Genomic DNA, 56,119 nt, shown 5'->3' with positions numbered 1-56,119 from the left:
CTGCCTGGGGCTGCTGCTCGACCACGCGGCCACCTTCCCGGACGCTGATCCGCTGCGCTGGAGCCCCACCGTCGCCGGGCTCTTCCTGCTCGACTGGGTGCACCGCCGGGCCGTGTTGGACATGGACGACGCGGCGATGTTGCCCCGCGTGCTGCGCGCCTTCGCCGGGTACGCGGCCCGCCGGCGCGGGCTGCCCGATCCGGCGGTGGCCGCGACGGACAGCGCGATCGAGGAGATGGTGCCGGAGTTCGTCCGGCTCTACGCGACCGGTGAGCGCCGCAGCCCGGCCACCGCCGCGGTCGCCCAGTTGATGGCCGACGGCGTCGACCCGGACGACCCGGCCGCTCTCGACGCCTGGATCGAGGCCAACCGGCACCGCCTCGCCGACGACGGCTGACCGACGGGCGGACGCCGTCCTCCCCGTCCGCCCGGGTACGAACGGCCGGGCCTCAGCGGGCTGCCGGCGGTTCAGCACTTCCCGTCGTACCCCGCGCCGGAGCGTCGGCGCTCCCGCAGCCGGATTCGCGCCCGGGAACGGGCGCTGCCGTTACGCTCGGGCGTGCTGGGGAGCACCGGTTCGGTGGTGACGCCGGTAGGCGAAGGTTCCGGTGCAGGAGCGCTGCCGGTCGGACCGGCGGATGCGGAGGGACCGGTCGACGCGGACGGCTCCGCCGACGCGGACGGGTCGCTCGACGCGGTCGGGCCGGCGGACGCGGTCGGGCCCGTTGATGCGGACGGCTCCGTCGACGGATCGTTCGACGCGGTCGGTTCGACCGGGTCGCTCGGGTCTGCCGAGGCCGTGGGCGGGACGGGCTCGCCGGTCGGCGACGGAGAACCGGTCGGTGGCATCGGGGCCGGCGAGGGCGTGGGGGTACGCGTCGGGGTGGGTGCCGGCAGCGGAGCGGGCGTGGTGGTGGGCGGTCGGGGCGCGGGGACGGTCGCCGGCGGCACCGGGTGACGTTCCGGGACCCGCCCCATGGGCGGGGCCGCGGGCACCGGGTGCGGCGTACGTGTCACCGGGTCGACCGGCGGAACCACCGGCCCGACCGACGGCACGGCCGTCACGGTGACCGTCGGGGCACCGGTGGGTGGCAGGGGGATCACCACCGGGCCGACCGAGGGCGTCGGGATGAACGGCGTGCTGCTGTCCGGCAGTGCGGTGCTGCCGACCGTCGCCGAGCCGGTACTGATCGCCGCGAGGACCGGCATCGAGGCGGTGCCGGCCAGCAGCGCAACGGTCAGCAGGTAACCCCGGCTCGGCCCGGTGGTACGTGCCGCCCGGTGTGCACCGACCACCCGGCGGTAACCGCCGGCTGCTCGGTGCCGGCCGAGGATCGGCGGCCCGGGACCTTCACCTGGTTCGGACACCACGTACTCCTCGTCGTCGCCCCTGGACTCCGACCGCCCGGTGCGGCCCGGCGGACCTCGTCCAGCTGCATCGGGGTCCGGGGAACAGCCTGTGCCAGTGACTCTGCGTCGGCCAACCCCGCACCGCGTGTCGACACGCGTATCTGGCTGAATGGTGACGAAACCGACCGGATCGGTCGCGCGTCGCTCGCGCGGAAACTCCGGCGATTCAGGTAACGAAGCGGACCGGCCCCGGGATGCGGGGCAGGTGGAGTGTGGGAGGACTCACCTCTGATGCGAGTATGGAGCCACGGCGGCAGCGCAGCCGCGACCTCCGCGCACCCACGCGGTAGGCGCGACTGGGCACCGGCGCTCCCGAACCGGGTTCGGCCATGAATCCGGCTCACGCCGCGCGGCAACCCCCACCGGGGCTAGGCGCGGTCGCCAGGAACCGGTCCCGGCACCAGCCGGGGTCGGGCGCACGAGTCGCGCGGCCGGGTGACCCCCCGGTGCCGACGCAGACACGACAGGGAGAGACGGATGGCAAAGGGCGACCCCGGGGGCCCCACGCGGGGCCGGCGCGCCGCACCCCGATCCAGGAAGGCCACGACCGGCGATCCGGAGCTGGTGCAGCTACTCACCCCCGAAGGTGAGCGGATCGAGAGCGTGACCGGCCCGGACGGCACCGAGTACCGCGTCGACTTCACCGACGAGGAGTACCGCGGCCTCTATCGCGATCTGGTGCTGGTCCGGAAGCTGGACGCCGAGGCGACGGCCCTGCAACGCCAGGGTGAGCTGGGCATCTGGGCGAGCCTGCTCGGCCAGGAGGCGGCCCAGGTCGGCTCGGGCCGGGCGCTGCGTACGCAGGACATGGCCTTCCCCACCTACCGCGAGCACGGCGTGCTCTACTGCCGCGGCATCGACCCGATCATGCCGCTGGGCCTGTTCCGCGGGGTCGACCAGGGCGGCTGGGACCCGAACGAGTTCAAGTTCAACATGTACACGATCGTGATCGGGGCACAGACCCTGCACGCGACCGGGTACGCCATGGGCGTCGCGATGGACGGCAAGACCGGTACCGACGACGGCGAGGCGGTGATCGCCTACTTCGGCGACGGCGCCACCAGCCAGGGCGACGTCAACGAGGCGTTCGTCTGGGCCGGCGTGTTCAACTCCCCGCTGGTGTTCTTCTGCCAGAACAACCAGTACGCCATCTCCGAGCCGCTGGAGCGGCAGACCCGCATCCCCCTCTACCGGCGCGCGGCCGGCTTCGGCTTCCCCGGTATCCGGGTCGACGGCAACGACGTGCTGGCCACGTACGCGGTGACCCGGCACGCGCTGGACAACGCCCGACACGGGCAGGGCCCGAGCCTCATCGAGGCGTACACCTATCGGATGGGTGCGCACACCACCTCCGACGACCCGACCCGCTACCGCATCGCCAGCGAGGTCGAGGCCTGGCAGGCCAAGGACCCGATCGCCCGGATGAAGGCGTTCCTGGACCGGGAGAAGATCGCCGACGCCGACTTCTTCACCGAGGTCGACGAGCAGGCCCGTCGGGAGGCGGTGGACCTGCGCGAGCGGGTGTTGGCCATGCCGAACCCGGAGCCGGTCACGATGTTCGACCACGTCTACCCCAACGGGTCGCCGCTGCTGGACGAGCAGCGCGCGCAGTTCAGCCGGTACTTTGAGTCGTTCGAGGGGAGCGCCCACTGATGGCCACGGAGACGCTCACCCTCGGCAAGGCCCTCAACGTCGGCCTGCGCAGGGCCCTGGAGAACGACCCGAAGGTCGTCATCATGGGCGAGGACGTCGGCAAGCTCGGCGGCGTCTTCCGGATCACCGACGGCCTCCAGAAGGACTTCGGCGACCAGCGGGTGATCGACACGCCGCTCGCCGAGTCCGGCATCATCGGCACCGCGGTCGGCCTGGCCATCCGCGGCTACCGTCCGGTCTGCGAGATCCAGTTCGACGGCTTCGTCTACCCGGCGTACGACCAGATCGTTTCGCAGGTGGCGAAGATGCACTACCGCTCGCGGGGCAAGCTGAACATCCCGATGGTCATCCGGATCCCGTTCGGCGGCGGGATCGGCGCGGTGGAGCACCACTCGGAGTCGCCCGAGGCGTACTTCGCGCACACCGCCGGCCTGAAGGTCGTCTCCTGCGCCAGCCCGCAGGACGCGTACGTGATGATCCAGCAGGCGATCGCGTCGGACGACCCGATCGTGTTCCTGGAGCCGAAGCGGCGCTACTGGGAGAAGGGGCAGGTCGACCTGGACGCCCCGCTGTCGCAGGCGTACCCGCTGCACGCCGCCCGGGTGGCTCGGGCCGGCAGCGACGTCACCCTGCTGGCGTACGGCCCGATGGTCCGCACCTGCCTCGACGCGGCCACCGCCGCCGCCGAGGACGGCCGGAACCTGGAGGTCATCGACCTGCGTACGCTCTCCCCGCTGGACCTCGGTGTGGTCTACGAGTCGGTGCGGCGCACCGGCCGCGCGGTGGTGGTGCACGAGGCCCCGGGCAACCTGGGCATGGGCGCGGAGATCGCGGCACGGATCACCGAGGAGTGCTTCTACTCCCTGGAGTCCCCGGTGCTGCGGGTGACCGGCTTCGACACGCCCTACCCGGCCGCCCGGGTGGAGGAGGAGTACCTGCCCGACCTCGACCGGGTGCTCGACGCCGTCGACCGCTCCTTCGGCTGGTGAGCGGCATGTCCCGGATCAAGGAGTTCAACCTGCCCGACCTGGGTGAAGGGCTGACCGAGGGCGAGATCCTCAGCTGGCTCGTCAAGGTGGGCGACACCATCGAGCTGAACCAGCCGATCGTCGAGGTGGAGACGGCCAAGGCGGCTGTGGAGATCCCGGCGAAGTGGGCCGGCCAGGTCCAGGCGATCTTCCACCCGGAGGGCACCACCGTCGAGGTCGGCACGCCGATCATCGCGATCGACACCGACCCCGGTGCCGGGCCGGTCGAGTCCTCGACCACCGGTACGCCCTCCGCCCACCTGCCAACTCCGTCGGCTGCATCGCTGGCCGCGGTCGAGGTCGCACCGGCCGAGGGCGCGGTGGAGCCGGGCCTGATCGGCGGTCCCGCCCCGGGTGGCCGCACGGCGGTCCTGGTCGGCTACGGCCCGCGTACCACCGCGGCCAAGCGCCGGCCCCGCAAGGGCTCCGCCCCGGCATCGGCCACCGCCGCGCCGCCGGCAGCGCCGGCTCCGGTGCCGGTGCCGGTGCAGGCCGCTCCGGCGTCGCCTGCGGTCAACGGCAACGGCCGGGTCGGCGGGCCGATCCTGGCCAAGCCACCGGTACGCAAGCTCGCCAAGGACCTCGGCGTCGACCTGGTTACGTTGACCGGGTCGGGGCCACTGGGCTCGATCACCCGCGAGGACGTGCAGCGGGCGGCGGCCCCGGGAGCGGCCGAACCGCTGACGGTGGCCGCGTCGGCCACCTCGGCCGCGAGCTTCGGCACGGACCGTGAGCAGCGGATTCCGGTCAAGGGGGTACGCAAGCTCACCGCCGAGAACATGTCCCGCTCGGCCTTCACCGCGCCGCACGTGACGGAGTTCCTGACCGTCGACGTGACCCGGGCGATGAAGGCCCTGGATCGACTGCGCGAGCGGCGCGAGTGGCGGGACGTCCGCGTGTCGCCGCTGCTGCTGGTCGCCAAGGCGGTGCTGCTGGCGGTGCGGCGGCACCCGATGGTCAACTCGACCTGGGCCGGCGACGAGATCGTCGTCAAGGAGTACGTCAACCTGGGTATCGCGGCGGCCACCGAGCGCGGCCTGATCGTGCCGAACGTCAAGGACGCCGGCCGGTTGACCCTGCGCGAGTTGGCGGAGGCGTTGACGGGCCTGGTGCAGACGGCCAAGACCGGGAAGACCTCGCCGGCCGACATGGCGGGCGGCACCCTGACCATCACCAACGTGGGGGTGTTCGGGGTGGACACCGGTACGCCGATCCTGCCACCGGGCGAGTCGGCGATCCTGGCCTTCGGTGCGGTCCGCGAGATGCCCTGGGTACACAAGGGCAAGGTCAAACCGCGCCTGGTCACCACGCTCGGGCTCTCCTTCGACCACCGGATAATCGACGGCGAGCTGGGCTCGAAGTTCCTGCGCGACGTGGGTGACTTCCTCACCGATCCGGAGGCGGCGCTGCTCGGCTGGACCTGACGCGCCACACGACGGCAACGGCCGGTGTGCAACGGGTTAACGCCCGACACACCGGCCGTTGCCGTTCGGCGAAGAAAACCCTGTCTGCCGCCACGTTGGACCTAAGATTCTTAGGCTTATGGCCCAGCTCACCTAACAATCGCTGGCATTCCACTCGTCGCTGCGCTTCAATAGAGACAAGACGGGACGACAACCGAATAGCCCAGGAGGAGAGAGACCATGAGCATGATCGAGCGAATCCGCAACCGCCGCGACGCCAACCGCCGCGCCCGCGCCATCGAGCGGGCCCTGCGCTCCGCCAGTTCGCCTGCGGTCCGCGACGAGATCCTCGCCATCGCCCAGCGTCACATGTACTGACGCCACAAGACGTTATTCGCCTCCTCCAGATCGACGACCCGCCCGGGCAACCCGGGCGGGTCGTCGGCGTTACGACCGGGCGCTGACACCGGGATACCGCCCCGACGCAGCGCCCGGTACGGTGGGGTTCGGTCGTCGTCCATGCTCGGGACAGGTCGAGGCGATAGAAGCACCTCGACACCGCCCTGCGACGGACAGTGACGATCGAAGCTCCCCGGAAGCCCCCCAACGGCCACCGGGATACGGTGCGGGGAGCCGGCACGGCCGGTCTGCCGGCAACGCCGGCTGCCCTGCCGAGACCATCGGCGACGGCGGCCGACATGTGATGGAGGAGGCGCACGCATGACGTCCGAGGGCCCGCACCGCCCCGGCCAGGAGCCGGACGAGGTGCCGCCGGGCGGCGGCGGACCGGCGCCGTACGGCGACCGACCGGCTCAGCAGGACAACGGGTACGGCGCAACCGCCCCCGATCTGGGTTGGGCTCCACCTCCGCCCGCCCGCCCGGAGGCCTCCACACCTGGCTGGGCCAACCAGCAAGGGGGCCCGTGGGGCAACGCCCAGGCGACCAGGCAGGCGGAACCGCCGACCCCCGGTGCCTGGGACCAGCCCGCTGGAAGCCAGCCGTCCTGGCTGGCACAGGGAGACCAGCCGCAGCAGCCCGCCCCCGGCTGGGCTCCGGCTGCCCCGTCCACATCAGAGCAGCCCGCCTGGGCCAACGGCGCCCAGACCAGCCCGGCCCAGACCAGCCCCGCCTGGGCCACCGAGTCCGCACCAGCGGACGCCGGGCAGCCTGGAGAGTGGACGCCCAGTCAGCCTGCCTCCGGGCAACCCGACTGGGCCACCAACAAGCCCGACTGGGCCACCAACCAGCCGGCCGCCTCCGGCCAGCCAGACTGGGCCACCAACAAGCCCGCCTCTGGGCAGCCCGGCGGATGGGGCGGCGGCCAGCAGTCAGAGTGGACTCCCGCGCCGCGCACCGGCGACCAGACTCCCGGTTGGGCCACGCCCGCTAGCCAGCCCGAGCCGGCGCAGCCGGACTGGGCCCAGGTCGAGCCGCCGATGCCGGCCCGCGCCGAGCCGGTGGCACGGGCCACCGCCCAGGTGCCGCAGGCCGACCCCGCATTGCCGCACCGGCCCGCCACCGACGGCGCGGCCCGTGCCGAGGGCTGGCCGGCCGAGCAGCAGGAACAGCCGGGCTGGGCGACCGGCCAGCGGCGGGAGCCCGCCGCCAACGGCTGGGCCCCCGAGCAGCCGGCCGAGGGCTGGCAGACCAGCGGCGACCGGCCGGCACAGCCCGACTGGGCGGCCACGCCCGCACCGGGCGAGCCGACCGGCTGGGCCGGCGGCAACCCCGCCGCCGGGCCACCGCCGACCTGGAGCCCGACTGCGGAGCCGCTGCCGTCCCGTAGCACCGCCGATCGCTCGCTGCCCGACATCGAGCCGTGGTCAGCCGGTGAGGCGTGGGGCCGTGCCGGGGCCGCGGAGACGACCCCACCCAAGGCCGACGCCGAGCCCGAGGCAGCTCGGGCGGAGGAGGTCCCGGTCTACCAGCCCGCCCCCGCTCCGGGCATCTCACCGGCCAACATGGTGCCGCTGCCGCCACAGGAGCAGCGGGTACCGGGCGCCAGTCTGGGCGCCGCGTCACCCACCGACTACGGTCAGCCGCCACCGTTCACCGATGACCAGGCCGGGCAGGGTGCCCGTCCGGGTGTCGACCAGGCGGCCGCAGCGATGGGCTGGGGTCAGCCCGAGTCGCGGCACGACGAACCGCAGTCACCGGCCGGACCGGTCATCCCCGCTCCCCGCACCTCCCCGGAGGCCGAGGGCCGGCCCACCCCACCCGCCGCTGGCGGCGTCGCCGCGAGCGCCTCGGTGCCGCTGGCCAGCCGGGTGATGCCCCCGGCCGACCATTCGCTGCGACCGACCGGGTCGTCGACACCACAACCACGGGTGTACGGCCGGCCGGCCCGCGCGGAGCAGGCCGAGGAGCCGGCTCAGGAGCAGGACGAGCAACCTCTGGTGCCCCGGTTCGACCAGGGTCCGGAGCGGTTTGACCAGGGGCCAGAACGGTTCGACCAGGGCCCGGAGTCACGCTTCACCGATCCCCAGCCGCCGGCTGGCGGGCGGGATGCGTTCGCGGGCCCGGCCGCCCCCGCCTCACCGGCGGCGCCCCCGGCCTTCCCGCCCGGGATACCGTCCTTCGTCGACGCCCCGCCGAGCAACCGCCCGCTCAACGGGGTACGGCCGCATGCCGAGCCCGAACGCCCGGCCGACCCGTTCGGCGGTCCGCCCGGCGACCGGTTCGGCGGCTCGGGCAACGACCCGTTCGGCGGCCCCCCGGGGCGCCCGGGCGGCACCTACGGTGCTCCCGTCCGGCCGGAAACCGGCTCCGAGCACAACTCGGCGTTCCCGCCGCCCCCGCAGTCGGCTCCGCCGTGGAGCCCGGGACCGTCCACGACGGAGTCGGAGCAGGGACGCTTCGACGCGTTCAAGCCGGTCGCCGAGCCGGCGCCAGAGGCCCCGGCGCCGAAGGTACGCAACGGCCGGGTGCTCGCCGCCGTGCTGGTTGCCGCCGTACTCATCCTGGCGATCCCGCTCGGTCTGCTCCTGCTCCTCGGCATGATCGGCGGATCGGAGGAGACGGGCGCGTTCGACCCGCCGGTCGGCTCCTGCGTCAAGCGCTCCGGGGAGAGCGCGGTCGCCGCCGAATGCACCGAGGCGGAGGCCTTCACCGTGGTGTCGAAGGTCGAGTCGAAGGACAAGTGCCCCGACCCGGTCATGCCGCACGTGGACCTTCGTGGCTCCACCGCCAACCCGGTGCTCTGCCTCAAGCAGGCAACCGGCGGCTGATCCACCCACTTACCGCCACGGCGGGGTCACGGTCGCCCGTGACCCCGCCGTTCGCGTCGTCGGCGGCCCGTCGGCACCCGGTGTCGCCCGGCGCTCAGACTCGTGAGCCCTCCGCTAGTGCCGTGACCAAGAATGTTTGCGGTGTTGGATGACACGGCGCCCGGGCTGACGGCCGAACGGCCGCCGCAAGTCGGTTCGGCGAGCCGGCGAACCTGCACAAGCGCTTCACGGACTGGGTCCCGGCACACCCCTCGAAGTAAGACGCCCGCCCGGCGTTCGGCTATCCCCCTGCCGAGCCCGGGGCGGGTCCGCGCCTCGGGGTGTCGCGTACACCTCTCCGGCCTCCTGTCCGGCCGGCTGGCGGCCGGTCGTAAGGCACGATGGGGGCATGAGTGCACGCGTGCGGGCGCCCGAGCTTCGCGGCCGGGCCTGGTTGAACACGGGCGGCAAGGCCATCCGGCTGGCTGATCTCCGGGGAAAGATCGTAATAGCGGATTTCTGGACTTTCTGCTGCATCAACTGCCTGCATGTGCTGGACGAGCTGCGGCCGCTGGAGGAGAAGTACGCCGACGTCCTCGTGGTGATCGGCGTGCACTCACCGAAGTTCGAGCACGAGAAGGACCCGGCGGCGCTGGCCGCCGCCGTCGAGCGGTACGGCGTGCACCACCCCGTACTCGACGACCCCGAGCTGGACATGTGGCAGCAGTACGCGGCCCGCGCCTGGCCGACCCTCGCGGTGATCGACCCGGAGGGCTACGTGGTCGCCACGATGGCCGGTGAGGGTCATGCCGAGGGGCTGGCCCGGCTCGTCGACGACCTGATCGCCACCGGGGAGGCCAAGGGCACCCTGCACCGGGGCGACGGCCCCTACGTGCCGCCGGCCGAGCCGCAGACCACCCTGCGTTTTCCGGGCAAGGCCGTGGCCCTGCCCGACGGCGGCCTGCTGGTGTCCGACTCGGCCCGGCACCGGGTGGTCGAGTTGGCCGCCGACGGTGAGACCGTCGTCCGGGCGATCGGCAACGGCAGCCGGGGCCGGGCCGACGGGCCGGGCGGTGCCGCGACCTTCTCCGAGCCGCAGGGGTTGAGCCTGCTCCCGCCGCACGTCGCCGAGGTCGCCGGTTACGACCTGGTGGTCGCCGACACCGTCAACCATCTGCTGCGCGGGGTGCGGCTCGCCACGGGCGAGGTGGTCACCGTGGCCGGCACCGGGCGGCAGTGGCGGTCCACGGTGGACGACCACGCGCACGACGCGCTCTCGGTCGACCTCTCCTCGCCCTGGGACCTCGCCTGGTACGACGGGAAGATCGTCATCGCCATGGCCGGCATCCACCAGTTGTGGTGGTTCGACCCGATCAAGCGCACCGCGGGCATGTACGCCGGTACGACCGTGGAGGCGCTGCGCGACGGCCCGCTGGCGCAAGCGTGGCTGGCCCAGCCGTCCGGCCTGGCCGTCTCCACCGACGGGACCCGGCTCTGGGTCGCCGACAGCGAGACCAGCGCCATCCGGTACGTCGAGAACGGCGTCCTGGGTACCGCCGTCGGCCAAGGCCTGTTCGACTTCGGCCACGTGGACGGGCCGGCGGCGCAGGCGCTGCTACAGCACCCGCTCGGCGTCTGTGCCCTGCCCGACGGCTCGGTGCTGATCGCCGACACGTACAACGGTGCCGTGCGTCGTTACGACCCGACGACCGATTCGGTCGCCACCGTGGCCACGGGCCTGGCCGAGCCGAGCGACCTGGTGCTCACCCCGGACGGCACGGTGCTGGTGGTGGAGTCCGCGGCGCACCGGATCACCCGGCTGGCCCCGGGTAGCCTCTCGGCGGCCGGCGCGAGCACCGTGGACGGCCCGCGGCACCGCACCGAACGCACCCCGACCGAGCTGGCCGCCGGCGAGGTCGTCCTGGACGTCGTCTTCACTCCGGCGCCCGGCCAGAAGCTGGACGAGACGTACGGACCGTCCACCCGGCTGGTGGTCTCCGCGTCCCCACCCGAACTGCTGGTCGAGGGGGCGGGCACCAGCACCGAGCTGTCCCGCCGCCTGGTGATCGACGGCTCGGTGACCGACGGGGTGCTCCAGGTTACCGCCCAGGCGGCGACCTGCGATGCCGACGTGGAGCACGCTGCCTGCCACCTGACCCGGCAGGACTGGGGCGTACCGGTACGCGTCGTCGACGGCGGCCTGGCCCGGCTCCCGTTGATCCTGCGCGGCATGGACGCCGGCTGACCGGCGCTGCTGTTGTTAGGAAGGGGCCCTTTACCTACACCAGGCGTTAATAAGGGCCCCCTCCTTGCATCTCAGCTGAACGGGGTGGGGGTGATGCCGGCCTCGATGAGGGCGGCGCGGACCAGTTCTGCGGCGGCCACCGCGCCGGGGCTGTCGCCGTGCAGGCAGATGGACTCCACCGGGCACGGGATGGCGCTGCCGTCGACGGTGACCGCCACCCGCTCGGTGGCCATCCGCACCGCTCGCCTGGCCACCTCCGGTGGGTCGGTGACCAGCGCGTCGGGCGAACTACGCGGCACCAGTCGGCCGTTGGGCAGGTAGTTGCGGTCGGCGAAGCCCTCGGCCACCACCCGTATTCCGGCCCCCTGGGCGAGCTGGGCCAGCACCGAGCCGGGCGGGCAGAGCACCGGCAGGTCCCGGTCGTAGTCGTTGAGCGCGGCCACCAGGGCCGCCGCTTGCGTCTCGTCGCACGCGGCGGCGTGGTAGAGCGCGCCGTGCGGCTTGAGGTAGCGGATCCGGGTGCGGTAGGCCCGGCAGAACGCGTCGAGCGCGCCGAGCTGGTACAGGACGTCGTCGCGCAGCTCCGCGAAGTCGTACGCGATGTGCCGTCGGCCGAAGCCGGCGAGGTCCCGGTAGCCGACCTGGGCCCCCACGGCGACTCCTCGCTCGGCGGCGGCTGCGCAGACCCGGCGCATCGTGGCGGGGTCGCCGGCGTGGAAGCCGCATGCGACGTTGGCGGAGGTGACCAGGTCCAGCAACGCCTCGTCGTCGCCGAGACGCCAGATGCCGAATCCCTCGCCGAGGTCAGCGTTGAGGTCCATGAAACCTCACCGTAGTGCCTGGGCGGGCCTGCGCGAGCGGGGTCACGTCGTCCAGCACCGCGATGACCGGGTAACCACCGGTGGTGGGATGGTCGGCCAGGAAGATCAACGGCTGGCCGTCGGCCGGCACCTGCACCGCGCCGAGGACGAGCCCTTCGCTGGGCAGTTCCCCGGCGACCGCGCGGGGCAGCGGTGCGCCGGTCAGTCGCGCGCCGACCCGGTTGCTCAGCGGGCTCACCTGGTACGCCGTGCCGAGCAACCGGTCCAGTGCGGCCGGAGTGAACCAGTCGTGTCGTGGGCCGAGCCGCACGGCGAGACGGAGTTCCGCCGGGGGTGCGACCGGCACGGTGAGGTCGATCGGGGCGGGTGGGCCGACCGGCGTGCCCAGCGGAAGCAGGTCGCCGTCGCGCAGCGGTGCCGGCCCGATCCCGGCGAGGGTGTCGGTGGCCCGGCTGCCCAGTACCGGGGCGACGGCGATTCCGCCGGCCACCGCGAGCCAGCAGCGCACACCCCGTCGGGCGGGGCCGATCCGGAGCACCGCCCCCGCCGGTACGGCCAGCGGGCGGCCGACGTCGCCGGGCCGTTGACCGACTCGCACGTCGGCCTCGGCCCCCACCACGGCGACCGTGGTGGCCCGGGTCGGCCGCAGGTCGCAGCCGGTCAACGTGATCTCCAGTCCGGCGGCGGACTCCGGGTTGCCGACCAGCCGATTGGCCAGCCGGAGCGCCGCCGGGTCGAGCGCACCGGATCGGGGTACCCCCAGGTGCGCCCAGCCCGGCCGCCCCAGATCCTGCACGGTGGTGAGCACCCCGGCACGAAGCACCTCGACGGCGGCGTCAGCAAGGTTGACGGGCTCGGGGGCGGCGGGCTCGGTCATGCGGGCGCCAGCCGGACCCGGATGCCGGGGCTGAGCCGGGCCGGCGGATCGGCGTGTATGTCGAACAGCGTCAGCGTGGTACGCCCGACCAGGAGCCAGCCGCCGGGCGACGCGGTCGGGTAGATCCCCGCGTACGGGCCGGCCAGGCCGACCGAGCCGACCGGCACCCGGGGACGTGGGGTGGCCAACCGGGGTACGGCCAGTTCGGCAGGCAGGCCGGTCAGGTAGCCGAAGCCGGGGGCGAAGCCGCAGAACGCCACCCGGAACTCGGTCTGCCGCAGGCGGCGCACGACGGCCGGCACGTCCACCTGCCAGTGTTCGGCGACTCGGGGCAGGTCTTCACCGTCGAAGACCACGGGTACCTCGACGAGGTCGGTGCCGGAGTTGCCGGGGGCACTGGTGGTGGCTGGCCGCCAGGCTTCGATCCGGGTGGCCGTGGTGACCGGATCCGGTAGGCCGTCCAGCAGCACGGTGGTGGCCGCCGGCACGATCTCGGTGGCGATCAGTTCGCCCTGGTCCCGGCGGCGCCAGAGCTCCGCCCGCCACGCCTCCACCACCACGGCGACGTCCGCCCCGGATGCCCTCGCCGGTTCGGTGTGGCCGGCCCCCACCGGCTCGGCGAGATCAGCCCCCGCCGGCCCGGTGCGGCTACCCGGGGCCGCCGGCCGGAGAGCCGCCGGCTCGGGCGGGGCCACGGCGAAGTCGAGCAGGAGGGCGTGTGCGCCGACCGGTCTGATCCGCATCCCGCCATCCTCCTCCGACCGGGGACACGTGCGCGTCGTCCGCTGGTCGGACAGGGTGACCTGTTGCACTACCCGAAAGTAACCTACGGTGTCGTAACCTAAGGACGTGACCACCTCAGCACGCCCCCGGCTCAAGCCGGTCGACATCGGGAAACCCCGGATGCGCGGCTGGCTGCACACGTACGCGTTCTTCGTCGCCCTGGTCTGCGGCATCGTGCTCTGCTCGATCGCCGCCACCCGCCCCGGCTGGACACCCCTGGTCAGCTCAGCCGTCTACAGCCTCACCGTCTGCGGTCTCTTCGGCACCAGCGCGCTCTACCACCGTCGGGTGTGGTCGACGCGCGGCTACGCGGTCATGCGCCGGATGGACCACTCGATGATCTTCCTGTTCATCGCCGGCACCTACACACCGTTCTGCCTGCTGCTGCTGGAGACCCGTGCCGCCGTGATCATGCTCTCGGTGGTCTGGGGCGGCGCCCTGGCCGGGGTGGCGCTCAAGCTGGTCTGGCCGCACGCCTCCCGCTGGATCTCCGCGCCGCTGTACGTCGCCCTCGGTTGGGTGTCGGTGGCGATGCTGCCCGACATCCTCCACCAGGGCGGGGTGACCGCGCTGGTGCTGCTCAGCGTGGGCGGTGCGATCTACACAGTCGGAGCGGTCTTCTACGCTCTCCGCCGTCCCAACCCGTGGCCCACCGTCTTCGGGCACCACGAGTTCTTCCACGCCTGCACCCTGGTCGCCGCGGTCTGCCACCACATCGCGATCTACTTCGCGCTGTTCGCCTGAGCCGAGCGCACAACGCAAGCGGGGTGACGGGCACGCCCGTCACCCCGCTTGGTCCGTTCGTCGAAGGTCAGACCGTCGGGCCGGGCCGACGCACCTCGCGGTACTCCTGCACCACCCGGTCTTCCTGGACCGGCACGGCACGGTCGGCGACCACCCGCTCCTCACGCACCGGAGCGACAGCCGGACGCCGGCGCGAATTCCAGAAGTACAGGGTCGTGATCAGCCCGGCGACTCCGGCGAGCATCAGCACCCAGCCGACGACGCTCAGGTCGAGCCAGCCGACCTCCGCCTCCACCGCGAACGCGAAGATCGCGCCCAGCGCGATCAGGAAAATGCTGCCACCGATACCCATCTCGTCGTCTCCTTGGCTGTCGAAGCTGGCATTTCACTCCGCCGCGGCCACGGATGAGGTTGCGGCACCGATGGACTTACCCCGGCACGGAGATCGCCAATCGGGCAAGCTTGGGACATGACAGACAGCCCGGTGGATGGACGGACCCTCGTGCTGCTGCGGCACGCCAAGGCCGAACAGCCCACAGCGGACGCTCCCGACATGGAGCGTCCACTGGCCGTCCGAGGGCGCGCCGACGCTGCGGCAGCCGGCGCCTGGCTGGCCCGGCACAGTCTGCTGCCGGACGTGGTGCTCTGCTCCACGGCCCTGCGCACCCGGCAGACCTGGCACCAGGTGGAGATGGGGATGACCGGCTCACCGCCGGAGGGCGGCCCCGCCGGACCGGCACCGGTGGTCCGCTACGAACCGGACGCGTACGAGGCACACCCGGAGGACCTGCTCACCCTGGTCCGACGGGTGACACCGACCGCGACGACGGTGCTGCTGATCGCCCACAACCCGGGCATCTCGCTGCTGTCCGAGCTGCTCGATCCGCTCCACTCCGCCCCGGACGGGCTGCGTACCAGCGACCTGGTGGTGCACCGGACAGCGACGCCGTGGGCGGAGCTGGGCCGTGGGGCGGCCGGGATCGACGCACGGCACACCGCACGCGGCTAGCGTGCGGTGTGCGGTGGTGCGCTCGGCTGACGCGCCGGCTCAGCTCGGTGGTGCGGTCGGTGGTGGCGGGTCGGGAGGCGGCGGCATCATCGCGGTCGGATGCGAGAGCCGGTTCTCCTCCACGATCAGTGTCCGGGCCCGCTTGCGACGGTCCTGCCAGAACCAGAGCGTGGTGAGCAGGAAGGCCAGTCCGGCCAGGATGAAGACCCAGCCGACCGCCCGCAGGTCGATCCACCAGACGTTGGCCCGGATGGCGAAGGTCAGGATCGCGCCGATCGCGATCAGGAAGATCCCACTACCAATGCCCATGTGCGCGGCACTCCCCCGTGCGGTTGCTCTGGGCGTACTCGGACTGGTCCGCTTCGGTTACCCGTCAGCCGCTCCGTTACCCCCACCAGCTGCCAGCGGAACACCCTGGACCGGGCCCGGGCAGTGGCGGACGGACGTCAGCTGTTCGACCCGAACCACCCGGGCCTCTCGCCACGGCTGGCCGCCCGATCCTCCGACTCTGTCGGCCGGATCGCCGCCAGTTCGATGGTCGCCGACGCCGGGTCCTCGGTCGTCGGCCCGGGTGCGGACTCCGCTGCGCCGGCTCCACCGGGCCTCTGGTCGGGCGCTGCGCCCTGCCCGGACCGGCCGTCGACCCTCGGCGTCGTGCCGGTGGATGCCCGGAATCGTACGGTCGCATCCATGTCGTGCCGCTGGATCCGTTCCGTGCCGGGTGGGTCGGCCTGCCGGGGAATTCGGGTCGGCCGGGGGCCACCGGCCGCGGCAGGGCCGTCGTCCTTGCGTGGCGCGCCGGTCGACCGGCTGGCCAGATGCGCGTCGCGCAGCACCCTCGGGATCTCCATGGTGATGTCGCCGACCCGGTCCGGGCTGCGTACCTCCTGGACGGGATCGGGCCGGTCCGGGGCACCGGCCGGCGCGGAGGCGATCACGCGGAGGTCCCGCCGCCACAGGGCGATCGGCGCCAGGCAGATCAGCAGCGCGACGACCGGCCAGAGCAGCGCTGCGGGGCTGGCGTAGTCGCGGACGAACGCGACGACGATCGCCGCCACCAGCACCGCCAGCCATCCCAGGTGGGCCCGGAACGTGTACAACCCGTCGCTGCTGCTGTGCGTGCCCTTCGGGGTGACCACGAACCGGGCTGGCCGACGCAGCCACGTGCTGACCAGCTGCCCGGCGTAGATCGGTGCCGAAATGATCGACATCAACATGCCCTTGAGGCCGCGCGAGCCGGGCGGTTCGTACGGACTGACGTTGTACTGCCGGTTGTACAGGTAGAGCCAGAGGGAGAAGGCCGTGGCGTCGGTGTACAGGGCGAACCACAGCTGCGGGGAGATGGTCATGCCGGTGACCCCGAGTGCCAGGAACAGCAACGCGTTGACGATGCCGAGCAGCCAGCCGATCGCCATCGACGGGTAGAACGTCGTGATCAGCGTGTAGTGCAGCATGCCGCCGACGGAGAGTCGGGGGAAGCGCAGCCAGTAGCGGCCGAAAAGCAGCTCGAAGGTGCCGCGCGACCAGCGGCGCTGCTGGGAGAAGTAGTCGCTCCAACTGGACGGACCGTCGCCGGCGGAGAGTACGTCGGGAGTGTAGACCGACTTCCACCGCCGGCCGGTGACCCGGTTGCGGGTGGTGTGCACGGCCAGGCCGGTGGCCATGTCCTCGGTGATGGAGTCGCTGAGCCCGCCGACGTCCCGCAACGCCCGGATCCGGATCGCGTTGTTGGTGCCGACCAGCATCGACGTGCCGTACGTGTTGGCCGCCCGTTGGATCACACTGTGGAACGGGAACTGCTGCGACTCGGCGGCGCGGGTCACGAACGCCTCGCCGTTCTTGTAGCACTGCGGACCGACGACGTAGGCGACGTCCGGGTCACGGAAGTAACCGAGAATTCGTTCGGCGAAGTTGGCCAGTGGGACGTGGTCGGGGTCGACCGAGAGGAACACGTCGTACCCGCCGCCGTGCGCGTCGACCCAGGCGTTGTAGTTGCCGTGCTTGGTCCTGGCCCGAAATGGACCGCGCGCCTGGTTGTAGCCGTCCACGCCCTTACGGGTGAAATGCCGGACACCCAACTCCGCGCACATCGCCTTGACGTCCGGGTCGTCGCCCTCGTCGAGCAGCCAGACGTCGAACACGCCCCGATGACGGATGCGTTTGGCGGCGCGCAGCGTGTCTCGCACCACCGCAATCGGCTCCTTGCTCGGCACGATCGTGGTGAGGAAAGCGACCTTCAGCCCGGCGGGTGGCGTCACCGGGATCGGGTCCCGGGCGATGACCGAGGCGAGCGAGAGTGACAGGACGTTGATCAGTCGTAACGACTCGACGAGAATGATCGAGCAGATGACGAAGATGTTCGCCACCCGGGCCACCTCCGCGACCGGCCCCGGATTCGTGTCGGCGAGATGGCCGGGCTGAAACAGCCAGATGAGAAAGAACACCTCGAAGCAGATGTTCGCCAACGCGATGCCGACCGCGGTCACGATCCGCCGGTTCCCGGTCACCCGGTGCATGCTGCGGTAACGCACCCGATATGGCTGGCCGGCCGGCGGCTCGGTCAACGGGCCGGCGATTCTGCTGAACGCCTCGAGCCGGGCCCAGGATCGCCCGTATACCGGAATCTCGAAGGGATCGGTCACCGGTACAAGCCCTGCCATCCTGCTCACATTGCCGCCGGCCCCATGCCCTGGCCGACGGTTCAGCGCGATGGTACGGCAACCTGGTTTCAGTTTCAGATCGGCTGGTTGAGCTAGTCTCGGCGGTGCGTTACGCCCGCAACGGAGGACAAACGGTGCTGTTTTCGCTGCCCCGCTGGTCGGTGCTCGCCCTACCCGCGGTAGCGGCTCTGCTGGTGTCGGCTGGGTGTGGGCGTCCGGAGGCTGCGCCGGAGCCGGAGCCGACCACCGGAGCCAGCGCCGAGCAAGCCCGACCGAGCGCGCCGGTACCCCTGGCCGGTGCGACGCTCTTCGTCGACCCGAACGGTGCCGCAGCCGAACAGGTCGCCACGTGGCAGAGCGCCGGACGGACCGACGACGCCGACCGGATTCGGCGGATCAGCGAGCAACCCGCGGCAGTCTGGATCACCAGCGACACGTCGCAGGTGACGGCGGCGGTCGACGCGGTGCTGAGCCGGGCCACCGATGCCGGCCAGATGCCGGTGCTGGTGGCCTATCACATCCCGGGCCGCGACTGCGGCAGCTTCAGCGGTGGCGGCGCCCTTGACGGCGACGACTACCGGGCATGGATCCGCGGCTTCGCGGCGGGGGTCGACGGCCGGCCGGTGACGGTGATCGTCGAACCGGATGCGGTGGCGCACAGCCTGGACAAGTGTGACGGCAGCAGTGACCGGCTCGCGCTGCTCGCCGAGGCGGTCACCGTGCTCAAGCAGACCGGCACCGCACAGGTCTACCTCGACGCCGGCCACCCCCGGTGGGTTCGCGACGTGTCCCGGCTGTCGACGGCGCTACGCGGGGCCGGGATCGAGCAGGCCGACGGCTTCGCGCTCAACGTATCGAACTTCATCCGTACGTCGGAGAACGTCGACTATGGCCGGCAGTTGTCCGACGCGCTCGGTGGGCGTACCCGATTCGTCGTCGACACCAGCCGCAACGGCGCCGGGCCGGCCGGCGGCGCGACGGTCGACGGCGGTCCGGCCTGGTGCAATCCGCCAGGACGCCGACTCGGTGCGGCACCGACCACCTCGACCGGCCTGGATCGCGTCGACGCGCTGCTGTGGATCAAGCGACCGGGCGAGTCCGACGGCGCGTGCCGACCCGGCGAGCCGGCAGCCGGCCAGTGGTGGTCCGAGTACGCCCTCCAACTGGCCGGCGACTGACGACGGTCAGGACACCATCACCGGTACGCCGACCGACGGCACCCCGTCCGAATCGACGGCGAACAGCAGGTACGGCCCGGACAGCAGGACCCCCGCCTTACGCGGCATCTTCAGCTCCAGCCCTTGCGGCCCTGCGGTGAACTCGACCGCCACCGAGCGCTGCTCGTTGTTGAGCATGTGGGTGGCGGCACCCGGCCGGATCAGCCGGATCTTGTCGATCCGGTCCGCGTCGGGGCTGGTGACGGTGATCTGCTGCCCCCGCTTCACCTCCGATGGCACGGCACCGATCTCCGGACGGTCGCCACGGAAGAGGTACGGCGGCGAGTACAACTCCAGCCGCTGCTCGAATTCACCGCTGATGCTGTTCTTGGCATCACGGAACAGGGGATCCGAGCCGACGGTCAGCACCCGCCCGTCGGGCAGCAGCAGCGCCGCCGCGTGGTAGTTGCGGCCGACGCGCGGGTCGGCGGCGACGGCAAGGGTGTTGGACTCCGGGTGGTAGATCCGTGCGGTGTGGTTGTCGCTGTCGCTGCGGCCCCGGTAGTCGCTGGATCCGTTGGTGATCAGGGTGGTGTCGTCCGGCAACTGCACCAGGTTCGGGTAGCGGGTGTTCTCCGGCAGGTCAGGGCCGGGGGTGAACCTCGGGTCGGGGCTGTCCAGGTCGATGATGTCGATCCGGTCGGTGGACAGTTCGGACTCTCCGACGCCACCCCCGCCGACGACCATGATCCGCTGCTGCTGGACCGGACCGACCCAGGCGCTCATGCTGGTTTCCAGTTGGTCGGTGTCGCGCAGCCCTTCGACCTCGGTGAACGAGTTGTCACTCAGATCCCAGAAACCCGGATCACGGCCCTGCTCCTCCGGACCGTATCCGGCATTCGAGCCGCTGTAGAACAGCACATCCGACGCCGCGGTCTGGAAGAGGCTGGGGTAGGTCGGGAAGTAGCGCTTCAGGTCGGGCCGCAACGTCCAGCTCTTGGTGCCCGGGTCATAGATCTCGTTCTGCGTACCGTCGAGGATCCGGCCGCTGCCGTCGAGACCAGAGACGGTCAGCACCCGACCGTCGGGCAGTCCGGTCAGCGTCGGGTACCAACGCTTCTCGAACATGTCGTCGACCCGTTCGTAGCGCTCGGTCCACGGGTTGAACTCGTACGCGTCGGCCAGGCCCTGATAGTCCTGCTTCTCCATGGTGATGGCGTCGGCGAGGCCATAGATGTTCTCCGCGTCGGCGCCGACCAGGGCGTTCAACCGGTACTGGGTCTGCCGGTCGACGATGTACTCGTCACCGAAGCCGGCCGCGTCGACCCAGATCGCGGTCTCGCTGGCGGTGACGGTCACCCGCTCGGCGGGGTGGTCAGGGTCGGCGTGGTCCGGATCGTGGTCGGTGTCCCCGGGCTCGATCTCCTCGACCGTCTTGGTGGCCGGCGGGACCACGAAGTCGTGGCCGGCGGTGTAGCGCCGGCCGTCGGGGGCGACGAATTCGGTGCCCTTGACGAAGTTGCGCGGGCTGCCGTTCGGGGACTCGTTCTTGACCACCATGGTCCCGCCGGCGCGTTCGACGTCCTCTTCGAGGACCTCGTAGCGCTGGGTGCCGCCGGCGACGAGCAGGTTTCCGTCGGGCAGGAATGCGTGTCCGGCGCAGAACACGTCCACCGGGGTGGGCACCTGTTCGGTGGCGTTGGTCGCCGGATCGAACAGCAGCGTACGGAAGGTGCCGGCGTCGAACTGGTCGCGGACGTTGCCTGACCCGGCCACCAACAGCACCTTGCCGGTGGGCAGCAGCGCCGCATGGATGGCGTTGACCCGCCGGTCTTCCGGCAGCTCGAGAACCTGCCAGAAGCCGTGCTCGCGCTGGTACTCGGCACTATTGATCTTGCGCTCGTGCAGCCAGTTGCTGGAGAAGTTGTACAGCGGTGGGACGTTGGCGGTGAGCAGGATCGACACGCCGACGACGGGGAGCACCACCCGCTGCCGCAGGCTCTGACCGGTTGGCCACTTCACGCGCTGCAGACTAACGCTCCGGCCACCTTGACGGACATCGGCCCGGTCACCGTCGACCGACGGCCAGGGCGGCCGACGGGCCTCAGCCCGTCGGCCGCCCGGCGTTGCGGCCGGGTCAGAACGCCTCCTCCGGGAGGTCCATGACGTCCAGGTCGGTGCCCTCGATGATCCGGCGGTCGGCGCCGATGCGGGGCAGCACCTCGCGAGCGAAGAACCGGGCAGCGGCCACCTTTCCGGTGTAGAACGCCTTGTCGGCGGCCGAGACCTCGCCGGCCAGCGCCTTGAGCGCCACGTCGGCCTGCTTCTGCAGCAGCCAGCCGACCACCAGGTCACCGATGGCCAGCAGGAACCGTCGGCTGCCCAGCCCGACCTTGTAGATGGCGCGGGTGTCGCCGCCCTGCGCCTCGCCCAGCCAACCGGTCATCACCCCGAGGATGGTCTGGATCTCGGCGAGCGCCCTGCCGAGCGCCTGACGCTCCTCCTTGAGCTGGCCGTTGCCGGCCTCGGTGGCGATGAACTCCTGGATCTCGCCGGAGACCGCCATCAGGGCCTTGCCGTTGTCCCGGACGATCTTCCGGAAGATCAGGTCGAGGCTCTGGATTGCCGTGGTGCCCTCGTACAGCGTGTCGATCTTCGCGTCTCGGACGTACTGCTCCAGCGGGTAGTCCTGCAGGAAGCCGGAGCCACCGAAGGTCTGCAGCGACTCGTGCCCGAGCAACTCGTACGCCCGCTCCGAGCCGACCCCCTTGACCAGCGGGAGCAACAGGTCGTTGACCCGCTTGGCCAGCTTGGTGGCCTTCTCGTCGCCGGCCGCCTCGGCGATGGCGACCTTGTCCTGCCAGGAGGCGGTGTACAGGACCAGCGCCCGCAGGCCCTCGGCGTACGACTTCTGCAGCAGCAACGAACGACGCACGTCCGGGTGGTGGGTGATGCTCACCCGGGGAGCGGTCTTGTCCGTCTGCTGGGCCAGGTCGGCGCCCTGCACCCGGTTCTTCGCGTACTCCAGGGCGTTCAGGTAACCGGTGGAGAGGGTGGCGATCGCCTTGGTGCCGACCATCATCCGGGCGTACTCGATGATCATGAACATCTGCCGGATGCCGTCGTGCCGCTCGCCCAGCAGCCAGCCCTTGGCCGGTACGCCGTGCTCGCCGAAGGTCACCTCGCAGGTGTTGGAGACCTTCAGGCCCATCTTGTGCTCGACGTTGGTGGCGTAGACGCCGTTGCGCTCGCCCAGCTCACCGGTGTTCTCGTCGAAGTGGTACTTCGGCACCACGAAGAGCGACAGGCCCTTCGTGCCCGGGCCGCCCACGCCCTCCACACCGACCGGACGGGCCAGCACGTAGTGCACGATGTTGTCGCTCAGATCGTGCTCACCCGAGGTGATGAAGCGCTTGACGCCCTCGATGTGCCACGAGCCGTCCGGCTGCTGGATGGCGCGGGTGCGACCGGCGCCGACATCCGAGCCGGCGTCCGGCTCGGTGAGCACCATCGTCGAGCCCCACTGCCTGTCGATGAAGAGCTTGGCCCACTTCTTCTGCTGCTCCGTGCCCTCGACGTGCAGCACGTGCGCGAAGGAGGGGCCGGAGGCGTACATCCAGACGGGGGCGTTCGAGCCGAGCACCAGCTCGGCGAGCGCCCACCACAGCGCCCGGGGGGCGTTGGTTCCGTCCAGCTCCGGGGGGAGGTCCAGGCGCCAGAACTCGGACTCCATGAACGCCTGGTACGACTTCTTGAACGACTCCGGCAGCGGCGCGGAGTGCGTGGCCGGGTCGAAGACCGGTGGGTTGCGGTCACTGTCCTGGTAGCTGGCGGCCAGGTCTTCCCGAGCCAGGCGGTCGACCTCGGCGAGGAAACTCCGCGCGGTGTCGATATCCAGGTCGGAGTACGGCTCCTGGCCGAACGCCCGGTCCGCTCCGAACACCTCGAACAGGTTGAACTCGAGGTCCCGAAGGTTGCTCTTGTAGTGGGTCATGTCGCTGGCCCCGCTTCCGGACAGGTGTTACCGATCAGTAACCCAACTCTATTACTCACGGGTAGGCAGCGACAACCCGCACCCGGAAGTGACAGCAATTACACACCTGCGGTTCGGGTTCTGGTAAGCGGGCGTCGCCGACACCGGGCCGGGGCCGGCCTCACCCCTCGGCCGCACCGACTTCCCAGCTCGGCACCGCCGCCGTCGCCGTGCTCGGCGAGCCCGTGTACTCCATCAGGACCAGCGCGATGTCGTCGTCGAGCCGGCCGTGCACCCACTCGACCAGAGCGGTCTCCAGTGAGGCGAGCCCGTCGCCGACCGTGCCGTGCCCGAGCAGCCGCCAGGCGCGATCGGCGGTGGGAAAGAACTCGCCGTCCCGCCGCGCCTCGCCGAGCCCATCGGTGAACAGCAGCAGGCGGTCGCCGGGCTCCAGCCGTTCCACTCTCGGCCGGACCACCGGCATGAAGCCCAGCGGGGGTGCCGGCGCCGGCGGTTCGAGCGGGATAACCGCGCCGCGACGCAGCAACAGCGGAGCCGGGTGTCCGCAGTTGACGATGGTGAGCGTGCCGCCCCGCTCCTCCACCAGCGCCGCGGTGACGAAGTCCTCATCACCGACGTTGCGGGCCACCGCCCGGTCCAGGTCCGTCACCACGGCACGCAGGTCGGACCGCTCATACGCGACATGCCGGTACGAACCAAGCACGATGCTCGCCAGCCGGACCGCCTCCAGGCCCTTGCCACGTACGTCACCGATGATCATGCGCACGCCGTACGGCGTGTCGATCGCCTCGTACAGATCGCCACCGATCTCGGCGGTGGCGGTCGACGAGATGTACCGTCCGGCCACCGACAACGCACCGACCCGGGGACCGAGCGGACGCAGCACCGCCTGCTGTGCGACCGTCGCGAGCTTCGACAGCTCGGCGATCTGCTCCGCCTGCCGTTGCCGCACCGCCGCCACCGCCGCCGCGATGCCGGTGCCCAACGCGATGCCGGCGACGGCGACCGCCGTGGAGAGCGAGACGGTCCGCTCGGCCAGGGCGAAGGCCGCGCCGAGCACGGACGCGGCAGCGCCGACGCCGAGCACGATCCGCCAGGAGGCCAGCGCCGCGGCCAGGAACGGTGCGGCCACCATCAGCGCGATGTAGTTCGCCGCGCGCCCGTCCGCCAGCTCGACCGCCGAGACGATCGCGAGCAGGACAAGAGCCGCGCCGAGGCCGGCGCGGGATCCGGGGCTCAGCGGGCCACGGCCCGGCTGGAGGAGTTGGGTGCGTACATCCGACAGCATGCCCGATGGACCTGAGCGAAAGAACAAACCTGGCCTGTCGGACGACACTGTTTTGACCGCGAAGATCACGGCTCGGAGCCGATCGCCGCGCGACACGGGCTCAGCCAAGCACCTCGTAGCGAACTTCGATGTGGCCGAGGTCGAGCGAGGCGATCTCGGCGAACGCGGCCCGCGACAGGTCCAGGCAGCGCCCGTCGATGAACGGGCCTCGGTCGTTGATCCGGACGGTGATCGACTTGCCGTTGTCCGGGTTGGTCACCCGGACCTTGGTGTCGAACGGCAGAGTCTTGTGGGCGGCCGTCAACCCCTCCGGATTGAACGTCTCGCCGTTCGCGGTCATCTGCCCCTGCCAGTAGAAGGAGGCGCCGCAGGAACCGGTCTGCACCACCGGCCGGGCCGTCGTCTTCTTGGCCGTCGGCTTCGGCGTCGGGCTCGCCGTACGCTCCTTGCTCCGGGACGCCGCCTGCGCCGTGCGGCTCGGCGTCGGGCTCGCCGTCGCACTCGGCGAGGCGCTGACGCTGGCGCTGGCGCTGGCACTCGGCGAGGCGGTCGGCGAACCGGTCGTCAGATCGCTCGCCCCGATACTCGGCGAGAGGTCGATCGCGGCCGGCCGTACCGGGTCCGATCCGGCGGTCAGCTGGACGGCGCCGACGGTACCTCCGACAGCGAGCGCGACGGCCACCACAGCGCTGGCCGCGAGACCGGCCGGCGAGGTGATCCTGCGGGTACGGGAGTGCCTACCAGTCACCGGCCCGGTCCTTTCCTCAACGGATCAAATCGGGTCGGACCATAACGAGAGAAGCACTTCCGAAGTCAACGTGATCATGATGGTATGACCGCAATTGCGGGGATACGTGAAGCCGATCATCCGACCCGAGGTGGGCCGGGCGGCCCGGTGCTCGCCGTCGCGCTGGCGCAGGATGGTGGCATGCCCGCTGCGCTGAAGAATCGCCTGGTCGAGCTGTTCGCCTGGATCGATCCGGGGCCGGGCGCGAGCCACCTGGTCAGCGACATCTCCGGTTGGTGGCGTGACCCCGCGACGCTCGCCGCGCTGGGGCCGGCGCTGGTCGACCCGTTCCGGGCGGCCCGACCCACGGTGGTCGTCTCCCCGGCCGTCACCGGATACCTCCTCGGGCCACTGGCGGCCACCGCCCTCGGCGTGGGGTTCGTGCCAGCACACAAGCCGGGCGACGGAAGACTGCCCGCCGGCTCCCTGACCTGGGCGCAAAGCCCGCCCGACTTCCGCGGCCGGCACGTCGATCTCGCGGTTCGGGACCGGCACCTCGGTCCCGGCGACCGGGTGCTGGTGGTGGACGACTGGGTGGCCACCGCCGCTCAGGCACGCGCCCTCTACGACATCTGCACCAAGCGGGGCGCCGAACCGGTGGGCACCTCCGCCGTGGTGGTCGACTGCCCGCCGGCCGTGGCCGACGAACTGCGCATCACCGGCCTGCTCACCACCGCCGACCTCGGTTGAAGGAAGGGCCCCTTATTAACGCCTCCGGTATAGGAGGGGCCCCTTATTAACACCTGCCACCGACGCGCGGGACCGCCCCGGCCGGCGGGGCAGGGTCCCTGGCGAGGGTGGCCGGGTCAGCGGACGAAGTTCTCCACCACGGTGCAGACCTGGCCCAGCGCCTCCGCGGAGTGGGCCAGCGGCCCCGGCACCATGAGCGCGTGATCGGCGGCCGGGATCTCCAGCACGTGCGGCGTCAGCTGCCGAGCGATCGCGCCGTCCCAGGACGAGTCGGCGGTGCCGCCGACCAGGATGAACGGCGCGGTGGCCCGCCGTAGTGCGTCGATCACCTCGCCGCGGTGCAGCAACGGAGTGAGCCAGACGGCGGGCAGCCCACGGCTGGCCGCGAGCGGCGCGGCGAGCGTGCCGAGCGACTTGCCGACCAACAGGTCCGTCCGCTCGGTCAGGGCAGGGGAGACCTCATCGCACACCCACCGGCCGATGGTGTCGATGTCAAAGTGCTCCGGCACCTGCCAGGAGATCCCGTGCAGCCCGAACCCGGCCCGGCGCAGCGCCTCCCCCAGATAGAGGAACAGGGGGTACCGGGTGTCGTATCCGCGTCCCGGAATGAGCACCGCGCGTCGGTCCGCCATGGACGTCTCCTTCTCGTCGAGCATCGACCGTACCCTCCTGCTGACCGTCATGGGACGGCCGATGCGCCACCGGGCGTCAGGACCTGGCGGTAACCTCGGCGAGATGTGGCCACAGATCGGCGGACTCCGCACGCTCGCCCTCGGCACTCCGGGTGAGCTTCGAGCGAACCTCAACACCCTGGTGCTGGCCGGCGTGAAGACCGCGACCGCCGGCCTGCTCGACGAGTACGCCGAACAGGGCGAGGAGTTGGAGCAGGTCGGCGAGCGGCTGGCCCTCGTCGACGACCACGACGCCCTGGTGGGTGTCGTGCAGGTGACCGGGGTGGAGGTGACCCGCTTCGCCGAGGTCCGGTGGGATTTCGCCCGCGCCGAGGGAGAGGGCGACCGGTCGATCGAGGAGTGGCGGGCCGGACACGCCGCCTACTGGGCTCGCGTCGGCACCCCGGTCACCGACGACAGCGAGATCGTCTGCGTACGCTTCCGGCTGGTCTCCGCCGGCGACGGCGGCGCCGGCGACCTCGGCACCTGAGCCGGCGGGGCCGCGCCCGAGGTTCAGCCGCGCAGTTCGGGCAGCAGGCGGGTGGCGACGTCGACCAGGACGGCCTCGTCACCGGCGTACCAACTGCTCTCCCGGGGCCAGTGCGTGATCACGTCGGTGAAGCCCAGCGCCGCGGCGCGGCCGACCTGGTCGGCGAAGAACTGCGCACTGCTCAGAGAGAAGACGGGTGCCGAATCCAGCGAGAGGTAGCGGTCCAGGCTGGCCGGGTCGCGCCCCTCGGCCGCGAGGAACGCGTCGAGCCGGTTGGCCACTTCACCCACCCCCGCCCACCAGTCAGCCAGGTTGTCCGCGTCCGGACCGGTGGTGACCCAGCCCTGCCCGAACCGGGTGGCAATCCGCATCGAGCGGGGGCCGTTGGCGGCCACCACGAACGGCACCCGGGGCGTCTGGACGCAGCCCGGGTTGTTCCGCGCGTCCACCGCCGCGAACCATCCGCCCCGCCAGGTCGTACCGTCCTCGCGCAGGATCGCGTCGAGCAACTCGGTGAACTCGCCGAACCGGTCCACCCGCTGCCGCGGCGGCAACGTCTCGCCGCCGAGCACGGCCGAGTCGAACCCGATGCCGCCCGCACCAACCCCGAGCAGCACCCGCCCGCCGGAGACGTCGTCGAGCGAGGTCACCTGCCGGGCGAAGGCCGCCGGATGCCGGAAGTTCGGCGACGCGACGAGCGTGCCGAGCCGGATCCGGGAGGTCACCGTCGCTGCTGCGGTCAGCGTGGTCATCGAGTCGAACCAGGGACCGTCGACCAGATCGCGCCAGCCCAGGTGGTCGTACGTCCAGGCGTGGTCGAAGCCCCACTCTTCGGCCTGCCGCCAGCGGTGCTGGGCGGTCGACCAGCGCTGATCGGGCAGGATCACGATGCCAATCCGCATGATCCCAGGGTACGGGGAGCGCTGCGCGCCGGTTCGGTCCGGCCGGCCGAGGAACTCCAGGGGCGACTGGGGCCGGCAGCTCGGCCGCCGACGGTCGCCGCGTTGGCCCAGCCCAGCAACGTGTCCTGACCTGGGCTTGCAGGTGGAGCGGGTGACGGGAATCGAACCCGCACTGTCAGCTTGGGAAGCTGATGTTCTGCCATTGAACTACACCCGCGAGCGGGATCACTGTACCTGAGTCACCGCCCCGGTGCACCCAGGCACCCCCGCAGCGCACCAGCAAGAAGTTTCCTCCCCGCAACATATGGCCATGTTCAAATCTGTCGATGGGTTGTAACGTCTGCTCCACGTTTTCCGCACGGCGCGACACAACCCCCGGTCGCGCCGCCAGAAAGAGGTGGGCTTATGGGACTGCGTCCCGTCGTGCTGAACCGGCGCGTGGCCAGCATCGCATCGACGTCGTTAGCCCTAGTGCTCGGCGTTGCCACGGTCGGCCTGCTGCCGGCCGCCACCACGACCGCGAGCCCGGCGGCGGCTTCCGTCGCCGACGAGGTGTGTGAGGATCCCACGGGCACTGCGGCCCGGGTCCGCGGCGATGCCGTGGTGAAGCACGACCCCAACGAGCTGACCATCGCGCAGGTACACCAGCGCGAGGCCGAGTTCGCCGACCTGCTTCAGGAGCGCGCCAAGCGGGTCGGGCAGCGTACGTTGAGCACCCAGGCCGCCGCGGCGTCGGTCACCGTTCCGGTCGTGGTGCACGTGATCCGCAGGGACACGACCCGGGCCGGCGGGAACATCCCCGACTCGATGATCCAGTCGCAGATCAACGTGTTGAACCAGTCGTTCAGCGGGGCGACGGGCGGGGCCTCCACCGCGTTCGCGTTCCAACTGCAGAGCATCAACCGGGTCACCAACACCTCGTGGTACCCGATCCGGCAGGGCTCGACGGCCGAGCGGCAGATGAAGACCCAGCTACGCCAGGGCACCAAGGGAACGCTCAACATCTACCTCGGCGCGCTGAGCAACGGCCTGCTCGGCTGGGCGACGTTCCCGCAGACCACCCTGAACGTGATGGACGGCGTGGTCGTGCTGAGCGAGTCGTTGCCCGGCGGGACCGCCACCAACTACAACCAGGGCGACACCGGCACCCACGAGGTCGGCCACTGGCTGAACCTCTACCACACCTTCCAGGGCGGCTGCTCGGGCAGCGGCGACAGCGTCGCCGACACTCCGGCCGAGGCATCGCCGGCCTACCAGTGCCCGACCGGCCGGGACACCTGCTCCAGCACGGGCCTCGACCCGATCACCAACTTCATGGACTACACCTACGACACCTGCATGTACCAGTTCACCCCGGGTCAGGCGACCCGCATGATCAACGCCTGGAACACCTACCGGGCGTAGCCCGGAAGCAGTGAACACGTACGACCGACCGTGCCGGCCCCGTCTGACGGGGCCGGCACCGGCACATCGGGGCTCAGGCCGCGCGGCGGTGGTGCCGGCCCGAATGCAGCGGCGCGGGCGCCGGGCGGACGGCCTCTCCGGTGGCGCCGGCCGGGTCGAGCCAGACCTGAACGGCCGGGCAGGGAGCCGGCTCACCCGGCCCACCCGTGGCCCGGTGCTCACGCCGGGCGAGCATCGCCACGTCGACCGTGAACTCGAACAACCGCCAGTCGGCGTGTGGGGCGGCCCGCGCCGCGAGAGCCAGCCGGGCCACCGTGGCGTCGTCGCTGACGGGCCGGGCTCGGCCGGCGACGTACGCCTCGTCGTCGCTCTCCTCCGGCGGGAACGAGTGCAGCGCGTAGCGACCGTCGCGTTCCAGGTCGCGCCGCTTCGGCGAGTCGATCACGAAGCAGAAGAGACCTTCGTTGGTGATCACGGGGGAGACCGGGTGCACCCGGGGCCCGCCGTCGGCGCGGACCGTGGCCAGGTAGCCGAAGCCCGGGCCGTACTGCTGCATGAGAAGGCGGATCCCGTCGGCGAGCCGAGGCTCGTCAGCGGCGAATTCGGACCAGGAAGCCATGTCGACATCCTATCGAACACACGTTCGAAGCGGGTAGCCCGACACGCAGGTCGCATATCGGCAGCTATGGTGTGGCGATGCTGCTCTCCGACCGCGACCTGGTCTCCGAGATCAAGGCGGGCACCCTGACGCTCGATCCGTTCGAGCCCACGCTGGTGCAGCCCTCCAGCATCGACGTACGCCTGGACAAGCTGTTCCGGGTCTTCAACAACCACCTCTACACCCACATCGACCCGGCCACCCGGCAGGACGACCTCACCTCCCCGGTTGAGGTCCCCGACGGCCAGGCGTTCGTGCTGCACCCGGGCGAGTTCGTGCTCGCCTCCACGCTGGAGGTCATCTCGCTGGGCGACCAGCTCGCCGGTCGACTCGAAGGCAAATCCAGCCTGGGACGACTCGGCCTGCTCACCCACTCCACCGCCGGCTTCATCGACCCCGGCTTCTCCGGTCACGTGACCCTGGAGCTGTCCAACGTGGCCAACCTGCCGATCACCCTCTGGCCGGGCATGAAGATCGGTCAGCTCTGCATCTTCCGGCTCTCCTCGCCGGCCGAGCACCCGTACGGCTCGGCGGTCTACGGCTCGCGCTACCAGGGCCAGCGCGGCCCGACGCCGAGCCGCGCCTGGCAGAGCTGGCGCACCTGGCCCACCAGCTGAACCCTCAGCGGCCCACCAGCTGACCTCTCAGCCAGGCCGGCCGAAGCTGTGCACCGGACTGCTGTCCAGCTTCTTCATCTTCACCGGTTGGCCGGCGCGGGAGGCGTGCACCACCCAGCCACCGCCGACATACATGCCGACGTGGTGCAGGTCCCGGTAGTAGAAGACGAGGTCACCGGGGCGCAGCGAGCCTCGGCCGACCGACGCGGTGACCTGACGCTGCCGCGCCGCGTTGTGCGGCAGCGCCACCCCGGCCCGCGCCCACGCGGCCAGCGTCAGCCCGGAGCAGTCGTACGCGTTCGGTCCCTCGGCTCCCCACGCATAGGGCTTGCCGATCTGGGCGCAGGCGAAGGTGACCGCCTCTGCTGCGGGCCCACCCGGATAGCCGGCCGGACATGGCGCCGGTCGCAGCGGACCGCCGCCCCCCTTGCCGTACGCCCGCAGCCGCAGCCGCTGCAGCCGGTCGATCTCGGCGTCGATTCGCCGTCGCTTCTCCGCGAGGTCGGCCTCACTGCGCGCCAACTCGCTGATGGTGCGGTCCAGCCCGGCCCGGACGGCGGTGAGTTCGTCGCGTAGCTCACTCGCGTGTCGGACGTCCTGCTGCTGGTAGTGGGCGTAGCGATCGAGCACGCCGAGCTGCTCGACGACCTCGCTCGGCGAGCGGCTGCCCAACAGGGTGTTGACGACCCTCATCTGTTCGCCCCGGTACGCGCGGGCGGCCAGCGCGCCCACCCGGTCCATCGCCTCGTCCACCTGCGTCTGCAGCGGTGCGATCCGGGCGGTCAGGGCGTCCGCCTTCCGCCGGTTCGCGGCCAGGTCCTGCCGGGTGGCGTTGTGCCGTTCGATGACGGGTTCGAGCCGGTTCCAGTCCTCGTCTATCTGGCGCTCGATGTCGGCGACCGTGGGGTCGGCCTGGGCCGCCGTCGCGCCGCCGGTCAGGATCACGGCGGTCGCGGCCAGGGCGGCAAGTGCGGTGCTGCTGCGGTACCAGCGGAAGCGCGGCACAGCGTCCAGTCGGCCGGGCATTCCCGGCCGCTGCGACTCGCGCCGCGGGGCATGGTGGGCCACCGGGCTGCGTTCTCCTTCTCGCCATACCGCCTACCGGGTTAGCTGACGGGTTCGGGCGGGAAGGGGCGCCCTACCGCGGCGATCGCGGATTCACCCCGGGGCACCTGGGTCCCCGGCTCGCACAGGAGCGACTCGGCGGTGTCGGACCGTTACCGCCCGGTTGGGCGGAACTGCCAGCGGGCCGACGATTGCCCAGCGTAGAGACGACGAGCGTCGATACGCAACACATCCACACCGTTACTCTCGGTGCTTAGATCCGACATTGAGAAAGGCCCCCGGTGCTTGACCGGGGGCCTTTCCTCGTTCCTGCGCGACCGCTCAGCAGCGCTGTTCGGCGGCGATCAGCCAGGCCGGCGGAAACCGGCCACCGGCATGGTCGTGATCGGGGAGACGTTGACCGGCTTACCGGCCCGCGCCGCGTGGACCATCTGGTTGTTACCCAGGTAGATCCCGACATGACTCACGTCGCTACGGAAGAAGACGAGGTCGCCGGGGCGGGCGTCGGCCCGGGCGATGGCCTTCCCCTCGTTCCACTGAGCGCCGGTGAAGTGGGTGAGGTTGATGCCGGCCGCCCGGTACGCGTACTGGGTGAGACCGGAGCAGTCGAACGAGTTCGGTCCGGTGGCACCCCAGACGTACGGCTTGCCGACCTGGGCGCAGGCCGTCCTGATGGCAACCCGGGCCGCCTCACTGACCACACCGTTGATGGTCGGGCAGTTGGTCGTCTTGACCGTGGTCACCGGCAGCGAACGCTCAAGCTTCTTGATCTCGGCGTCGATCTGCTTCTTCTTCGCCGCCAGCTGCTTTTCCTTCTTCTCCTGGTCGGCGATCAACCCGTCGAGCTTGGCCTTCTGGTCGTCGTACTTCTTCCGGATCTTCATGACGCCCTCGAGCTGCCGGCGCTCCTGCGTCGCCAGCCGGTCAAGGAGCGCCATCTGCTCGCCGAGCAGGTCCGGATTCGCGTTGAGCAGCACCGCGCCGAGCTCGGTCGAAGGGCCGCTGACGTAGTAGCGGGAGGCCAGGTCGGCCACCCGGTTCATCGCCAGCTCGGTCTCCAGGGCCAGCGGCTCGATCTTCTTCTGCAGGTCCTTGGACTTTGCTCGGTTGACCCGCAGCTCCGCCCGCACCTTGTTGTACTGCTCGATCGTGGGCTCCAACTGCTGCCACTGCTTGTCGATCTGCGCCTCGATCTCGTCGACCGTGGGCTCGGCGTACGCGGGGGCGGCGAGCAGGCCAGCACCGACCGCTGCGGCGGCGACGAGGACGACGAGCCGACGAGCGATCCGACGGGTGCCGCCCGGACGGGCACGTCCCGTCGCATGACGATGGAGGGGCATGGTTGCCACCGGTACCGACTCCTTTGCAACCGGCCACCGGGCGCCTCGCGAGCGGTAAGGGGCGAGACAGACGACCTACGGCGGCCGGTGCTTCACATTAGGGAAGGCGCCGTACGGAATCAAGGCGACCAACGGCTCATTCACCTTTGAGCTACGGCCCGCACACAAAGGGTGTCGACCATTTCGTGACACTTATGCGGGTCAATACAAAACCAGGCGCGGCGGTACCCGGTGAGGGGTGCCGCCGCGCCTGTCGGGTACGCCGCCGTCAGCCGGCGACCGGTGTCTGCTCCCCGGTGCCCGGCGCCTGCTCGGGCCGGACCGAGCGGAGCAGGACGCTGGCCACGTCGACCACCTCGACCTGCTCGCCGGCACCCTTGCCGTTCACCCCGTCGTTGAGCATCGTCGAGCAGAACGGGCAGCCCACGGCGACCGTCTTCGCCCCGGTGGACATGGCCTCTTCCACCCGGTCCACGTTGACCCGCTTGCCGATCCGTTCCTCCATCCACATCCGGGCGCCACCGGCGCCGCAGCAGAAGGAGCGCTCGCTGTTGCGCGGCATCTCGACGAGATCACCCTTGATCGAGTCGCCGAGCACCTCGCGGGGTGCGGCGAAGACCCGGTTGTGCCGGCCCAGATAGCAGGGGTCGTGGTACGTCACGCCACCGTCGACCGGCTGCACCGGGGTGAGCTTGCCGGTGCTGACCAGGTGTGCCAGCAGTTGGGTGTGGTGCACGACCTCGAACTCGCCGCCCAGCTGGCCGTACTCGTTGCCCAGCGTGTTGAAGCAGTGCGGGCAGGTCGCGACGATCTTCTTCTTGCTCTGCTCCCGACCCTCGAACGCCTCGTTGAGGGTCTCGACGTTCTGCTGGGCGAGCATCTGGAAGACGAACTCGTTGCCGATCCGCCGGGCCGGGTCGCCCGAACAGGTCTCTCCCTCGCCGAGGATGGCGAACGAGACACCCGCCTCGTTGAGCAGCGTGGCGACCGCCCGCGTGGTCTTCTTGGCCCGGTCCTCGAACGCACCGGCGCAGCCCACCCAGAAGAGGTACTCGAAGTCCTCGACCTCGCCGACGCGGGGGACCTCGAAGTCGAGGCCCTTCGTCCAGTCCTCACGGGTGTTCTGCGGCGCGCCCCACGGATTGCCCTTGTTCTCCAGGTTGCGCAGCATCACGCCGGCCTCGGCGGGGAAGTTCGACTCGATCAGCACCTGGTAGCGGCGCATGTCGACGATGTGGTCGACGTGCTCGATGTCCACCGGGCACTGCTCCACGCAGGCGCCGCAGGTGGTGCATGACCAGAGCACGTCCGGGTCGATCACGCCGCCGGACTCGGCGTCGCCGATCAACGGCTTCTCCGCCTCGGCGAGCGCCAGCACGTCGACGTGGGCGAGCTGCGCGGCGGTGGCCTTCTCCTCGCCGGTGAGGTCCTTGCCACCGCCGGCCAGCAGGTAGGGCGCCTTGGCGTACGCGTGGTCACGCAGGCTGAGCACCAGCAGCTTCGGCGAGAGCGGCTTGCCGGTGTTCCAGGCGGGGCACTGCGACTGGCATCGCCCGCACTCCGTGCAGGTGCTGAAGTCGAGCAGGCCCTTCCAGGTGAACTGCTCGACGTGCGCCACGCCGAACTGGTCCTTTTCCGGGTCGGCCTCTTCGAAATCCAGCGGCTTGCCGTTGCTCATCATCGGCCGCAGCGCGCCGAGGCCGGAGCCGGCCGAGGCCGGCTGCCGCTTGAAGAAGATGTTGGGGAAGGCGAGGAAGCGGTGCCAGGCGACGCCCATGGTCACGTTCAGCGAGATCACGATGACCCAGGTCATCGAGATCGAGATCTTGATGAGGGCGGCGATGCTGACGGCGGACTCCCAGCCCGGCAGCATCGAGCCGACCGCGTGGCTGAGCGGGGTGGCCCAGGTCGGGTACTCGAAGTGGTCGGTGGCCACCTTGAAGCCGCGGATCACGAAGCCCATGATCAGTACGGCGAGGACGACCGCTTCGACGAAGTAGCCCTGCCACATCGTCGAGCCGGTGAACCGCGACCGGCGTCCGGCCCGGTTGGGGCGGTTGGCCAGCCGGATGGCGATCAGCACCACGATGGCGACGACACCCAGGATGCCGATCCACTCGGTGACCAGCCCGTAGAGCGCCCAGCCGCCGATCAGCGGCAGCCCGCCGGTCGCCGACACCACCTCGAAGTACGCCTCGAGCACCAGCAGCGACAGCACGACGAAGCCGACCATCACGAACCAGTGCGCCGCGCCCACCACGCTCCAGCGGAGCATCCGGGTGTGTCCGGCGGTCTCCGCGAGCATGGTTGTCGCACGGCTGGTCTTTTCGCCGAACCGGGTCGGGTCGGGTTGACCCAGCCGGATCACGGCCACCATCTTCGAGACCGCACGCACCGCAAGCCACACCGCCACGGCGGTAATGGCGGCCGCGAGGATCGTGGTGACGATCTGGACGCTGCCCATCGAGTTGGCCTCCCGGTCTGCTGCTGCGTCGAGCGGCTCGGCGACCGGGTCGGAGATGCGGCCGCCCTACCGCCGCCGCATCTCAACCTGACCGGTCGATGACCTCGCTCCGCTCGGTCATGCAGTGCAGCCTACGCGCAAGGTTACCCAGCGGTAACGTGAGTCTTCTCGCACCTTGGGCCACGCCGCCCTGCGCACACCTTAGGAGGCAGCGCCGGCATCCGCTGCGCCGGGCCCGGGCTGACCACCGCTGGTCGTACCCGACGAACTGGGGGTCAGCGCCAGCGGGAGAGCAGGATCAGGGAGCCGACCATCGCCCCGAAGCCGACCGCCAGGTTCCAGTAGCCCAGCTCCATGACCGGGTACTCCTGCTCGGAGAGGTAGTAGACCACCAACCAGCCGATGCCGAAGACGATCAGCGAGACGGCAGAGACCGGCAGCCACATCGGGCTGGGCTTCCGCGTCGCGGCGGTCGCCGTCGGGCGAACGTCCGTGGGCGGGGTGTACACCTTCTTCTTGCGGACCTGAGACTTGGGCACGACGCTCTCCAGAGGGGTTACGACCTCGTCCGGCCTGACAACCGGGCGCGAGGGCGACGGTCCATGGCCAATAATGTTCGAGAGCTAGCGTAGTCCGGAAGACCCGTTCAATCCACGAATGGTGCCAGACCCGTACCGGGTCGCACCGGAACGCAGCGCAGAGCCACGTCGCTCGGACCGCACCAGGCGGCTCCGCAGCGCAAGATCAAGGGGGACGGTCCGTGGAGTACACGTCCGGCGCGGCGTCGTGGCAGAAGGCGCTGCGACGACTCGTCGGCGGCTTACTGCCCCGCCGGCCACGCCAGCGCCGGCCGCTCTGGTCGGTCGGCGTACCGCTGATCGCCCTCGCGGCCGGGCTGCTCTTCACCACGACGGCCACCACAGCCGGCGGCACCGCGCTACGTGAGGACCGGCGGCCCCAGCTCACGGAGCTCATCGAGGACCGCCGCGCTCAGGTGGCGACCAACGAGGAACGCGCCGCCGCACTGCGGGGCGAGGTCGAGAGCCGCACGACCGACCTCGCCGACTCGGACGGCCCGATCAAGGAACAGCAGGAACGAGCCGATGCCAGCCGTACCGCGGCCGGCTTCACCGCCCTCACCGGCCCCGGCCTGATCGTCGAGCTGGACGACGCGCCGCAGTCCGGCCGCCTACCCGACGGTGCGACCAACGACGACCTGGTTGTCCACCAAGGGGACGTCCAGGCTGTGGTCAACGCCCTGTGGGCCGGCGGCGCCGAGGCAATGTCGATCGAGAACGTCCGCGTACTGACGACCAGCGCGGTACGCTGCGTCGGTAACACCCTGCTGCTACACGGGCGGGTACATTCCCCACCTTTCGAGATCGTGGCAATTGGCGATCCCGCCGTGCTCCGGCAGGCCCTCGCCGCTTCTGAGGGAGTCCGGTGGTTCAGGGACGCTGTCGACAACTACCAACTCGGCTACTCAGAGGAAGTCGCGACCGTCACCGTGCCGGCGTTCGAGGACTCCACCACACTACGTTCGGCGACGGTGCCCCAGTGAGGCCGCAGTGAGCCAGCAACCCGACGGCCGGCACCGCGACCAGGCCGATGAACCCACCGCATTCCTGCCCAAGGTCGAGCGGCCCGAACCCGCCAGCACCCAGAGCCGACCGGCTGGCGCATGGCCGGACCCGGTGCTGCCCACCCGGCCCGGACCTCCCCGGTCGCCGTACGACCCGCCCACGACCGCCTCCCCGTCGCCGCGCCCGGCCGACCAGACGTCGACCGGCGACCGGGTGCCGGACGGTCAGCGGCCGAATTCCGGCCGGTTCGACGCCGCCGTCGCGCCTGTCCCGCCCGTCGCCCCAGGCCGGTGGGACCCCGCGCCGACCACCGACCGCTCAGCCAACCAGTGGGACGCGACACCGACCACGGCGAACCAGTGGGATCCCGCGCCCGCCACGGCGAACCAGTGGGACCGGACACCCGCCACGGCGAACCAGTGGGACCCCGCGCCCGCCACGGAGCCCGCCACGGAGCCCACCGCGAACCCGGTACTCCCGACGGGCCAGCGGGAGCCGGCACCGGATCAGGGGCTCGGCGGTACACCCGGCCGGCGGCAGAGCACGACGAGCGCCGACCAGTGGCACGGGGTAGCCCTGCCGTCCAGCGAGCCGGACATCCCGGTGGGGCCGACGCCCTGGCGCGGAGCCTTCGAACCGGCCCGGCCCGTGGCCACCACGGACCAACCGGGCAACGGCCGGCCCGGCGTCAGCGACGCCGCCCCGGCCGGCGCCTCCGGTGCCGGCGCCTCCGGTGCCGGCACCTCGGGCCAGCCGGGCGGCTCGGCACCGACCAGCGCCGTGCAGTCCGCAGCCATCGGCACCCCGCCGCCCTGGCCCGGCGCCCAGCCGGCCGCTCCTCGACCCGCCACGGCACCACCGAGCAGCAGCTCACCTCAATCGCCGCCCGTTCACCTGCCCCAGCCGCAACAGGGCGGACACGCACCCCAGACCGGGCAACCGGGACGGGACGGCACAGCCCAGCGTGGGCCGTCCAACGGGTCGCCCTCGTACGGCGGGCAACGCCCTCATCCAGGGCAGGTGGAGCCCAGCCGACCGGCGCCGGACCGCCCCACGGGTCAGGGCGGCTTGTCGGGTGACGCGCCGACCGCGTTGATCCCCAAGATCAAGGATGCTGCCACCACCCGGCCCGGAGCCAGTGGCCAGGCGGCGGAGCCGACCCGGACCAACCCGACGGCTCCCCCTGCGGCAGGCAGGCCAGCCGGTTCGGCACCCACCCCGGGCAGCCCGCCGGACCGCCCGAGCAAGCCGACGAGTGGCCCGGGGGCCCCGAGCCAGCAACCCCGCCCCGGGCCCCCGAACGAGCCGGGTCCGCAGACCGCCGTTAACCGGCCGGTCGACCCCGCGGCGACCGCTCTGATCCCGGCGATCACCGGGGCCAAACCGGTCAGCCCGCCCACGATGGACTCGACCGCCCTGATGGGGGCGGTGCCTCGGCCACCGAAGACCGCAGAGCCGGCCGACGGCGCCGACTCACCCGCCGAGACCCCCAAGCCACGGCGGGGCGACCGGGTGGTGCAGCTGCGCGCGCACCAGACGGATGCGGGTTACAAGAGTGTCTACTCGGAGCTGACCCGCCCGTCGATCTGGTCCCGGATCCGCACCGGTCTCCGGTTCAGCGGCGAGCTGCTGATCACCTTCGGCCTGGTGGTGCTGCTCTTCGCCGGCTACGAGATCTGGGGCAAGTCGGCCATCGTCGACGCCCACCAGGGTGAGCTGAGTGAGCAGTTGGCGCAGGCGTGGGAGCCGGAGCCGGACCCGACGGTGGCCGGCCCCTCGGCGAGCCCGTCCGCCCCGGCCAAACCGGCGGTACACGGCACGCCGATCGCGGGTCTCTACATCCCCAAGTTCGAGAAGGAATGGATCGTGGTCGAGGGCGTCGGCCAGAAGGACATCCGGTACGCCCCGGGCCACTATCCGGACAGCGCCCTGCCGGGCCAGGTGGGCAACTTCTCCGTGGCCGGGCACCGGAACCGGGCCACCTTCTGGCGGCTGGACGAGCTGCGCGACGGCGACCCGATCATCGTCGAGGGTCGCAACGACTGGTACGTCTATCAGGTCACCGAGAGCCTGATCGTCAAGCCGAGCCAGGTCGAGGTGGTCGCCCCGGTGCCGGGCGAACCAGGGAAGAAACCGACCAAACGGATGCTGACCCTGACCACCTGCAACCCGAAGTTCGACAACTATCAGCGGTTGATCATTCACGCCGAGTTGACGCGTACCCAGCCGAAGGCTGAGGGGCGTCCGGCGGAGCTGGGGACCTGACGATGTACGCCTGGATCTGGCGCAAACTTCCCTTCGGGCTGCCAGGCAAGCTCGCCGGCAGCCTGCTGATCGCCACCACGGCGGTGGCCCTGCTCTGGTACGTGGTGTTCCCCTGGGCCGAGCCACTGCTGCCCTTCGACGACGTGCAGGTCACCCAGGAGGATTCCGGGGTACCGGGCGCGCCCGGAGACGACGTGATCCCAGGCGACGACGGTCCGGCCGACGACGCCCCGCCCGGCGACGAGCACGATCTGCCGTACGACACCGACCGGAACAACACCCCGCCGCCCGACGAGGACGAGTGAGCCGATGCGCGTCCTGGTGATCGACAACTACGACTCGTTCGTCTTCAACCTGGTGCAGTACCTCGGCCAGCTCGGCGTCGAGTGCGAGGTGCGACGCAACGACGAGATCGACGTCGCCGAGGTGGGACGGTTCGACGCGGCCGGCATCCTGCTCTCACCGGGGCCGGGCAGCCCGGACCGCGCCGGCATCTGCCTCGACGTCATCCGGGAGTACGCCGGCAAGCTGCCCATCTTCGGCGTCTGCCTCGGCCACCAGGCCATCGGCGAGGCGTTCGGGGCCACCGTCACCCGCGCCCCGGAGCTGCTGCACGGCAAGACCTCACAGGTCCGACACGACAGCACAGGCGTCCTCGCCGGCCTGCCCGACCCGTTCACGGCGACCCGCTACCACTCGCTCGCGGTGCTGCGGGAGACGCTGCCGGCCGAGCTGGAGGTGACGGGCTGGACCGACTCCGGGATCGTGATGGCGATGCGCCATCGCACCCTGCCGATCGAGGGCGTCCAGTTCCACCCCGAATCGGTGCTCACCGAGGGCGGCCACCTGATGCTGGCCAACTGGCTCGCCAGCTGTGGTCACCCGGCGGCGCTGGAGCGCGCCCCGGAGCTGGCCGCCGAGGTCGACACCCGCCGCCGCGCCGCCTTCGCCACCACCTGAGCCGACCGCAGGGACCACCCGGACGCGTTCAGTCGGCGAGGGCGTCCGCGACAGCCGAGTTCGCGGGCGAGTCGACGGCGGACGGCCGGCGACGGACCACGTCCCAGGCCGCCTTGCCGCTGGCGAGGTAGTCCCGGGCGGTCTTCTCCAGCAGCAGCGCAGTTCCGCAGCCCGAGCAGCGGGCGGGCACCCCGTCGGCGTCGATGCCGAGGTGGCGGCAGAGCGTCACCGCCCGCGACAGGTGGTAGGACTGGGTGACGATCAGCGCCCGCTCGACCCCGTACACCTCGCGCGCCCGCAGGCAGCTGTCGTACGTGTCCAGGCCGTGCGGGTCGGCGACGACGCGCCGTGGGTCGACGCCGAGTCGCCCGGTCAGGTAGCCGGTCATCGCCGCCGGCTCGTCCCCGGACGTCCCGCCGCCGTCGCCGGAGACGAGCACCACCCGGGCCCGCCCGCTGTGCACCAGCTCGGCGGCGGTCTCCAGCCGGCCGGCCAACCGGACGCCCGGTTGCCCGTCCTGCGCCACCGCCGTGCCCAGCACGATCACCACGTCGGCGTCCGGTGCCTCGCCGGCCGCGTGGATGTGGCCGCGCGCGGTGAGCGTCGTCCAGAGCCAGGGCAGGCTGACGAGCAGCAGTACGGCCAGCCCCAGCGCGACCAGCCGGCGCAGCCGCCGCCACCTCGACCGGCCCGCCGGATCGGTCACCGCCGAGTCGCTGCCCGCCGGCCCGACCGCCGCGGGGTCGGTCACCGCGGGCACGGACGGTGGCCGGCCAGCAACCCGCCATGCATCGCTGGGGTCACTGCTGCCGGGTGGTGGGCCGGGCGGGTCGGCGGGTCACTCGCCGGACAGGCGGAACGGCGGGAAGGTCGGCAGGACGTCCCCGCCTCCGCTGCCACCGCCACCGTCGTCATCGTCGTCCGGCGGCGGTGTGGTGGGCGTACCGGTCGGCGGCGTCGGGGTCGGCGGATCCGGCTCCTCTTCCTCCTCCTTCTCCACCGACACGACGATCGTCACCGTCTCACCCTTGGTGCGAGGCGTGTTGGCGTTCGGGCTCTGGTCGACCACCCGGCCGGCCTGGTCGGCGGAGACCTCCGGACCGTCCTCGACGCGGCTCTTGAAACCCGCGCCAGCCAGGGTGCGCTTCGCCTCCGCCTCGGTCTGGCCCACCACCGACGGGACCGGCACGACGTTGCCCCGGGAGACGGTCAGGGTGACCGTGCTGCCTTCCGCGACCTTCTCTCCCGAGGCCGGCGAGACCTTGAGCACCAGACCCGCGCGCTCCGCGCTGTCCTCCTCCTCGATCTCGACCTCGAGCTCGAGCTCCCCCAGTCGTTCCTCGGCACTCTCGCGAGTGCCGCCGACGAGACCGGACGGGATGGTGACCTCGGGCTTGCCGCCGCAGATCCGCACGGTCACCGTGCTGTTCGGCTGCACCCGGTCCCCGGCGGCCGGGGTCTGGCGGGTCACCGTGCCCTCACGGCAGTCCGAGGTGAACTCCGCCTCGCCCAGCGCCGGCACCAGGCCGTCCCGTTCGATCTGGGCGAACGCGTCCGCCTGACTCAGCCCGGTGACCGTCGGCACCGCGGTGTCCTCGGCGTCCCGCTGGTTCAGCAGCAGGGCGGCCACCAGGGCGATCACCGCCAGCACACCGAGCGCGGCGAACATCGCGATCAGCCAGGACGATGCCTTGCGTTGGCGCGGGTCACCCACCCGGGCCGGGATCTGCCGGGTCTGCGTCGCGCCGGCCGACGGGTAGCCCGGTCCGCTGGCCGGGGCCATCGCCACCGTCTCGTCCTCGCGCAGCACCGGGGTCGCCATCACCGGCCGGCCGGCGGCGGCGCGGAGCACGTCCGCCCGCATCTCGCCGGCGCTCTGATAGCGGTTGAGTGGGTTCTTCGACAGCGCCTTGAGCACGATCGCGTCGACCGCCGGGTTGACGTCCGGATTGATGTCGCTCGGCGTCGGCGGAGCCTCCCGGACGTGCTGGTACGCGACGCTGACCGGGCTGTCACCGACGAATGGCGGGTTGCCGCAGAGCAGCTCGAAGAGGACACAACCGGCGGCGTACACGTCGGAGCGGGCGTCGACCGCCTCGCCGCGCGCCTGCTCGGGGGAGAGATACTGTGCGGTGCCGATCACCGCGCTGGTCTGCGTCATCGTGGTGGCACCGCTGGCCAGCGCGCGGGCGATGCCGAAGTCCATCACCTTGACCTGGCCGGTCTGGGTGAGCATCACGTTGCCCGGCTTGATGTCGCGGTGGATGATGCCGTGCCGGTGGCTGAAATCCAGCGCGGCGCAGATGTCGGCGGAGATTTCCAGCGCCCGACGCGGCTGCAACCGGCCCTCGGCGCCGAGCACCTCCTTCAGGGTGCGCCCGTTCACGAACTCCATCACGATGAACGGGAGCGTCTCGCCGGTCGGCGCCTGCTCCTCGCCGGTGTCGTAGACGGCGACGATGGCCGGGTGGTTGAGCGAGGCGGCGTTCTGCGCCTCCCGCCGGAAGCGCATCTGGAAGGTGGCGTCCCGGGCCAGGTCCGCCCGGAGCATCTTGATCGCGACGTCCCGACCGAGCCGCAGGTCACGACCGCGATGCACCTCGGCCATGCCGCCGTAGCCGAGCAGCTCGCCGACCTGGTACCGGCCGCCGAGCAGGCGGGCCTGCGCTGTCATCGCGTCTGTCGTCCTTCGCTCGTCGTCGTCTCGTCGCCGCCCGGTCGCGGCTGATCCAGTCGACGGTACGCGCTACCGGCCGGATCGTCTCCTCCGTCGAGCCGCAGCACGACGGCGGGCACCGTTCGCACGGAAGTCCCACCCGGCGCACCGGCACCAAGGTTGTTCCGCAGTTGGTAGGAAACCACGCCGGAGCAGAGGAGTACCAGTGCGCCCAGCACGATGACCAGGAACACCCTTCCGGAGCGTGATCGTCGAGGTGCAGGCCGTGATGGTCCGGGCTGTGCCGGGTACCCCGGTGGGACCGGGGCCGCACCACGCGGGTAGCCGGTGGCCGCCGGCGCGACCGTCGTGTGGCGCGGTGCCGCCACCGGAGGCCGGGCCTGCGGATGGCTCGTTGGTGGTCGATGCCCCGCCGCCAGCGGATGGGGTGCGGGCGGGGAGTGCGGCGCCGTCTGAGGACGCGGCGGCTGCGGTGCCGGCACCTGCGCTCGACCCGGTGCCGGCGATGCCGGCGCGGCGGAGATCGGGGCCTGGCCGCCCGCCCGGGCCTGCCGGGACAGCCCTGTCTTCAACTGCCGCGCCACCCCGGCCAGCGCGGCGGCGCTCGGCCAGCGGTCCTTCGGATCCTTGGCCAACGCCCGCTCCACCAGCGCGCGGACCTGCGGCGGGATGTCGGACGGCAGCGGCCTGGGCGTCTCCCGGACGTGCCGCATCGCGATGTCGAGCGGGTTGTCGCCCTCGAAGGGCCTCCGCCCGGCGAGGCACTGGTACGCGACCACGCCCAGGGCGTAGACGTCGGAGGCGGGGGTGGCAACCTGACCGGTGGCCTGCTCGGGGGAGATGTACGACGCGGTACCGAGCACCGAGCCGGCCGCGGTGAGCTGCCCGACGAGTTCGGAGCGGGCGATGCCGAAGTCGGTGAGCACCAGCGTGCCGTTGGGGCGGACCAGCAGGTTGCCGGGCTTTACGTCCCGGTGCACGATGCCCTTCACGTGCGCGGCGTGCAGCGCGTCGGCGGCCTGGGCGACCAGCGCCATCGTCCGCGCCGGGGTGAGCCGACCCACCCGGCTCAGCGTGGCCGAGAGCGGATCGCCCTCGACGTACTCCATCACCAGGAAGGCGATCTGCTGGTCGTTGCCGAAGTCGTAGACGTCGACCACGCCCGGATGGTTGATCGTCGCCATGGTGCGGGCCTCGCCACGGAACCGTTCGGCGAATCCCGGCTCGTCCAGCAACGCCGGGAGCAGGCTCTTGACCGCCACCGTACGGCCCAACACCTGGTCGGTGCCGCGCCAGACGTCGCCCATGCCGCCGCTGGCGATCCGCTCGTCGAGCCGGTAGCGGTTGCCGAGCTGCACTCCGGGACTGAGCATGTCAGCGTCCCCCGGGGTCGGCGATGGCGGCCCGCATGATCTGGCCGGCGATCCGGGCGGCCTCGGCGCTGCCGCCGCTGCCGGCTTCCTCCAGGACGACGCAGACGGCCGAGACCGGGTTGCCGCCGGAGTCCAGCGCGAAGCCGATGAACCAGCCGTGGTCGGCCCGGTCGGGCGCGGACTGGGCGGTACCGGTCTTGCCGCCGACCGTGTAGCCGTTGATCTGCGCGCTCCGGCCGGTGCCGTTCTCGACGACGCTGACCATCATGTCCCGCAGGTCGGCGGCGACCTGGCCGCTGATCGGCCGGCGCAGCTCGCGCGGGTCCGCCGTGTCGTAGACGGTGGTGCGGTCGGGTGCCAGCAGCTGGCGGACCAGGTACGGCCGCATCTGGCTGCCGTTGTTGGCCACCGTGGCGGCGATCATGGCCCCCTCCAGCGGCGTCATCCGCACGTCGCGCTGCCCGATGGAGGACTGCGCCAGCGCCGCCGGGTCGGCCCCGCCGTCGGGGTTCTCCATGGTGCCGGTACGGCTGGCCTCGACCGCCTGGCCACCCTCGCCGAGTCGGCCGACCGTCAGGTCCTCCTGCTCGAAGCCGAACTGCCGGGCCTTCTCCTTGATCACGTCCGGGCCGAGTTGCACGCCGAGCTTGGCGAACCCGGTGTTGCAGGAGTCGGTGACCGCCTTCATCAGGGTGACCTGAGACTGCGGGCAGATCGACGGCACGGCGTTGGTGATCGCCTCGCCGGAGGTGGGCGGGGTGTAGCTCGACCCGGCCGGGATGTTCGTGTCCTTGCCGATGCCGTTCTCCAGCGCCGCGGCGGCTACCACGATCTTGAAGGTGGAGCCCGGGGGCAGCACCTCGGCGAGCGCCCGGTTCCGCAGCGGCCGTCCCGCGTTCTGTTCGAGCTTGTTGTATTCGGCGCTCGCCTCGTTGGTGTTGTGGCTGGCCAGCGGGTTCGGGTCGAAGCTGGGCATGGAGACCAGCGCCTGCACCGCCCCGGTGCGCGGGTCGATGGCGATCGCCGCGCCCTTGGTCGCCCCGCGGTTGTTGTTGCGCAGCTCGTCGTACGCGGTGTCCTGGGCTCGGCCGGAGAGAGTGAGCAGCACGTTGCCGCCGGCGGTGCGGTCGCCGGTGACCATGTCCCGTAGCCGGTTGACGATGAGCTGGTCGCTGGTGCCGGCGAGGAAGTCGTTCTCGGAGCGCTCCAGACCGGTCGCGGCTCCGTTGACCGGCTCGTACCCGAGCACGTGGGCGTACTTCGCGCCGCCCGGGTAGCTGCGCAGGTACTTCAGCTCGCCGTCGGTCTCCTTGCTGACCGCCACGGCGGTGCCGCCGGCCTCGATGTTGCCGCGTTTGCGGTCGTACTTGGCGACCTGGACCCGACCGTTGTAGTCGCTGGTGCGGTACTCGTCGGCCTTGTAGGCCTGGATCCAGTTCAGGTTCGCGAAGAGCAGGCCGAACAGGACGATGACGACCACACCTACCCGGCGCAGCGGCGCGTTCACGGCTTGATCACCTCCGTGGGGGCACCGTGCAACTGCTCGGGCGGGCCGCCGGCGGGTCGGTTGACCTTGCCCCCGGCGCCGGTGACCGGCCGGCGGCCGGCGTCGGAAACCCGCAGCAGCACTGCGATGAGCAGCCAGTTGGCCATCAGTGAGGAGCCACCGGCGGAGAGGAACGGCGTGGTCTGACCGGTGAGCGGAATGAGCTTGCTGATCCCGCCGACGATCACGAAGACCTGGAGCGCGAGGGTGAACGCCAGGCCACCGGCGAGCAGTTTGCCGAACGAGTCCCGTACCGCCAGCGCGGCCCGCAGCCCCCGCTCCACGATCAGCAGATAGATCACCAGCAGCGCGGAGAGACCGAAGAGGCCGATCTCCTCGCCGAGGCCGGCGAAGATGAAGTCGTTCTGCACCTCGGGCAGCAGCAGCGGCTGTCCACCGCCCGGCCCGGTGCCGAACAGTCCGCCGGTACCGAGCGCGAGCAGCCCCTGCACCAACTGGTACCCGTCGTCGTACGGCTTGTCGAACGGGTCGAGCCAGATCTGCGCCCGCAGGTAGAAGTTCGCGAACGGCCCGCCGACCGCCTCGCCGAGCACGTACGCGAGGTAGGCGCCGCCGAAGAAGAGGACCAGACCGATGAGCAGCCAACTGACCCGCTCGGTGGCGATGTAGACCGTCGCCACGAACATGCCGAAGTAGAGCAGCGAGGTGCCCAGGTCCTTCTCGAAGACGAGGACCAGCAGGCTGATCACCCAGACGACGAGCACCGGGCCGAGGTCGCGTCCGCGCGGGAAGTCGATGCCGAGGAAGCGGTGGCTGGCCAGCGACAGCACCTCGCGCTTGCGGACCAGGTAGTAGGCGAAGAAGACCAGCAGGGCGAGCTTGGCGAACTCCCCGGGCTGGATGGAGAAGCTGCCGATGCGTACCCACAGCTTCGCGCCGTTGATCTCGGAGATGCTGGCCGGCAGCACGGCCGGGAGCATGACCAGCACGATGCCCGCCAGACCCAGGGTGTACGCGTACCGGGAGATCGACCGGTGGTCGCGCATCACGGCCAGCAGCACGGCGGCCAGGATCACCGAGATCAGTGTCCAGGCCAGTTGCCGACCACCGACACCGGCGAAGGTGGCCAGGTCGGCCCGCTCCTCCGGTGCCGCCCTGGCCAGGTCGAGCCGGTGCAGGAAGCCGACGCCGAGCCCGTTGAGCAGGGCCACCGCGGGCAGCAGGGCCGGATCGGCGAACGGCGCCAGGAACCGGATCACCAGGTGCATGCCGAGGAACACCGCGGTGAGCGCGGCGGCCGGCACCCAGAAGCTCGGGGTGATCGTGTCGAGCACGTTCGCCTCGACCATCGCCCCGTACGCGGCGACCAGCGCCATCGCCAGCAGCAGCAGCGACAACTCGGCGTTACGTCGGGACCGGGCCAGGCGTACGCCGGGTCGCTCGCCCGCGGTTGCGGGCGAGGTTGCCGGAGTGGCCGCTGCGGTCACGATCGTCCTCGGGTCGGAGCCGGTGCCTACTCGGGCGACCGGCAGGCCGCCGGGTCGACCGTGGGCGAGAAGGTGTCGACGGGCGGGGCATCGGGTGTGCTGTCCGGTGCGGCCTCCGCGGTGCCGTTGGGAGTGCCGGTCGGCGTCGGAGTCGTCGAGGCGCCCCGCGTCGACTGCGAGGCGCTGCCCACCTGACTTGGCGAGCCGGCCGGGGCACTCGGCGTGGGTGAGCCCAGGTCCTCCGAGGGGGTCGGGCTCGGGGTGGGCGGGCAGATCGGCTTGAGGTTCACGTTGGTCGGGCTATCCATCGTCAGCTCCGCCAACCGCCGTTCCGCGTCCGGCTCGCTCTTCGCCGGGATGCCCTGTTTGACCTGCTCCTGCGCGGCGAGGGTGAGGTCGTCCAGCTGGGCGCTGCTCTCCGAGTGCAGGCTGGAGAGGTCCATGCCGGCGATCTGGCCCTGGATCCCACGGAAGACGGCCACCTGGCCGTTCTCCGTCGCGCCGACGTAGTACTGCCGCTGGGTGTAGCTCCACCCGGCGAACACACCGCCGCCGACGATCACCACCAGCGCGGTCGCCATCGCGAGTACCCGCAGTGGGCGTCGGCGAGCCTCCGGCTCGTCGTCGTTCGCGGCGGGCTCTTCCGGGACGGCAGGTCGGGGGGCGGAGAGCGCCGAGGCGCGGGCGGCCGGCGTGGAGACGTCCGCCGAGGTGGCCATGCCCCGGTCCCGGGCTGCCGCACCGCCGACGATCGGCGCCGCCTCGACGATGTCCCGGTCGGTGGCGTCGGCGATGATCACCGTGATGTTGTCCGGCCCGCCACCGCGCAGCGCCAGCGCGACGAGCCGCTCGACGCACTGCTGGGGATCGGCGTACTCGCGCATGGTCTCGCCGATGGTCTCCGCGCTGACCACTCCGGAAAGGCCGTCGGAGCAGATCAGGTAACGGTCACCGGTGAGGACCTGCCGGACCGAGTACTCCGGGTCGATGTCGCGACCGTCCAGGGCCCGGGTGAGCAGCGAACGCTGGGGGTGGCTGCTCGCCTCCTCCGGGCTGATCCGGCCCTCGTCGACGAGCATCTGGACGTAGGTGTCGTCCTTGGTGATCTGCGCGAACTCTCCGTCACGCAGAAGGTAGGCCCGCGAGTCGCCGATGTGGACCATCCCGAGCTTGCTGCCGGAGAAGAGGGTCGCGGTCAGCGTGGTACCCATCCCCTCCAGTTGCGGGTTGGCTTCCACGGTCTCGCGGAGCTGCTGGTTGGCGGTGCTCACGGCGGAGCGGAGCGCGTCGACCAGGGCGTCACCGGGGACGTCCTCGTCCAACGGCGCCATGGCACCGATGACGATGTTGCTGGCGACGTCACCGGCGGCCATGCCGCCCATGCCGTCGGCGACGGCGAGTAGCCGCGGCCCGGCGTAGACGGAATCCTGGTTTCCGTCTCGGATCAGACCGCGGTCGCTGTGGGCCGCATAGCGCAGGGTCAGAGTCATGGCCGTAATTCGAGAGAGGTGCGGCCGATTCGGATCGGCACGCCGAGGGGTACGGGGGTTGGTCCGGTGACCTTAGCGCGATCCAGGTACGTCCCGTTAGTCGAACCGAGGTCCTCGACGAACCATTGCCCGTCACGCGGCATGAGCCGGGCGTGTCGCGCGGAGGCGTAATCGTCGGTGATGACGAGAGTGGAGTCCTCGGCGCGACCGATCGTTATCTGCGCCTCACCGAGCGTGATCCGGGTGCCGGCCAATTGGCCGGCGGTCACCACCAGTTGGTGCGCCGCCCGGCCCCGCTTCACCTTCGCCGGCTTCGCGGTCGACTGTCCGGTCGACGCACCCACCGCCCGGGGTGCGGCCACCAGCCGGCCCGAGCGGGCCCCCGCGAAGAGGTCCCGGCGGATGACGCCGACCACCGTGAACACGAAGATCCACAGCAGGACGAGGAATCCGAACCGCGCGACGGTGATGACGAGTTCCGGCAAGGCGGATCAGCCGTCCACGCGGAAGGTCAGGGTGGTCGTGCCGAGCTGGATCATGTCACCGGGGTTCAGCGCCACAGCGGAGACCCGCTGACCGTTGACCATGGTGCCGTTGGTCGAGCCGAGATCGGTCAGCACGACCTGCCCACCGTCGAAGTCCAGCCGGGCGTGTCGCCGGGAGATGCCGACGTCCGGCAGGCGCAGGTTGGCCTGGTCGCCACGACCGATCACGGTCGAGCCCATCTGCAGCGGATAGGTGCGGCCGTCACCGGAGACCAGCCGCACGTTGCGCGCACCGCCGTGACCCGGCGGCGGGCCGTAGCCGCCACCCTGGTCGTACGCCGGATAGCCGGGCGGGCCGGCGTCGTACCCGGGCGGGCCGGCGTCATAGCCGGGCGCGGAGACCGGGGCGACATCGCCACCGGTGTAGACCTCGGCGGTGACCCGGAACATACCGGTGTCCAATCCTTCACCGCGCTCGATCTCGACGATCACGTCTCCGTAGACCGTCCACGCCTGCTCGCCGATGAACTCCGCCTGCGACTGGGCCAACTCCTGGGCCAGCGCGGCAGCGTACGGCGCCAGCCGACTGTGGTCGTACGGCGAGAGATCGATCACGTAGCGGTTCGGCACCAACGTGCGCCCGCCGGCCAGAATGGCCTTGTGCGCCTCAGCCTCCCGCTGCATGGCGTTGAGGATCTCCACGGGGTGCACCACACCCTTGAAGACCTTGGCGAAGGCCCCTTCTACCAGGCCTTCCAGACGCTTCTCGAAGCGTTGCAGCACGCTCACCGGCTCCTCCTCGGGTCCCGAGGACATGATGGTATCCGCCCAGAGCGCACGCAGCTCACACGCCGCTCGGCCAGCAGGCCACGGCCCGTTCGGACGGCTCCGGATTGTCGTGCTACTCTTTCGTCCGCCACGAACGGTAACCGCTGCGCGCAGTGAAAGCCATTCGCGGCGAAGACCGAGGGCCACGTAATATGGCCGAGGCCCGCTGGCGACAGCGGCGTCGGCCTGGATTACGTTGTCCCAGGTCCAGCCACGGGGAAGTGGCGGAATGGCAGACGCGCACGGTTCAGGTCCGTGTGTCCGAAAGGACGTGGGGGTTCAACTCCCCCCTTCCCCACCACAGACGAGGGCTCCGCGAATGCGGGGCCCTCGCTCCGTATCGGAGCGTGCCAGATGTCACGCTATGCTCCGATGGTTTCTGCCTCCGACGTACCAGGAGTGGCATGTGAGTGTCGCATTCGTGACCGGGTCGGGCGGGCTGATCGGCTCCGAGGCGGTCCGGCACTTCGCCGGCCTCGGTCTCGACGTGGTCGGCATCGACAACGACATGCGGCAGGAGTTCTTCGGCGAGGAGGCGTCCACCGCGTGGAACGTCCGCCGGCTGACCGACGAGCTGGGTGACGCGTACTCGCACCACAGCATCGACATCCGGGACCGCGGAGCGCTGGGCACGCTGTTCAAGCGGTACGGCCGGGACGTGGCAGTGGTGATCCACACCGCCGCGCAGCCCTCGCACGACTGGGCGGTACGCGACCCGTTCACCGACTTCGACGTGAACGCCGCCGGCACCCTGAACGTCCTGCAGAGCGTCCGGGAACACTGCGTGGAGGCCCCGGTCATCCACTGCTCGACCAACAAGGTCTACGGCGACCGGCCGAACAGTCTGCCGCTGGTCGAACTGGAGACCCGCTGGGAGATCGAGCCGGGCCACCCGTACGAGCAGGGCATCCGCGAGGACATGTCAATCGACGCCTGCCTGCACTCGATCTTCGGTGCCTCCAAGGTCGCCGCGGACATCATGGTGCAGGAGTACGGCCGCTACTTCGGCATGAAGACGGCCTGCTTCCGGGGCGGCACCCTGACCGGCCCGGCGCACTCGGCGACCGAACTGCACGGCTTCCTGGGTTACCTGATGCGCGCCAACATGGAGCGCCGCACGTACAAGATCTTCGGGTACCAGGGCAAGCAGGTGCGGGACGCCATCCACAGCTCGGACGTGGTCTCCGCGTTCGAGGCGTTCTTCCGCAACCCCCGCTCGGCCGCCGTATACAACCTGGGCGGCGGCCGGCACTCGAACACCTCCATGCGCGAGGCGTTCGCCGAGGCCGAGCGGATCACCGGCCAGGAGATGATCTCCGAGTACGTCGAGGCCAACCGGATCGGCGACCACAAGTGGTGGATCGGCTCAAACGAGGCGTTCCAGGCCGACTATCCAGACTGGAAGCAGGTCTACGACGTGCCCATGATCATGCGTGAGATCTACGAGGCCAACGTGGACAAGTGGGTGCCCGGAGCATGACCAAGAAGAACGTTCTCGGAGTCCTGGTCGACGCCACCGACTACGCCGACGCGACCGAGCGGGTGGTGGCCGCCGCGCAGGACCGGCGGCCACTGGCGCTGACCGCGCTGGCCGTACACGGCGTGATGACCGGGGTGCTGGACCGGCCGCACAACGCCCGACTCAACTCCTTCGACGTGGTGACCCCGGACGGTCAGCCGGTGCGCTGGGCACTGAACCTGCTGCACGGTGCCGGCCTCACCGACCGGGTCTACGGGCCGCTGCTGACCCTGCACGTGCTCTCCCGCTTCGCCGACGAGGGCCTGCCGGTCTATCTGTACGGCTCGACCGAGGAGACCCTGGCCCGGCTGATCCCGGAGTTGGAGCGGATGTTCCCGGCGCTGAAGATCGCCGGGGTCGAGCCGTCGAAGTTCCGGGCCGTACAGCCGGGCGAGGACGTCGAGATCGCCGACCGGATCAAGGCCAGCGGTGCCCGGCTGGTCCTGGTCGGGCTGGGCTGCCCCCGCCAGGAGGTCTTCGCGTACGCGATGCGTCCGCTGCTGGACATGCCGCTGATGGCGGTCGGCGCGGCCTTCGACTACCACGCCGGGCTGCTGCGTCAGCCGCCGCCGTGGATGCAGCGCGCCGGGCTGGAGTGGTTCTGGCGACTCGGGCTGGAGCCGAAGCGGCTGTGGCGACGCTACGTGATCCTCAACCCGGCGTACCTGAGCCGGTTGTTCGCGCAGAAGACCGGACTGTGGAAGGCCCGGCCGCCCGCGCCGGCCGCCGAGCGCCCCACCGGTTTCGCGGTCTGACCGTACGAAGCGACCGGGCCCCTGGCGTGATGCCAGGGACCCGGTGCCGGGTCGGACGTCAGAGGGTCAGCGTCCAGGTGTTGATGTAACCGGTGTCACCGCCGTAGACGTCGCGCACCTGCAGGCGCCAGGTGCCGTTCGCCGCCTCGCTGGACAGGTTCACCGTGTACGTGGCGTTCACGTTGTCCGTGCCGTCGAAGATGCTGCTGTTCTTCAGCCGGTAGGACGAGCCGTCCGGGGCGAGCAGGTCGATGACCAGGTCGCCACGGTAGGTGTGCACGATGTTCACCGCGACGGTCGAGGCCGACGAGGCGTTCCGGTTGCAGCCGGAGATCGTGATCGAGCTGGTGACGGCCGAACCGGAGTCCGGGATCGCCACGTCGGTGCCGTTGGTCCCGGAGCAGCCCCCGCCGCCACTGCCGGTCACCGTCAGCGAGTACGTCGCGCTTCTGGTGCCGGAGGTCGCGGTGCCGGTGACGGTCACCGTGTACGTGCCGGCCGGCGTGCTGGCCGAGGTGCCGATGGTCAGCGTCGACGATCCGCCCGAGGTGACGGTGGCCGGGCTGAACGAGGCGGTCGCCCCGGACGGCAGGCCGCTGGCCGAGAGGCTGACCGACTGGGCGGACCCGTTGGTGGTGGCGGTGGCCACGGTGGCGGTCACCGAGCCGCCGGGGGCGGTGGAGCCGGAGGTCGGCGACACCGCGACCGAGAAGTCGTTGGCCGGCGGCGGGGTGTCGCCGTTGACCACGTAGAGCAGCTTGTTGGGCGATCCGGTGCCCGGGCTGGTCACCACGTTGTTGGTGGCGTTGTTGACCAGGTAGTCGCGCACCTGCTGCGGGCTCCACGACGGGTTCGCGGAGAGCACCAGGGCGGCGGCACCGGCCACGTGCGGCGAGGCCATCGAGGTGCCGCTGATGGTGTTGGTGGAGGTGTCGTTGGTGATCCACGGCGCGGTGATGGACGAGCCCGGCGCGAAGATGTCCAGGCAGGTGCCGTAGTTGGAGTAGGAGGCCCGCGCGTCGGTGCTGGTCGTCGCGCCGACCGTGATGGCCGCCGGAGTACGGGCCGGCGAGCTGTTGCAGGCGTTGGCGTTGCTGTTACCCGCGGCCAACGCGTACGTCACGCCGGAGTTGATCGAGTTGGTCACCGCGTTGTCGAGCGCGCTGCTGGCCCCGCCGCCGAGGCTCATGTTGGCCACGGCCGGTTTGACCGCGTTGGCGGTGACCCAGTCGACGCCGGCGATGACGCCCGCGTTGGTGCCGCTGCCGGAGCAGTTGAGCACCTTCACCGCCACCAGGCGGGTGGCCTTGGCAACGCCGTACGCCGAGCCGCCGACGGTGCCGGCGACGTGCGTGCCATGACCGTTGCAGTCGGTGTTGTTGGAGTCGACCGCGTTGGTGCCCCAGGTCGCCCGGCCGCCGAAGTCCGAGTGGGTGATCCGGATGCCGGTGTCGATGACGTACGAGGTCACGTTCGTGGCCGTGTTGGGGTAGGTGTAGGAGTTGTTCAGCGGCAGGTTCCGTTGGTCGATCCGGTCCAGGCCCCAGGACGGGGGGTTCGTCTGGGTACCCGCGATGGAGACGACGTGGTTCTGCTCGACGTACGCGACGGCGGGGTCCGCGGCGATCCGCGCCGCGGCCCGGGCACTGACGCGCATCTCGGCACCGCGGACGGCCGAGTTGTAGGTGCGTGCCGTGGCACCGCCGTGCCGGCGCAGCAGCCGGTCCACGGAGGAGCCGACGCTCGCGCGGCTGACCTCGTTGTCCTTGAACACGACGATGTAGCTGCCTTCGACGGCGGTTGTCCCACCGGCGCTTCGGACGGTGCCGACCGGCTCGGCTGCCATGGCCGGCGTAGCCGCCGCCACCATGGCCAGCGCGGCCAGACCGACGAGCACGGACCTGTGTGGAAGAGCCATCTTCCTACCTCCCTCCGATCGGCATCGATCGTCCACCTGCTCGTGGCAGGTTGATCGATGATTGCCGATCTAGGTGAGAGTAGTCGGCCGGTTGCGGACAGATAAACATGCCGGATCCCTCATAACACTCGCGGGATGGTCCCCCTACGGGGGCGGGTACGGGACGAACGGGGGGTTGGCCCGGATTCGCCGGGACCGAAAGCGGGCAAGGCTGATGGACATGCAGAGCCATCTCGCCCTCCTGCTTCCGGTCGCCGTCATCTGGTGGGTAGCCGGGTACCTCGCGGACGGGTTGCCCCGGATGACCCACGCCCGCGGGTTGCGCCGCCACTGCGGCTGGCTGCTCGCGCTGACCCTCGCCGGGCTCGGCCTCACGGTGGCTCTGCCGATCGCCGGACTGGCCTCGGTCGGCGAAACCATGGCGGACCGGGCCGCCGCCGGGCTCGCGCTCGCCGCCATCCCGGCACTTGTGGTGGCGACCTGCACGGTGCGCCGGCTGCGCCGGCTCCGGGCCGGAGCCGCTGCCCTGGCCGCCGCGCCACGGACGCCGGCCCCGCACGGGCTGCGCGCCGCCGCGGCGCACCCGTTGATCGGGTTGCCCTTGCAGGTGACCGCGTTGGCCCTGGTGCCGGCCCTGATCGTGGCGAGCGGCGTCAACCGCTTCCTCGGGCCCGATGCGATCGGGCCCACGATCACGGCCGGGGCACTGGGCGTCGCGGTGATCGGCGTACGCCATGCGCTGCGTCACAACCGGCTCGCCGAGCGGGCCATGCCGGAGCGGACGGTCTCAGCGCGTCCGGCCGCCAGCGCCCTGCACGTATAGCAGTTCCAGGATCGCCCGGGTCGCCTCGAACCAGCGGTCCAGCCACCCGGGGGGCGGCACGCTGCCCTTCGGCGGCAACTCCATCAGCAGGCCACGCAGCAGCGGGTGGTCCACGAGCGAGCCGTCGTCCACCGTCGACCAGCCGGAGGCCGGAAAGGACGGCTCGGTCAGCGGGTTCGGGTCCAACGACGGCAGCGTGAGCGGCGACGGAGGCGGCTCCGTCGCCGTCGCGGTCTCCCGACCGGCGTGCTCGGCGTCCGTCGACACCACCTCGGTCAACACGGTGTCCCGCCGGGCACCGCGGTACTTGCCGCCGAACCGCTCCGGCTTTCCCGGTCCATTGGTGAGGTTCTCTGACCCGATACTCGTCATCCGTCTCGCCTGTCTCGCTCGGTTACCCGCCCTGCCGGGGGGATGTCGACCAGCGCGTACCGAGAGGTACAACGACACGGACAGGATGTGGCGACGGCAGCCGGCGGGTCATGCGAGCCAGGATCGGCCGGCCAAGGCGATCGCGCGGACAGCACGGATCCCCGACCGGACTCGCCGGACGGGGATCCGTCACCATCAGTTGCGGGATTCAGTCCCGGCCGAACACGCCTTCCCTGGTGCCGGCGACGAAGGCGTGCCAACCACCCGGGGCGAAGACGAGGGCGGGCCCGCTCTTGTCCTTCGAGTCCCGGACGCCGACCGCCCCGGTCACGTACGCCACCTCCACGCAGTTGTCACAGTTCGGTCCGCTCTTCGAGCTCTTGAACCAGCTTGCCTGCGTCAGGTTCACGGGGATTCCCTGCGTCGCCACTTCCACAACGGCTCCTCTGCCACTCTCGCGATGTATGCGATGGACTCCTCCGGACGCATGGCCGCTGCTCGAATGTGATCGAAGATGAAGCTGTACTTCTGTAGTTCGTCGCTCTTCTCCAGGAAGAGCCCACCCGTGGCGTTCTCCGCGTACACGACATCCGGATCACCGGTTTCGGGGAAGCTGAGGATCGTGAAGGTACCGTCCATGCCGGCATGAGCTCCCACCTGGAACGGCAGGACCTGCAGCGTCACGTTCGGCAGCTGGGCCACCTCCACCA

52 protein-coding genes, 2 tRNA genes and 1 riboswitch (2 of these 55 only partly in view) are annotated in these 56,119 nt (G+C 71.0%); of the genes, 24 read left to right on the top strand and 30 right to left on the bottom strand.

Going from position 1 to position 56,119, the window contains the following annotated elements; translation table 11 throughout:
• The 9 genes from BMY89_RS19515 to BMY89_RS19485 form a co-directional block, all read left to right on the top strand.
• On the top strand, nucleotides 1–397 hold the end of the coding sequence (locus BMY89_RS19515; protein WP_092381438.1) for a hypothetical protein. 824 nt of this gene lie to the left of the window's left edge; only the last 397 of its 1,221 coding nucleotides appear in the window; its start codon lies beyond the left edge, outside the window; it ends in the stop codon at nucleotides 395–397.
• Nucleotides 398–580: 183 nt separating this feature from the next.
• Complete coding sequence (locus BMY89_RS31015) at nucleotides 581–958, top strand: hypothetical protein (RefSeq protein WP_232521434.1); 378 nt, start codon at nucleotides 581–583, stop codon at nucleotides 956–958.
• A gap of 18 nt (nucleotides 959–976) precedes the next feature.
• Entirely contained in the window at nucleotides 977–1,249 is a 273-nt protein-coding gene (locus tag BMY89_RS31010) for a hypothetical protein (protein ID WP_232521433.1), read from the top strand.
• A gap of 638 nt (nucleotides 1,250–1,887) precedes the next feature.
• Complete coding sequence (pdhA, locus tag BMY89_RS19505) at nucleotides 1,888–3,063, top strand: pyruvate dehydrogenase (acetyl-transferring) E1 component subunit alpha (protein ID WP_092381437.1); 1,176 nt, start codon at nucleotides 1,888–1,890, stop codon at nucleotides 3,061–3,063.
• A complete protein-coding gene (locus tag BMY89_RS19500) occupies nucleotides 3,063–4,052 on the top strand; it encodes an alpha-ketoacid dehydrogenase subunit beta (RefSeq protein ID WP_092381436.1) in 990 nt (329 codons plus the stop codon). Before pdhA ends, BMY89_RS19500 begins: the two co-directional genes overlap by 1 nt.
• Before the next feature lie 5 nt (nucleotides 4,053–4,057).
• Complete coding sequence (locus BMY89_RS19495; RefSeq protein ID WP_092381435.1) at nucleotides 4,058–5,515, top strand: dihydrolipoamide acetyltransferase family protein; 1,458 nt, start codon at nucleotides 4,058–4,060, stop codon at nucleotides 5,513–5,515.
• Between the two features lie 219 nt (nucleotides 5,516–5,734).
• On the top strand, nucleotides 5,735–5,872 hold the full coding sequence (locus BMY89_RS30460; protein WP_170147722.1) for a hypothetical protein: 138 nt from the start codon (nucleotides 5,735–5,737) through the stop codon (nucleotides 5,870–5,872).
• Between the two features lie 342 nt (nucleotides 5,873–6,214).
• Nucleotides 6,215–8,722 (top strand): LppU/SCO3897 family protein, encoded by a 2,508-nt coding sequence (locus BMY89_RS19490; RefSeq protein ID WP_092381434.1) that lies wholly within the window; start codon nucleotides 6,215–6,217, stop codon nucleotides 8,720–8,722.
• 388 nt (nucleotides 8,723–9,110) lie between these two features.
• Entirely contained in the window at nucleotides 9,111–10,946 is a 1,836-nt protein-coding gene (locus BMY89_RS19485; RefSeq protein WP_092381433.1) for an NHL domain-containing thioredoxin family protein, read from the top strand.
• Between the two features lie 71 nt (nucleotides 10,947–11,017).
• On the opposite strand, the gene BMY89_RS19480 is transcribed toward BMY89_RS19485, so the two are convergent.
• Genes BMY89_RS19480 through BMY89_RS19470 form a run of 3 tightly spaced genes read right to left on the bottom strand, consistent with a single transcriptional unit; the run spans nucleotide 11,018 to nucleotide 13,387 of the window.
• Nucleotides 11,018–11,767: a LamB/YcsF family protein gene (locus BMY89_RS19480; RefSeq protein WP_092381432.1), complete on the bottom strand. Its 750-nt coding sequence runs from the start codon at nucleotides 11,765–11,767 to the stop codon at nucleotides 11,018–11,020.
• Complete coding sequence (locus BMY89_RS19475) at nucleotides 11,751–12,644, bottom strand: 5-oxoprolinase subunit C family protein (protein ID WP_092381431.1); 894 nt, start codon at nucleotides 12,642–12,644, stop codon at nucleotides 11,751–11,753. The genes BMY89_RS19480 and BMY89_RS19475 overlap by 17 nt, the downstream gene beginning before the upstream one ends.
• Nucleotides 12,641–13,387 (bottom strand): 5-oxoprolinase subunit B family protein, encoded by a 747-nt coding sequence (locus BMY89_RS19470; RefSeq protein ID WP_092381430.1) that lies wholly within the window; start codon nucleotides 13,385–13,387, stop codon nucleotides 12,641–12,643. The genes BMY89_RS19475 and BMY89_RS19470 overlap by 4 nt, the downstream gene beginning before the upstream one ends.
• Before the next feature lie 106 nt (nucleotides 13,388–13,493).
• Between BMY89_RS19470 and trhA the strand changes: the two genes are divergently transcribed.
• Entirely contained in the window at nucleotides 13,494–14,171 is a 678-nt protein-coding gene (gene trhA, locus BMY89_RS19465) for a PAQR family membrane homeostasis protein TrhA (protein WP_092381429.1), read from the top strand.
• A gap of 67 nt (nucleotides 14,172–14,238) precedes the next feature.
• Here the strand turns inward: trhA and BMY89_RS19460 are convergent, their stop codons facing one another.
• On the bottom strand, nucleotides 14,239–14,523 hold the full coding sequence (locus BMY89_RS19460; protein ID WP_092381428.1) for a DUF6458 family protein: 285 nt from the start codon (nucleotides 14,521–14,523) through the stop codon (nucleotides 14,239–14,241).
• 117 nt (nucleotides 14,524–14,640) lie between these two features.
• Between BMY89_RS19460 and BMY89_RS19455 the strand changes: the two genes are divergently transcribed.
• On the top strand, nucleotides 14,641–15,180 hold the full coding sequence (locus BMY89_RS19455) for a SixA phosphatase family protein (protein ID WP_092381427.1): 540 nt from the start codon (nucleotides 14,641–14,643) through the stop codon (nucleotides 15,178–15,180).
• Nucleotides 15,181–15,219: 39 nt separating this feature from the next.
• On the opposite strand, the gene BMY89_RS19450 is transcribed toward BMY89_RS19455, so the two are convergent.
• Complete coding sequence (locus BMY89_RS19450; protein ID WP_092381426.1) at nucleotides 15,220–15,489, bottom strand: DUF6458 family protein; 270 nt, start codon at nucleotides 15,487–15,489, stop codon at nucleotides 15,220–15,222.
• Nucleotides 15,490–15,626: 137 nt separating this feature from the next.
• Nucleotides 15,627–17,840, bottom strand: a complete 2,214-nt coding sequence (locus BMY89_RS19445; protein WP_092381425.1) for a glycosyltransferase family 2 protein — start codon at nucleotides 17,838–17,840, stop codon at nucleotides 15,627–15,629.
• Nucleotides 17,841–17,974: 134 nt separating this feature from the next.
• Here BMY89_RS19445 and BMY89_RS19440 point away from each other — a divergent pair, with 134 nt between their 5' ends.
• Nucleotides 17,975–19,018 carry a glycoside hydrolase family 6 protein gene (locus tag BMY89_RS19440; protein ID WP_232521427.1) on the top strand — a complete coding sequence of 348 codons (1,044 nt, stop codon included), beginning with the start codon at nucleotides 17,975–17,977 and terminating at the stop codon, nucleotides 19,016–19,018.
• A 6-nt stretch (nucleotides 19,019–19,024) separates the two neighbouring features.
• Here the strand turns inward: BMY89_RS19440 and glxA are convergent, their stop codons facing one another.
• From glxA to BMY89_RS19420, 4 genes are all read right to left on the bottom strand, one after another.
• Nucleotides 19,025–21,019 carry a radical copper oxidase GlxA gene (gene glxA, locus BMY89_RS19435; protein WP_092381423.1) on the bottom strand — a complete coding sequence of 665 codons (1,995 nt, stop codon included), beginning with the start codon at nucleotides 21,017–21,019 and terminating at the stop codon, nucleotides 19,025–19,027.
• A 115-nt stretch (nucleotides 21,020–21,134) separates the two neighbouring features.
• Nucleotides 21,135–22,991, bottom strand: coding sequence for an acyl-CoA dehydrogenase (locus BMY89_RS19430; RefSeq protein WP_092381422.1), 1,857 nt, complete (start codon nucleotides 22,989–22,991; stop codon nucleotides 21,135–21,137).
• 160 nt (nucleotides 22,992–23,151) lie between these two features.
• Nucleotides 23,152–24,279 carry a PP2C family protein-serine/threonine phosphatase gene (locus tag BMY89_RS19425; protein ID WP_092381421.1) on the bottom strand — a complete coding sequence of 376 codons (1,128 nt, stop codon included), beginning with the start codon at nucleotides 24,277–24,279 and terminating at the stop codon, nucleotides 23,152–23,154.
• Nucleotides 24,280–24,379: 100 nt separating this feature from the next.
• Nucleotides 24,380–25,027: a septal ring lytic transglycosylase RlpA family protein gene (locus BMY89_RS19420; RefSeq protein WP_092381420.1), complete on the bottom strand. Its 648-nt coding sequence runs from the start codon at nucleotides 25,025–25,027 to the stop codon at nucleotides 24,380–24,382.
• A gap of 180 nt (nucleotides 25,028–25,207) precedes the next feature.
• Here BMY89_RS19420 and BMY89_RS19415 point away from each other — a divergent pair, with 180 nt between their 5' ends.
• Entirely contained in the window at nucleotides 25,208–25,756 is a 549-nt protein-coding gene (locus tag BMY89_RS19415) for a phosphoribosyltransferase (RefSeq protein WP_092381552.1), read from the top strand.
• Nucleotides 25,757–25,872: 116 nt separating this feature from the next.
• Here the strand turns inward: BMY89_RS19415 and BMY89_RS19410 are convergent, their stop codons facing one another.
• Complete coding sequence (locus BMY89_RS19410; protein WP_092381419.1) at nucleotides 25,873–26,388, bottom strand: alpha/beta fold hydrolase; 516 nt, start codon at nucleotides 26,386–26,388, stop codon at nucleotides 25,873–25,875.
• A 103-nt stretch (nucleotides 26,389–26,491) separates the two neighbouring features.
• On the opposite strand from BMY89_RS19410, the gene BMY89_RS19405 reads away from it, so the two are divergent.
• A complete protein-coding gene (locus BMY89_RS19405) occupies nucleotides 26,492–26,917 on the top strand; it encodes an ASCH domain-containing protein (RefSeq protein WP_092381551.1) in 426 nt (141 codons plus the stop codon).
• Nucleotides 26,918–26,940: 23 nt separating this feature from the next.
• Here the strand turns inward: BMY89_RS19405 and BMY89_RS19400 are convergent, their stop codons facing one another.
• Nucleotides 26,941–27,819 carry an LLM class flavin-dependent oxidoreductase gene (locus tag BMY89_RS19400; protein ID WP_092381418.1) on the bottom strand — a complete coding sequence of 293 codons (879 nt, stop codon included), beginning with the start codon at nucleotides 27,817–27,819 and terminating at the stop codon, nucleotides 26,941–26,943.
• Nucleotides 27,820–27,962: 143 nt separating this feature from the next.
• A tRNA-Gly gene (locus tag BMY89_RS19395) sits at nucleotides 27,963–28,036 on the bottom strand.
• Between the two features lie 188 nt (nucleotides 28,037–28,224).
• Between BMY89_RS19395 and BMY89_RS19390 the strand changes: the two genes are divergently transcribed.
• A complete protein-coding gene (locus BMY89_RS19390; protein ID WP_092381417.1) occupies nucleotides 28,225–29,223 on the top strand; it encodes a zinc metalloprotease in 999 nt (332 codons plus the stop codon).
• Nucleotides 29,224–29,296: 73 nt separating this feature from the next.
• Here the strand turns inward: BMY89_RS19390 and BMY89_RS19385 are convergent, their stop codons facing one another.
• On the bottom strand, nucleotides 29,297–29,842 hold the full coding sequence (locus BMY89_RS19385; RefSeq protein WP_092381416.1) for a pyridoxamine 5'-phosphate oxidase family protein: 546 nt from the start codon (nucleotides 29,840–29,842) through the stop codon (nucleotides 29,297–29,299).
• 77 nt (nucleotides 29,843–29,919) lie between these two features.
• Between BMY89_RS19385 and dcd the strand changes: the two genes are divergently transcribed.
• Nucleotides 29,920–30,498 carry a dCTP deaminase gene (dcd, locus tag BMY89_RS19380; protein ID WP_092381415.1) on the top strand — a complete coding sequence of 193 codons (579 nt, stop codon included), beginning with the start codon at nucleotides 29,920–29,922 and terminating at the stop codon, nucleotides 30,496–30,498.
• Between the two features lie 27 nt (nucleotides 30,499–30,525).
• On the opposite strand, the gene BMY89_RS19375 is transcribed toward dcd, so the two are convergent.
• The 4 genes from BMY89_RS19375 to BMY89_RS19360 form a co-directional block, all read right to left on the bottom strand.
• Complete coding sequence (locus BMY89_RS19375) at nucleotides 30,526–31,566, bottom strand: C40 family peptidase (protein ID WP_232521426.1); 1,041 nt, start codon at nucleotides 31,564–31,566, stop codon at nucleotides 30,526–30,528.
• A 12-nt stretch (nucleotides 31,567–31,578) separates the two neighbouring features.
• A riboswitch (cyclic di-AMP (ydaO/yuaA leader) is annotated at nucleotides 31,579–31,714 on the bottom strand.
• Nucleotides 31,715–31,907: 193 nt separating this feature from the next.
• Nucleotides 31,908–32,903, bottom strand: a complete 996-nt coding sequence (locus tag BMY89_RS19370; RefSeq protein WP_092381413.1) for a C40 family peptidase — start codon at nucleotides 32,901–32,903, stop codon at nucleotides 31,908–31,910.
• Between the two features lie 268 nt (nucleotides 32,904–33,171).
• Entirely contained in the window at nucleotides 33,172–35,367 is a 2,196-nt protein-coding gene (locus BMY89_RS19365; RefSeq protein ID WP_092381412.1) for a (Fe-S)-binding protein, read from the bottom strand.
• A gap of 275 nt (nucleotides 35,368–35,642) precedes the next feature.
• On the bottom strand, nucleotides 35,643–35,906 hold the full coding sequence (locus BMY89_RS19360) for a cell division protein CrgA (RefSeq protein WP_092381411.1): 264 nt from the start codon (nucleotides 35,904–35,906) through the stop codon (nucleotides 35,643–35,645).
• A 221-nt stretch (nucleotides 35,907–36,127) separates the two neighbouring features.
• Here BMY89_RS19360 and BMY89_RS19355 point away from each other — a divergent pair, with 221 nt between their 5' ends.
• From BMY89_RS19355 to BMY89_RS19340, 4 genes are all read left to right on the top strand, one after another.
• Nucleotides 36,128–36,928 (top strand): DUF881 domain-containing protein, encoded by an 801-nt coding sequence (locus BMY89_RS19355; protein WP_092381410.1) that lies wholly within the window; start codon nucleotides 36,128–36,130, stop codon nucleotides 36,926–36,928.
• Between the two features lie 619 nt (nucleotides 36,929–37,547).
• Nucleotides 37,548–39,215 carry a class E sortase gene (locus BMY89_RS31005; RefSeq protein ID WP_408631995.1) on the top strand — a complete coding sequence of 556 codons (1,668 nt, stop codon included), beginning with the start codon at nucleotides 37,548–37,550 and terminating at the stop codon, nucleotides 39,213–39,215.
• Nucleotides 39,216–39,217: 2 nt separating this feature from the next.
• Complete coding sequence (locus BMY89_RS19345; protein ID WP_092381409.1) at nucleotides 39,218–39,520, top strand: hypothetical protein; 303 nt, start codon at nucleotides 39,218–39,220, stop codon at nucleotides 39,518–39,520.
• A gap of 4 nt (nucleotides 39,521–39,524) precedes the next feature.
• Nucleotides 39,525–40,175 (top strand): aminodeoxychorismate/anthranilate synthase component II, encoded by a 651-nt coding sequence (locus BMY89_RS19340; protein ID WP_092381408.1) that lies wholly within the window; start codon nucleotides 39,525–39,527, stop codon nucleotides 40,173–40,175.
• Between the two features lie 28 nt (nucleotides 40,176–40,203).
• On the opposite strand, the gene BMY89_RS19335 is transcribed toward BMY89_RS19340, so the two are convergent.
• The 8 genes from BMY89_RS19335 to BMY89_RS19300 form a co-directional block, all read right to left on the bottom strand.
• Nucleotides 40,204–40,926, bottom strand: a complete 723-nt coding sequence (locus BMY89_RS19335) for a SanA/YdcF family protein (RefSeq protein WP_232521424.1) — start codon at nucleotides 40,924–40,926, stop codon at nucleotides 40,204–40,206.
• Nucleotides 40,927–41,013: 87 nt separating this feature from the next.
• Nucleotides 41,014–42,849: a Stk1 family PASTA domain-containing Ser/Thr kinase gene (pknB, locus tag BMY89_RS19330; protein ID WP_092381407.1), complete on the bottom strand. Its 1,836-nt coding sequence runs from the start codon at nucleotides 42,847–42,849 to the stop codon at nucleotides 41,014–41,016.
• Nucleotides 42,846–44,225, bottom strand: a complete 1,380-nt coding sequence (locus tag BMY89_RS19325; RefSeq protein WP_092381406.1) for a serine/threonine-protein kinase — start codon at nucleotides 44,223–44,225, stop codon at nucleotides 42,846–42,848. The genes pknB and BMY89_RS19325 overlap by 4 nt, the downstream gene beginning before the upstream one ends.
• 1 nt (nucleotide 44,226) lies before the next feature.
• Nucleotides 44,227–45,732 (bottom strand): peptidoglycan D,D-transpeptidase FtsI family protein, encoded by a 1,506-nt coding sequence (locus tag BMY89_RS19320; protein WP_092381405.1) that lies wholly within the window; start codon nucleotides 45,730–45,732, stop codon nucleotides 44,227–44,229.
• A complete protein-coding gene (locus BMY89_RS19315; RefSeq protein WP_092381404.1) occupies nucleotides 45,729–47,219 on the bottom strand; it encodes an FtsW/RodA/SpoVE family cell cycle protein in 1,491 nt (496 codons plus the stop codon). The genes BMY89_RS19320 and BMY89_RS19315 overlap by 4 nt, the downstream gene beginning before the upstream one ends.
• A gap of 26 nt (nucleotides 47,220–47,245) precedes the next feature.
• The gene (locus BMY89_RS19310; RefSeq protein WP_092381403.1) at nucleotides 47,246–48,709 is read right to left on the bottom strand and encodes a PP2C family protein-serine/threonine phosphatase; all 1,464 of its coding nucleotides are present in this window, start codon (nucleotides 48,707–48,709) and stop codon (nucleotides 47,246–47,248) included.
• On the bottom strand, nucleotides 48,706–49,194 hold the full coding sequence (locus BMY89_RS19305) for an FHA domain-containing protein FhaB/FipA (protein WP_092381402.1): 489 nt from the start codon (nucleotides 49,192–49,194) through the stop codon (nucleotides 48,706–48,708). The genes BMY89_RS19310 and BMY89_RS19305 overlap by 4 nt, the downstream gene beginning before the upstream one ends.
• Nucleotides 49,195–49,200: 6 nt before the next feature.
• Nucleotides 49,201–50,010, bottom strand: a complete 810-nt coding sequence (locus BMY89_RS19300) for an FHA domain-containing protein (RefSeq protein ID WP_092381401.1) — start codon at nucleotides 50,008–50,010, stop codon at nucleotides 49,201–49,203.
• Nucleotides 50,011–50,237: 227 nt separating this feature from the next.
• Between BMY89_RS19300 and BMY89_RS19295 the strand changes: the two genes are divergently transcribed.
• The 3 genes from BMY89_RS19295 (at nucleotide 50,238) to BMY89_RS19285 (ending at nucleotide 52,296) form a co-directional block, all read left to right on the top strand.
• Nucleotides 50,238–50,323 (top strand) — tRNA-Leu (locus BMY89_RS19295).
• Nucleotides 50,324–50,386: 63 nt separating this feature from the next.
• Nucleotides 50,387–51,502, top strand: coding sequence for an NAD-dependent epimerase/dehydratase family protein (locus tag BMY89_RS19290; RefSeq protein WP_175510389.1), 1,116 nt, complete (start codon nucleotides 50,387–50,389; stop codon nucleotides 51,500–51,502).
• Nucleotides 51,499–52,296 (top strand): WecB/TagA/CpsF family glycosyltransferase, encoded by a 798-nt coding sequence (locus BMY89_RS19285; RefSeq protein WP_092381548.1) that lies wholly within the window; start codon nucleotides 51,499–51,501, stop codon nucleotides 52,294–52,296. The genes BMY89_RS19290 and BMY89_RS19285 overlap by 4 nt, the downstream gene beginning before the upstream one ends.
• Before the next feature lie 58 nt (nucleotides 52,297–52,354).
• Here the strand turns inward: BMY89_RS19285 and BMY89_RS19280 are convergent, their stop codons facing one another.
• A complete protein-coding gene (locus BMY89_RS19280) occupies nucleotides 52,355–54,214 on the bottom strand; it encodes a S8 family peptidase (RefSeq protein WP_092381399.1) in 1,860 nt (619 codons plus the stop codon).
• A gap of 220 nt (nucleotides 54,215–54,434) precedes the next feature.
• Between BMY89_RS19280 and BMY89_RS19275 the strand changes: the two genes are divergently transcribed.
• Entirely contained in the window at nucleotides 54,435–55,037 is a 603-nt protein-coding gene (locus tag BMY89_RS19275) for a hypothetical protein (RefSeq protein ID WP_092381547.1), read from the top strand.
• Here the strand turns inward: BMY89_RS19275 and BMY89_RS19270 are convergent.
• From BMY89_RS19270 to BMY89_RS19260, 3 genes are all read right to left on the bottom strand, one after another.
• On the bottom strand, nucleotides 55,002–55,409 hold the full coding sequence (locus BMY89_RS19270; RefSeq protein ID WP_092381398.1) for a hypothetical protein: 408 nt from the start codon (nucleotides 55,407–55,409) through the stop codon (nucleotides 55,002–55,004). The genes BMY89_RS19275 and BMY89_RS19270 overlap by 36 nt on opposite strands.
• A 208-nt stretch (nucleotides 55,410–55,617) precedes the next feature.
• Nucleotides 55,618–55,839, bottom strand: coding sequence for a DUF397 domain-containing protein (locus BMY89_RS19265; protein ID WP_092381397.1), 222 nt, complete (start codon nucleotides 55,837–55,839; stop codon nucleotides 55,618–55,620).
• Nucleotides 55,815–56,119 carry the end of a helix-turn-helix domain-containing protein gene (locus BMY89_RS19260; protein ID WP_092381396.1) on the bottom strand. 571 nt of this gene lie beyond the right edge of the window, so only the last 305 of its 876 coding nucleotides appear in the window; the start codon falls outside the window, past its right edge; the stop codon is at nucleotides 55,815–55,817. The genes BMY89_RS19265 and BMY89_RS19260 overlap by 25 nt, the downstream gene beginning before the upstream one ends.

The sequence above is a fragment of the Micromonospora phaseoli genome, from assembly GCF_900109115.1.
Lineage (GTDB): Bacteria > Actinomycetota > Actinomycetes > Mycobacteriales > Micromonosporaceae > Micromonospora > Micromonospora phaseoli.
The sequence above is the reverse complement of the archived record's forward strand: the minus strand, read 5'-3'. Positions and strand labels throughout refer to the sequence as shown.

Excerpts from the sequence above, each read along its gene's own strand:
- BMY89_RS19370 (WP_092381413.1), bottom strand. The coding sequence starts at position 32,903 with ATGCCCCTCCATCGTCATGCGACGGGACGTGCCCGTCCGGGCGGCACC.
- BMY89_RS19405 (WP_092381551.1), top strand. The coding sequence starts at position 26,492 with ATGTGGCCACAGATCGGCGGACTCCGCACGCTCGCCCTCGGCACTCCG.
- dcd (WP_092381415.1), top strand. The coding sequence starts at position 29,920 with ATGCTGCTCTCCGACCGCGACCTGGTCTCCGAGATCAAGGCGGGCACC.
- BMY89_RS19300 (WP_092381401.1), bottom strand. The coding sequence starts at position 50,010 with ATGTCCTCGGGACCCGAGGAGGAGCCGGTGAGCGTGCTGCAACGCTTC.
- BMY89_RS19460 (WP_092381428.1), bottom strand. The coding sequence starts at position 14,523 with ATGGGTATCGGTGGCAGCATTTTCCTGATCGCGCTGGGCGCGATCTTC.
- BMY89_RS19345 (WP_092381409.1), top strand. The coding sequence starts at position 39,218 with ATGTACGCCTGGATCTGGCGCAAACTTCCCTTCGGGCTGCCAGGCAAG.
- BMY89_RS19425 (WP_092381421.1), bottom strand. The coding sequence starts at position 24,279 with ATGCTGTCGGATGTACGCACCCAACTCCTCCAGCCGGGCCGTGGCCCG.
- BMY89_RS19400 (WP_092381418.1), bottom strand. The coding sequence starts at position 27,819 with ATGCGGATTGGCATCGTGATCCTGCCCGATCAGCGCTGGTCGACCGCC.
- BMY89_RS19430 (WP_092381422.1), bottom strand. The coding sequence starts at position 22,991 with ATGACCCACTACAAGAGCAACCTTCGGGACCTCGAGTTCAACCTGTTC.
- BMY89_RS19290 (WP_175510389.1), top strand. The coding sequence starts at position 50,387 with ATGCTCCGATGGTTTCTGCCTCCGACGTACCAGGAGTGGCATGTGAGT.
- BMY89_RS19455 (WP_092381427.1), top strand. The coding sequence starts at position 14,641 with ATGACAGACAGCCCGGTGGATGGACGGACCCTCGTGCTGCTGCGGCAC.
- BMY89_RS19475 (WP_092381431.1), bottom strand. The coding sequence starts at position 12,644 with ATGACCGAGCCCGCCGCCCCCGAGCCCGTCAACCTTGCTGACGCCGCC.
- BMY89_RS19280 (WP_092381399.1), bottom strand. The coding sequence starts at position 54,214 with ATGGCTCTTCCACACAGGTCCGTGCTCGTCGGTCTGGCCGCGCTGGCC.
- BMY89_RS19410 (WP_092381419.1), bottom strand. The coding sequence starts at position 26,388 with ATGGCGGACCGACGCGCGGTGCTCATTCCGGGACGCGGATACGACACC.
- BMY89_RS19285 (WP_092381548.1), top strand. The coding sequence starts at position 51,499 with ATGACCAAGAAGAACGTTCTCGGAGTCCTGGTCGACGCCACCGACTAC.
- BMY89_RS19485 (WP_092381433.1), top strand. The coding sequence starts at position 9,111 with ATGAGTGCACGCGTGCGGGCGCCCGAGCTTCGCGGCCGGGCCTGGTTG.
- pknB (WP_092381407.1), bottom strand. The coding sequence starts at position 42,849 with ATGACAGCGCAGGCCCGCCTGCTCGGCGGCCGGTACCAGGTCGGCGAG.
- pdhA (WP_092381437.1), top strand. The coding sequence starts at position 1,888 with ATGGCAAAGGGCGACCCCGGGGGCCCCACGCGGGGCCGGCGCGCCGCA.
- BMY89_RS19490 (WP_092381434.1), top strand. The coding sequence starts at position 6,215 with ATGACGTCCGAGGGCCCGCACCGCCCCGGCCAGGAGCCGGACGAGGTG.
- BMY89_RS19470 (WP_092381430.1), bottom strand. The coding sequence starts at position 13,387 with ATGCGGATCAGACCGGTCGGCGCACACGCCCTCCTGCTCGACTTCGCC.
- BMY89_RS19480 (WP_092381432.1), bottom strand. The coding sequence starts at position 11,767 with ATGGACCTCAACGCTGACCTCGGCGAGGGATTCGGCATCTGGCGTCTC.
- BMY89_RS19415 (WP_092381552.1), top strand. The coding sequence starts at position 25,208 with ATGCCCGCTGCGCTGAAGAATCGCCTGGTCGAGCTGTTCGCCTGGATC.
- BMY89_RS19450 (WP_092381426.1), bottom strand. The coding sequence starts at position 15,489 with ATGGGCATTGGTAGTGGGATCTTCCTGATCGCGATCGGCGCGATCCTG.
- BMY89_RS19390 (WP_092381417.1), top strand. The coding sequence starts at position 28,225 with ATGGGACTGCGTCCCGTCGTGCTGAACCGGCGCGTGGCCAGCATCGCA.
- BMY89_RS19495 (WP_092381435.1), top strand. The coding sequence starts at position 4,058 with ATGTCCCGGATCAAGGAGTTCAACCTGCCCGACCTGGGTGAAGGGCTG.
- BMY89_RS19500 (WP_092381436.1), top strand. The coding sequence starts at position 3,063 with ATGGCCACGGAGACGCTCACCCTCGGCAAGGCCCTCAACGTCGGCCTG.
- BMY89_RS19340 (WP_092381408.1), top strand. The coding sequence starts at position 39,525 with ATGCGCGTCCTGGTGATCGACAACTACGACTCGTTCGTCTTCAACCTG.
- BMY89_RS19310 (WP_092381403.1), bottom strand. The coding sequence starts at position 48,709 with ATGACTCTGACCCTGCGCTATGCGGCCCACAGCGACCGCGGTCTGATC.
- BMY89_RS19445 (WP_092381425.1), bottom strand. The coding sequence starts at position 17,840 with ATGGCAGGGCTTGTACCGGTGACCGATCCCTTCGAGATTCCGGTATAC.
- BMY89_RS19365 (WP_092381412.1), bottom strand. The coding sequence starts at position 35,367 with ATGGGCAGCGTCCAGATCGTCACCACGATCCTCGCGGCCGCCATTACC.
- BMY89_RS19270 (WP_092381398.1), bottom strand. The coding sequence starts at position 55,409 with ATGACGAGTATCGGGTCAGAGAACCTCACCAATGGACCGGGAAAGCCG.
- BMY89_RS19275 (WP_092381547.1), top strand. The coding sequence starts at position 54,435 with ATGCAGAGCCATCTCGCCCTCCTGCTTCCGGTCGCCGTCATCTGGTGG.
- BMY89_RS19385 (WP_092381416.1), bottom strand. The coding sequence starts at position 29,842 with ATGGCTTCCTGGTCCGAATTCGCCGCTGACGAGCCTCGGCTCGCCGAC.
- BMY89_RS30460 (WP_170147722.1), top strand. The coding sequence starts at position 5,735 with ATGAGCATGATCGAGCGAATCCGCAACCGCCGCGACGCCAACCGCCGC.
- BMY89_RS31010 (WP_232521433.1), top strand. The coding sequence starts at position 977 with ATGGGCGGGGCCGCGGGCACCGGGTGCGGCGTACGTGTCACCGGGTCG.
- BMY89_RS19325 (WP_092381406.1), bottom strand. The coding sequence starts at position 44,225 with ATGCTCAGTCCCGGAGTGCAGCTCGGCAACCGCTACCGGCTCGACGAG.